45 protein-coding genes and 1 pseudogene (1 of these 46 running past the window's edge) are annotated in these 57,671 nt (G+C 42.4%); 26 read left to right on the top strand and 20 right to left on the bottom strand.

Annotated elements, in window-relative coordinates; genetic code table 11:
- The 5 genes from amrB to ATH1_RS0106965 all read left to right on the top strand — a co-directional run.
- On the top strand, positions 1–1,388 hold the 3' portion of the coding sequence (gene amrB, locus ATH1_RS0106985; protein ID WP_010419398.1) for an AmmeMemoRadiSam system protein B. Its footprint begins 103 nt before the window's first position; the window shows 1,388 of its 1,491 coding nt (coding positions 104–1,491); the start codon falls outside the window, past its left edge; its stop codon occupies positions 1,386–1,388.
- 78 nt (positions 1,389–1,466) lie between these two features.
- Positions 1,467–3,611 carry a spermine/spermidine synthase domain-containing protein gene (locus ATH1_RS0106980; RefSeq protein ID WP_010419396.1) on the top strand — a complete coding sequence of 715 codons (2,145 nt, stop codon included), beginning with the start codon at positions 1,467–1,469 and terminating at the stop codon, positions 3,609–3,611.
- 74 nt (positions 3,612–3,685) lie between these two features.
- Positions 3,686–4,765: an AmmeMemoRadiSam system radical SAM enzyme gene (amrS, locus tag ATH1_RS0106975; protein WP_010419393.1), complete on the top strand. Its 1,080-nt coding sequence runs from the start codon at positions 3,686–3,688 to the stop codon at positions 4,763–4,765.
- A gap of 59 nt (positions 4,766–4,824) precedes the next feature.
- Positions 4,825–5,925, top strand: a complete 1,101-nt coding sequence (locus tag ATH1_RS0106970) for a hotdog family protein (protein ID WP_010419391.1) — start codon at positions 4,825–4,827, stop codon at positions 5,923–5,925.
- Positions 5,926–6,232: 307 nt separating this feature from the next.
- Positions 6,233–7,060: a T9SS type A sorting domain-containing protein gene (locus tag ATH1_RS0106965; protein WP_010419389.1), complete on the top strand. Its 828-nt coding sequence runs from the start codon at positions 6,233–6,235 to the stop codon at positions 7,058–7,060.
- 61 nt (positions 7,061–7,121) lie between these two features.
- On the opposite strand, the gene ATH1_RS0106960 is transcribed toward ATH1_RS0106965, so the two are convergent.
- A complete protein-coding gene (locus tag ATH1_RS0106960; RefSeq protein WP_010419387.1) occupies positions 7,122–7,568 on the bottom strand; it encodes a nucleoside deaminase in 447 nt (148 codons plus the stop codon).
- Positions 7,569–7,695: 127 nt separating this feature from the next.
- Here ATH1_RS0106960 and aspS point away from each other — a divergent pair, with 127 nt between their 5' ends.
- On the top strand, positions 7,696–9,465 hold the full coding sequence (gene aspS / locus ATH1_RS0106955) for an aspartate--tRNA ligase (RefSeq protein ID WP_010419385.1): 1,770 nt from the start codon (positions 7,696–7,698) through the stop codon (positions 9,463–9,465).
- Positions 9,466–9,481: 16 nt separating this feature from the next.
- Here the strand turns inward: aspS and ATH1_RS0106950 are convergent, their stop codons facing one another.
- The 3 genes from ATH1_RS0106950 to miaB all read right to left on the bottom strand — a co-directional run bounded on the left by ATH1_RS0106950 (position 9,482) and on the right by miaB (position 12,481).
- Positions 9,482–10,651, bottom strand: coding sequence for a 1-acyl-sn-glycerol-3-phosphate acyltransferase (locus ATH1_RS0106950; protein ID WP_010419384.1), 1,170 nt, complete (start codon positions 10,649–10,651; stop codon positions 9,482–9,484).
- Between the two features lie 88 nt (positions 10,652–10,739).
- On the bottom strand, positions 10,740–11,090 hold the full coding sequence (locus ATH1_RS0106945) for a carboxymuconolactone decarboxylase family protein (RefSeq protein WP_010419382.1): 351 nt from the start codon (positions 11,088–11,090) through the stop codon (positions 10,740–10,742).
- Positions 11,091–11,095: 5 nt separating this feature from the next.
- Entirely contained in the window at positions 11,096–12,481 is a 1,386-nt protein-coding gene (gene miaB, locus ATH1_RS0106940; protein WP_010419380.1) for a tRNA (N6-isopentenyl adenosine(37)-C2)-methylthiotransferase MiaB, read from the bottom strand.
- A gap of 553 nt (positions 12,482–13,034) precedes the next feature.
- On the opposite strand from miaB, the gene ATH1_RS0106935 reads away from it, so the two are divergent.
- From ATH1_RS0106935 to ATH1_RS0106920, 4 genes are all read left to right on the top strand, one after another.
- Entirely contained in the window at positions 13,035–13,787 is a 753-nt protein-coding gene (locus ATH1_RS0106935) for a YebC/PmpR family DNA-binding transcriptional regulator (protein ID WP_010419378.1), read from the top strand.
- Positions 13,788–14,148: 361 nt separating this feature from the next.
- Positions 14,149–14,988: a universal stress protein gene (locus tag ATH1_RS0106930; RefSeq protein WP_010419376.1), complete on the top strand. Its 840-nt coding sequence runs from the start codon at positions 14,149–14,151 to the stop codon at positions 14,986–14,988.
- A gap of 33 nt (positions 14,989–15,021) precedes the next feature.
- Positions 15,022–15,498, top strand: coding sequence for an SPOR domain-containing protein (locus ATH1_RS0106925; RefSeq protein ID WP_044115017.1), 477 nt, complete (start codon positions 15,022–15,024; stop codon positions 15,496–15,498).
- Between the two features lie 92 nt (positions 15,499–15,590).
- Positions 15,591–17,495, top strand: coding sequence for an amidophosphoribosyltransferase (locus tag ATH1_RS0106920; protein WP_010419370.1), 1,905 nt, complete (start codon positions 15,591–15,593; stop codon positions 17,493–17,495).
- On the opposite strand, the gene ATH1_RS0106915 is transcribed toward ATH1_RS0106920, so the two are convergent.
- The 3 genes from ATH1_RS0106915 to glsA form a co-directional block, all read right to left on the bottom strand.
- Complete coding sequence (locus tag ATH1_RS0106915) at positions 17,492–18,652, bottom strand: serine hydrolase domain-containing protein (RefSeq protein ID WP_010419368.1); 1,161 nt, start codon at positions 18,650–18,652, stop codon at positions 17,492–17,494. The genes ATH1_RS0106920 and ATH1_RS0106915 overlap by 4 nt on opposite strands.
- 20 nt (positions 18,653–18,672) lie before the next feature.
- Positions 18,673–19,620, bottom strand: a complete 948-nt coding sequence (gene glsB, locus ATH1_RS0106910; protein ID WP_010419364.1) for a glycine N(alpha)-acyltransferase GlsB — start codon at positions 19,618–19,620, stop codon at positions 18,673–18,675.
- A gap of 175 nt (positions 19,621–19,795) precedes the next feature.
- Complete coding sequence (glsA, locus tag ATH1_RS0106905; RefSeq protein WP_010419362.1) at positions 19,796–20,647, bottom strand: lyso-glycine lipid O-acyltransferase GlsA; 852 nt, start codon at positions 20,645–20,647, stop codon at positions 19,796–19,798.
- A 508-nt stretch (positions 20,648–21,155) separates the two neighbouring features.
- Here glsA and ATH1_RS0106890 point away from each other — a divergent pair.
- The 14 genes and pseudogenes from ATH1_RS0106890 to ATH1_RS19140 all read left to right on the top strand — a co-directional run bounded on the left by ATH1_RS0106890 (position 21,156) and on the right by ATH1_RS19140 (position 37,323).
- A complete protein-coding gene (locus tag ATH1_RS0106890; RefSeq protein WP_010419356.1) occupies positions 21,156–21,620 on the top strand; it encodes a division/cell wall cluster transcriptional repressor MraZ in 465 nt (154 codons plus the stop codon).
- Positions 21,541–22,564 (top strand): annotated as a pseudogene (gene rsmH, locus ATH1_RS19145) (16S rRNA (cytosine(1402)-N(4))-methyltransferase RsmH). Before ATH1_RS0106890 ends, rsmH begins: the two are co-directional and overlap by 80 nt.
- Positions 22,561–22,962: an FtsL-like putative cell division protein gene (locus ATH1_RS0106880; RefSeq protein WP_010419354.1), complete on the top strand. Its 402-nt coding sequence runs from the start codon at positions 22,561–22,563 to the stop codon at positions 22,960–22,962. The pseudogene rsmH and the gene ATH1_RS0106880 overlap by 4 nt, the downstream one beginning before the upstream one ends.
- A 265-nt stretch (positions 22,963–23,227) precedes the next feature.
- A complete protein-coding gene (locus ATH1_RS0106875) occupies positions 23,228–25,342 on the top strand; it encodes a penicillin-binding protein (protein ID WP_010419352.1) in 2,115 nt (704 codons plus the stop codon).
- A gap of 7 nt (positions 25,343–25,349) precedes the next feature.
- Positions 25,350–26,813, top strand: coding sequence for a UDP-N-acetylmuramoyl-L-alanyl-D-glutamate--2,6-diaminopimelate ligase (locus ATH1_RS0106870; RefSeq protein WP_029163997.1), 1,464 nt, complete (start codon positions 25,350–25,352; stop codon positions 26,811–26,813).
- Positions 26,814–26,815: 2 nt separating this feature from the next.
- On the top strand, positions 26,816–28,054 hold the full coding sequence (mraY, locus tag ATH1_RS0106865; protein ID WP_010419348.1) for a phospho-N-acetylmuramoyl-pentapeptide-transferase: 1,239 nt from the start codon (positions 26,816–26,818) through the stop codon (positions 28,052–28,054).
- A gap of 3 nt (positions 28,055–28,057) precedes the next feature.
- Complete coding sequence (gene murD / locus ATH1_RS0106860) at positions 28,058–29,410, top strand: UDP-N-acetylmuramoyl-L-alanine--D-glutamate ligase (RefSeq protein ID WP_010419346.1); 1,353 nt, start codon at positions 28,058–28,060, stop codon at positions 29,408–29,410.
- Positions 29,403–30,602, top strand: coding sequence for an FtsW/RodA/SpoVE family cell cycle protein (locus ATH1_RS0106855; RefSeq protein ID WP_010419344.1), 1,200 nt, complete (start codon positions 29,403–29,405; stop codon positions 30,600–30,602). Before murD ends, ATH1_RS0106855 begins: the two co-directional genes overlap by 8 nt.
- 10 nt (positions 30,603–30,612) lie before the next feature.
- Positions 30,613–31,725, top strand: a complete 1,113-nt coding sequence (gene murG / locus ATH1_RS0106850) for an undecaprenyldiphospho-muramoylpentapeptide beta-N-acetylglucosaminyltransferase (protein ID WP_010419342.1) — start codon at positions 30,613–30,615, stop codon at positions 31,723–31,725.
- A gap of 1 nt (position 31,726) precedes the next feature.
- Positions 31,727–33,130, top strand: coding sequence for a UDP-N-acetylmuramate--L-alanine ligase (gene murC / locus ATH1_RS0106845; RefSeq protein WP_044115014.1), 1,404 nt, complete (start codon positions 31,727–31,729; stop codon positions 33,128–33,130).
- Positions 33,131–33,144: 14 nt separating this feature from the next.
- On the top strand, positions 33,145–33,876 hold the full coding sequence (locus ATH1_RS0106840; RefSeq protein ID WP_010419338.1) for a cell division protein FtsQ/DivIB: 732 nt from the start codon (positions 33,145–33,147) through the stop codon (positions 33,874–33,876).
- Positions 33,873–35,225: a cell division protein FtsA gene (gene ftsA, locus ATH1_RS0106835; protein WP_010419336.1), complete on the top strand. Its 1,353-nt coding sequence runs from the start codon at positions 33,873–33,875 to the stop codon at positions 35,223–35,225. Before ATH1_RS0106840 ends, ftsA begins: the two co-directional genes overlap by 4 nt.
- A gap of 31 nt (positions 35,226–35,256) precedes the next feature.
- Positions 35,257–36,753: a cell division protein FtsZ gene (gene ftsZ / locus ATH1_RS0106830; protein WP_010419333.1), complete on the top strand. Its 1,497-nt coding sequence runs from the start codon at positions 35,257–35,259 to the stop codon at positions 36,751–36,753.
- Positions 36,754–36,780: 27 nt separating this feature from the next.
- On the top strand, positions 36,781–37,323 hold the full coding sequence (locus ATH1_RS19140; RefSeq protein ID WP_010419330.1) for a GatB/YqeY domain-containing protein: 543 nt from the start codon (positions 36,781–36,783) through the stop codon (positions 37,321–37,323).
- On the opposite strand, the gene ATH1_RS0106820 is transcribed toward ATH1_RS19140, so the two are convergent.
- The 7 genes from ATH1_RS0106820 to ATH1_RS0106795 all read right to left on the bottom strand — a co-directional run bounded on the left by ATH1_RS0106820 (position 37,320) and on the right by ATH1_RS0106795 (position 45,336).
- Positions 37,320–39,413, bottom strand: a complete 2,094-nt coding sequence (locus ATH1_RS0106820; RefSeq protein ID WP_010419327.1) for a peptidylprolyl isomerase — start codon at positions 39,411–39,413, stop codon at positions 37,320–37,322. The two genes, ATH1_RS19140 and ATH1_RS0106820, sit on opposite strands and share 4 nt — an antisense overlap.
- Positions 39,414–39,538: 125 nt before the next feature.
- Complete coding sequence (locus ATH1_RS0106815) at positions 39,539–40,804, bottom strand: hemolysin family protein (RefSeq protein ID WP_010419324.1); 1,266 nt, start codon at positions 40,802–40,804, stop codon at positions 39,539–39,541.
- A 65-nt stretch (positions 40,805–40,869) separates the two neighbouring features.
- Complete coding sequence (gene lptC, locus ATH1_RS0106810; protein WP_010419321.1) at positions 40,870–41,469, bottom strand: LPS export ABC transporter periplasmic protein LptC; 600 nt, start codon at positions 41,467–41,469, stop codon at positions 40,870–40,872.
- A 196-nt stretch (positions 41,470–41,665) separates the two neighbouring features.
- Positions 41,666–43,021: a tetratricopeptide repeat protein gene (locus ATH1_RS0106805; protein ID WP_010419317.1), complete on the bottom strand. Its 1,356-nt coding sequence runs from the start codon at positions 43,019–43,021 to the stop codon at positions 41,666–41,668.
- A 103-nt stretch (positions 43,022–43,124) separates the two neighbouring features.
- Positions 43,125–43,310: a hypothetical protein gene (locus ATH1_RS22580; protein WP_081467429.1), complete on the bottom strand. Its 186-nt coding sequence runs from the start codon at positions 43,308–43,310 to the stop codon at positions 43,125–43,127.
- Positions 43,311–43,355: 45 nt separating this feature from the next.
- The gene (bamG, locus tag ATH1_RS0106800; protein ID WP_010419314.1) at positions 43,356–44,627 is read right to left on the bottom strand and encodes a BamG family beta-barrel-assembly machinery protein; all 1,272 of its coding nucleotides are present in this window, start codon (positions 44,625–44,627) and stop codon (positions 43,356–43,358) included.
- On the bottom strand, positions 44,620–45,336 hold the full coding sequence (locus ATH1_RS0106795) for a type III pantothenate kinase (protein WP_029163996.1): 717 nt from the start codon (positions 45,334–45,336) through the stop codon (positions 44,620–44,622). The genes bamG and ATH1_RS0106795 overlap by 8 nt, the downstream gene beginning before the upstream one ends.
- A 354-nt stretch (positions 45,337–45,690) precedes the next feature.
- Here ATH1_RS0106795 and ATH1_RS0106785 point away from each other — a divergent pair, with 354 nt between their 5' ends.
- Positions 45,691–46,770 carry a response regulator gene (locus ATH1_RS0106785; protein ID WP_029163995.1) on the top strand — a complete coding sequence of 360 codons (1,080 nt, stop codon included), beginning with the start codon at positions 45,691–45,693 and terminating at the stop codon, positions 46,768–46,770.
- 11 nt (positions 46,771–46,781) lie between these two features.
- Here the strand turns inward: ATH1_RS0106785 and mfd are convergent, their stop codons facing one another.
- Positions 46,782–50,150, bottom strand: coding sequence for a transcription-repair coupling factor (gene mfd, locus ATH1_RS0106780; protein WP_139035283.1), 3,369 nt, complete (start codon positions 50,148–50,150; stop codon positions 46,782–46,784).
- A 493-nt stretch (positions 50,151–50,643) separates the two neighbouring features.
- Between mfd and ATH1_RS0106775 the strand changes: the two genes are divergently transcribed.
- Entirely contained in the window at positions 50,644–51,903 is a 1,260-nt protein-coding gene (locus tag ATH1_RS0106775; RefSeq protein ID WP_010419303.1) for an aspartate kinase, read from the top strand.
- Here ATH1_RS0106775 and pncA read toward each other — a convergent pair.
- From pncA to ATH1_RS0106750, 5 genes are all read right to left on the bottom strand, one after another.
- On the bottom strand, positions 51,884–52,510 hold the full coding sequence (gene pncA, locus ATH1_RS0106770; RefSeq protein WP_010419300.1) for a bifunctional nicotinamidase/pyrazinamidase: 627 nt from the start codon (positions 52,508–52,510) through the stop codon (positions 51,884–51,886). The genes ATH1_RS0106775 and pncA overlap by 20 nt on opposite strands.
- Before the next feature lie 195 nt (positions 52,511–52,705).
- Entirely contained in the window at positions 52,706–54,184 is a 1,479-nt protein-coding gene (locus ATH1_RS0106765; RefSeq protein ID WP_010419297.1) for a nicotinate phosphoribosyltransferase, read from the bottom strand.
- 346 nt (positions 54,185–54,530) lie between these two features.
- Complete coding sequence (locus ATH1_RS0106760; RefSeq protein ID WP_010419293.1) at positions 54,531–55,061, bottom strand: hypothetical protein; 531 nt, start codon at positions 55,059–55,061, stop codon at positions 54,531–54,533.
- Between the two features lie 378 nt (positions 55,062–55,439).
- The gene (locus tag ATH1_RS0106755; protein ID WP_010419290.1) at positions 55,440–56,777 is read right to left on the bottom strand and encodes a dihydroorotase; all 1,338 of its coding nucleotides are present in this window, start codon (positions 56,775–56,777) and stop codon (positions 55,440–55,442) included.
- On the bottom strand, positions 56,774–57,511 hold the full coding sequence (locus ATH1_RS0106750) for a polyprenol monophosphomannose synthase (protein ID WP_010419289.1): 738 nt from the start codon (positions 57,509–57,511) through the stop codon (positions 56,774–56,776). Before ATH1_RS0106750 ends, ATH1_RS0106755 begins: the two co-directional genes overlap by 4 nt.
- Between the last annotated feature and the right edge of the window lie 160 nt (positions 57,512–57,671).

The raw sequence follows: 57,671 nt of genomic DNA, 5'->3' as shown, positions 1-57,671 counted from the left end.
TTTACGAAGGAGATTCGGCTTCTCTGGAGGAGCACCTGAGTTCATTGTTCGAACGGGCCAAATCGCCCGTTTGTGATGGAGAAGTAGCAGCACTGATTGTCCCTCATGCGGGATACGTTTATTCGGGCGGTGTAGCAGCTTCAGGATTTAACCAGATACCGGAAGATACCGGTTATGAAAATGTTTTTTTAATCGGATCAAGTCATAGAATTGCTTTTAACGGGGCATCTGTATATACAAAGGGTGATTATTTAACGCCGCTTGGAAGAGTGGAGGTGAACAGAGAACTGGCTGAGAAACTCGTTGAAAGTTCTTCTGTTATTTCTGACAACACAGCGCCGCATATAGAAGAGCATTCGCTGGAAGTTCAGTTACCCTTTTTGCAGTACCATCTCAAAAAGCCGTTTAAGCTGATTCCTGTTGTTATGGGCCCCCAGGATGCATCGGGTGCCGAAAAGACGGCTGAGGTGCTGAAACCATATTTTAAGCCGGGTAATTTGTTTGTAATCAGCACCGACTTTTCACATTATCCGGGATATGAGGATGCCAAAGAGGTTGATAAAAAAACGGCAGAAGCCATTCTTAAAAATGATCCGCGTTTGTTGCTGAAAACACTTGAGGAAAACAGAAAGCTTGGAATTGAGGGATTGGCTACGAGTCTTTGCGGATGGACTTCGGTTTTGACACTTTTATATATTACGCAAGATAATAACAACCTGGATTTTCGTCATATCGGGTATAAAAATTCCGGTGATTCCCGTTATGGTGATGCGTCACGCGTTGTTGGCTATAATGCTATTGCTGTTTTCCGAAAGAAGGAAACAAAAAATGATGATGACGGTTTTTCTTTGAATGAAGAAGAAAAAAACTGGTTGTTGAAGAGGGCTCGTCAGACTTTAAATTTAGTGGTAAGAGGGAAAAGTCCCCGCGAACCTGAGGGTGAAATTTCCGGGGCTTTGAAAGTCGGTGCCGGCGCTTTTGTTTCTTTGTATAAAGATGGTAAGTTGAGAGGCTGCATTGGTAATTTTGGTTCTTCTGTTCCTTTGTGGAAGGTGGTAGACAGGATGACGGCTTCTGCGGCTCTCAATGATCCGAGGTTTCTTCCGGTGACACCCGATGAGGTAGATGAGATAACCATTGAAATTTCTGTTCTTACACCTTTGCGAAGAATTGATGATATAAGTGAGATTATCCCGGGAAAGCATGGAATTGTTGTGGAAAAGGATGGCCGCAGCGGCACATTTCTTCCACAGGTGGCCCTGAAAACAGGATGGGGACGTGAAGAGTTCCTGGGGCATTGTGCCCGCGATAAGGCCGGCCTCGGATGGGATGGTTGGAAAGATGCTAATATTTATGTTTATGAAGCACTTGTTTTCGGGGAAAAGTAAATGCCTTTTTTGGCGGCCTTGCAAGCCTAGCAACCGGCACTTTCTGAACAGATACATGAAATACAACTTTTCATTACAATGAGGAACATTAATAATAAGTTTTTCTCAAAGCCGCCTTCGTTCATGCTGAAAGGGCGGCTTGCTATTTTTGTCAGTGGCTTCACCATGCTTCTGGTGCAGGTTATTCTGCTTCGCGAACTGACGTCGTTGTATTCTGTAAATGAGTTGATAGTTGGTGTCTTCCTGTCGTTCTGGATGTTGTTTACCGGCGCGGGTGCGTTTGTAGCCCGGTACTTCAGGAGTTTCAGCCGGCAGTACTCAGGTTTGTTTCCTCTGCTTGCAGGTACGTCTGCTTATGTGGCGCTTTTGTTGCTCTATATTGCCAAAGGTTGGCTTGTTCCCGGCGGTATTGCGCCCGGTCTTTCTCAATGGCTGATTACTACTTCTCTTATAACTTTTGTGTTTTGTTTTCCCTCAGGGATGATGTTTACCTGGTTTTCTGCGGTATTAAGCGATGTATCTCATGAGCGTCAGACAGAAAGCATTTACATCTCTGAACAATTGGGAAGTCTGATTTCCGGTGTTCTTTTTTATCTGGCAGCCGGTTTGTGGTTAAATGCCTTCTCAGCACTTTCTTTTCTGTTGTTTGTAAATTTTTTGGTGGCTGTTTTTCTTTTTGCGCCTGTCAGAACAACCTTTTCAAAGGTCCTCATCTTTTCAGGGATTGTGGCTTTAGTGATATTGAACGTACTCCCCCAGTATCGCTTTGCACGTGAAAGCGTGCATGATGCCACCATAAAAAAAACTTATTTTTCCCCTTATGGGACAATTGATGTTCTTGAAAGGGACGGTAAGACAGATTTTTTTGGCAATGGACGGTTCTTTTCTGATAAATTGTTACCGGGTGAGCGCGAAGTGCTTTTGCACCCGGCTTTATTGTTGCATCCTCGTCCCGGGCGTCTTTTGTTCATTAATGCCGGCCCCGGCCTTTTGTCCGAAGCTTTAAAATATGATTCTTTGCAGATTGATTTTCTTTCTCCCGACAAAGCAAGGATTGACCTCGAGATGCAAATATTGTCTGATGATGATGAAGACTCCGAACGGATTCATTTTATACACGATGACCCGTTAAATTATCTGAACCGTAAAAAACAGACAAGCGGCTATGATGTGATTCTGATTGGAGGCGGTGTTCCTGAAGATTTGGCTTCTACCAGGTTCTATACCGTCGATTTTTTTAAGATGGTGAAAAGAAATATGAACCAGGGCGGGTTGATGGCAACAGGAGGCCTCTCTTATGCACCTTACTGGTCGGATGCCATGAAAGGTATCCTGAGAATAATGAATAGTACAATCAGCGAAGTTTTTCCGTTTATCCGGATTTGGGCAGGGGAGAAAGTCTTTTTTATTGCATCGGATAAAAAGCTAACCAGCGGATGGTGGTCGTATCACAAAGAAACTGTTGCACAAAACAGCTTTTTGAATGAAGACTATTTCCCGGAATCAATACTGAAAGGACAAGCTGAAGATGTAAAGTCTGTTATAGCTGAGGATGCACCGGTAAATACGCGTATAAAACCGGTTTTGTTCCGGATGGCTATTATGGAAATGGGGAATTTCTGGGATGTCAGAATTGGATGGTTTGCAGTCGTTCTGGGAATTTTGTTGATAATCGGACTAATAATTTTCAGGAGAAGTACGAAAGGGGTTTTTTTGGCCGGCATAGTGCTTGGAGGAATGCAAGTTGTTATTTTGCTGCTTTGGCAGTTGGTTATGGGCGATTTGTACCGGGCTACAGGGGTCTTGTTTTCTTTATTTATGGCAGGGCTGGCACTGGGTGCTATGTTGGGCAACAGAAATGTACTCTTTTTTCGGGCCCGTTATTTCCCTGTTATGTTGATAATGATGGCCATTTTAAGCATAGCGGCCGTTCCGGTAATTGACAGTATGGCCAACCGGATGGTTTTTCCCGTGGTGGTTTTAATCATTTTGTTTGGAATGGCTATGTTGGGAGGAGGTATTTTTGTTTCCGGCCTCTCTTTGCATAAAGGAAGTGTTCAGAGCGGAGCGGCCATTACTTATATTGCCGATGTTACCGGTGGTGCTTTGGGCTCTTTTATGACTGCTATATTTTTTGTACCTTATACCGGCCTCGTAAATACAGGATACTTGTTTGGAATGGCTTTATTGATTGGGGGATTATTGCTGATCAGAAATAATTAGTGTCTGCCACTTGATATGGAGGAGATATGCGAGCAAGAAAAATTTCGAAACGTGAATTTTTAAAAATGGGAGGGATGGCATTAGCTGCCTGGCCATTTACTTTGTATGGAACCGAAAGAGGAATCGTTGGCGGCAAAGATTCATTTGAGGGTATCCCGGCCCGATATGCGATCAGCACACCACGGGGCATTCGTTGCCAGCTGTGTCCCAATAAGTGCACCATAAAAGAAGGCGAACGTGGCGACTGCCGGACACGCATCAACCGAAACGGGGAACTCATAACACTGGCTTATGGGAATCCGTGTGCCGTTCACATCGACCCGATTGAGAAGAAGCCTCTGAATCATTTCCTTCCCGGAACCACCAGTTTCAGTATTGCTACGGGGGGATGTAATCTGGCATGCCTTAATTGTCAAAACTGGCAGATTTCGCAAAAAGCACCCGATGAGGTTGGAGCAGTCGATATGATGCCCGGAAGCGTTGTTTCGGCTGCCAAAGCACAGGGATGTCCTTCCATTGCTTATACTTATACCGAGCCGATTGTGTTTTATGAATATACCAACGATACAGCGAAGATAGCACATGAGAAAGGGCTTCGTAATGTGATTGTTTCGGCAGGTTATATCGGGGAAAGACCTTTACGCGAATGGTGTAAGAATATCGATGCGGCGAATATCGATTTAAAGAGTTTTAGTGATGAAATATACCAGAGGCTCAATGCAGGCTCGCTTCAGCCTGTCCTGAACACGCTGAAGGTATTGAAAGAGGAAGGTGTTTGGCTTGAAATTACCAATCTGATAGTGCCTCAGTGGACAGATGATACTGAGATGATAAAAAGGATGTGCGGGTGGCTTGTGGATAACGGGTTTGAAGATAATCCGCTTCATTTTAGCAGGTTCACTCCTATGTATAAACTGAATCGCTTACCGGCCACTCCGCCGGAAATATTGGAAAAAGCGCATGAAATAGCAAGAGAGGCAGGTATGAAGTATGTTTATATAGGCAATGTTCCCGGACACGAAGCCCAGGATACCTATTGCCCTGCATGCAGAAAGAAAATTATTGACCGGTCGGGATTCAGAATAAGAGAAAATCACATTGTCGATGGTCATTGCGGGTTTTGCGGAGAACCCATTGCCGGAGTTTGGAAATAAGAATCTGTATTTGAATGCGTCGGCCGGTTTTCCTATTTTTGCGGTGAAGTTTGATGCGTATGGAAGAATTTTTGAAACCAAACCGCCGGGCAGAGTACGGGCTCGATTTGGACAAAGTTTTTGTAGGAAAAGAAATTGTAAGCCGCTATAATATTACTGTCGACGAATCGGTATTGAGTATGTGGAGCGGATTTATGCCCACATCGTCCTATCCTGAGAGTAGCCGCGAATATGCCGGGAGACTTGGTTTTCCACAAATTTTTCTTCCGTATGGTTTTTTGCTCAACCTGACTTTGAGCCTGGGGGTTGAAAATTTTGCACATTCCAGTGTTCTGAAACTGGAATTGCGCGATGCACTCTATTTGAATGCTGCTTTTCCCGGCGATACATTTTCATGTATTATCAGAATTAAAGATATCCGACCGGCCCGCAGAACAGGAAACACAGTAATAGAATCCTCGCATCTGCTGTTTAATCAAAAAGGTGAACCGGTCTTCTCTCTTGTGCGGGTGTCGCTCTTTCCTGAGATACAGCCCAGAAAGACCATTCCTCCTGAACGTGACGATTCTTACCAGAACAACCTTTTCAAGGAAAAAATACTTGCAAGAGCACGAAGTATTAACATGGAGAATGTTGTTTTGAACTTCTCTCCCGGTGACCTGATACTGCACCCCTATGTACGTCCAATTGGAAAAAGTGAAAATCTTTTCTGGTCAACCTATCTTAAAAACACACATCCCACACACTATAACTATCAGCGCTATCAACCCGGAGAAATAATCGTTTCCGGGGGAATCGTCGTAGCTATGGTTACTGGAATTGCTGCCCGCGAATTTCGGCAGATTCTGATGCAACAAATACATAACGCTTTTCATGTACACCCGGTTTATGCCGAAGACAGGATTGGGGCTTTTAGTTATGTTCACGAAGTGCGGCAATTGATGCCAGGGTTTGAAGAAGTGTTTATCCGGACTTTTGGCATACGTAACATGGATACCGAACCGGAACTTTCGGATGTGGCCTTCCCAAAATCTTTGTTCAATGCAAAGGTGGAAAGACCTTCCGAAGTAAGGGAGATTATAAATGAAAAGTGTCCTTCACTACGTGATAAAGTGGGGTGTATGATCAATTGGAGTGTGCTTCGTAAGGTGGACGGCTGAAAGAATAAATAGAATAATCCTGATTTGCCGGATACTTTTTTTATCTGATTAGATGAATATCACACGAATATCACACGAATACCGCCATTTGTGTATGATATAATTCCTTTAGTGTAATAAAATAATCCATTCGTCAAAAATATTTTTGATTTTTTTGAAACTTTAATACGGGCATGACGTTAAACAGAATAAAGACGTTCGTCAAAAAAATTAAATAATTCGTCAAAGAAATTTTTTCGTTCGTCAAAACCAGGTATCGATAAACAGAATTAAGAACACCCTTATACAAGGGGAAAAACAATGCCCTATGAAAAAGTTTTACACCACTCTTTTAGCAATTGTGCTTTCCGCTTTAATGATAAATATTAACGGGCAACACCAGGAGAATGAATTTACCGGAGTTTCTACCACCGAAAGTTCATTGAAGTCTTCCACAGTCTATGATTTAATCCGGCTGAAAATTGAGAATCCTTATGTTTATGACGCTACTGTGATTTATTACTATGAAAGTTTTTCAGATGGTCTTGGCCCCGAAGATTCTGAGAAAATGTTTAACTCGTCTGAGAAAATACCGGAGATATTTACAAGAATTGGAAATACGGCTATGGCCATCAATGGATTTTCTGATCTTGAGGGGAAAAGCTATGTTTCCGTACCTGTCAGTGTCAGGAACAGGGTTTGGGACGATTGTGAAATTTCTGCCGATCTTTCCGATTTCAGGGAAGACTATGATGTTGTACTTGAAGATAAGATGAAGGGCAGATATACCAATCTGCGAACTTCAACGTATACCTATACACCTTTGGTTTTAGGAATAGAGGACGAGCGGTTTGTTTTACATTTGTCAAAAAGCTCACGTGTTCCTACAGCTATGTTTGATGGATTAGAAAATACTGAAGAGAAGATACATTTTTACAGCGATTATGAAATGTTGAAAGTGAGTATTGAAAATGAAGTATTTGCCGGTTCTGTCCGGCAAGGCAGAATTGACGTTTATTCCCTTAATGGCCGGAAACTGACCAGTAGTATTGCCAATGCGGGAGTAAATCAAATTGAATTAGCAGGCGGCCAAATATACATCGTAAGTGTTGCCGTAGGTAACCAAACAACTACGAAGAAGGTGGCTGTTCGCTAATTGCTTCATAGGGTTACTTGGGTTGTCCCCTTTTTCGGTAGTACCGGGAAAGGGGACTTTTTTATCGTTTGGTGGCAAAAAATTGTTTTACCAATTGCATGCATTCAGATTCCAATACTCCCCCAATTATTTCTGTTCTTGGGTGAAGTGGCGATGGTTTCAGGTTTCTGTAACCCCTTTTTTCGTCCGGGGCACCATATACAATTCTCCGGATTTGTGCCCAGTTGAGAGCGCCGGCGCACATTGTACAGGGTTCAAGGGTGACATACAAAGTGCAATTGGTGAGATATTTACTTCCGAGTTGTTCGGATGCAGCGGTAATGGCAAGCATTTCCGCGTGTGCCGTAACATCATTGAGGGTCTCTGTCATGTTGTGTGCTTTGGTGATAATGACCCCTTCGCTGACGATGACAGCCCCGACAGGTACTTCGTCTTTGTCAAAGGCTTCCCTGGCTTGTTGAAGAGCTTGTTTCATGAAATATTGGTCGGTGAAATCAATTTTTTCCATAATTTGATACCTTTTTAAAAAGCTTTACAGCAGTTTCTGTTTTTCTTTATATTTTCGCAAAGATATTGTAAAATCAGTTTTTCATGCAGAACCGGGAGTGGATTTGACTCCCTCAAACCATATAATAATGTACAGAACACATACTTGTGGAGAATTAAGATTATCTGATGCAGGCAAAACCGTGACGCTGAGTGGATGGGTTCAGCGAGTAAGGAATCTTGGGGGAATGACTTTTATCGATCTTCGCGACCGTTATGGCATTACCCAATTGGTGGTTAATAATGAAGATGATAATGCGTTAAGCCGTCAGGTAAAGGAACTGGGTCGGGAGTATGTGGTGCAGGTGACGGGGAAAGTAACCGGGCGAAGCAGCAAGAATACCAAAATTCCTACCGGCGAAATTGAAATCATCCTCGAATCCTGCAAGGTTCTCAATTCTGCTGATCTTCCTCCCTTTACCATTGAAGATGAAACCGACGGGGGTGAGGAACTCCGAATGAAATACAGATACCTTGACCTTCGGCGTAATCCTGCACGTAAGGCCCTTGAGTTGAGACATAAAATGGCTCTGGAGGTGAGGAAATACCTGAGTGATCAGAATTTTATTGAGATCGAAACGCCGATGCTTATGAAATCAACCCCGGAGGGGGCACGCGATTTTGTTGTTCCTTCGCGGCTAAACCCGGGACAGTTTTATGCTTTACCTCAGTCACCCCAGGTCTTTAAACAACTTTTGATGGTTGCCGGCTACGATCGTTATTTTCAGATTGTCAAATGTTTCCGGGATGAGGATTTTCGGGCCGACCGTCAACCGGAATTTACCCAGATCGACTGTGAAATGTCGTTTGTCAACCAGGAAGATATTTTAAAAACGTTTGAAGGACTTACAAAGCATCTCTTTAAATCTGTTAAGAATATTGACATAACCGGTGATTTTCCGAGGATGCCCTATGCCGATGCCATGAAATATTATGGCACCGATAAACCGGATATCCGTTTTGGAATGCGCTTTGTTGATATTACCGAAGTAGCTTCAGGCAAAGGGTTTAAGGTTTTTGATGATGCTGCATACATAGGCGCCATTTGTGCCGGGAACTGTGCCAAATACAGCAGAAAAGAACTTGACCAGTTGACCGACTTTGTTAAACGCCCGCAGATTGGGGCCAAAGGACTTGTCTATGTAAAATATAATGAGGACGGTACTTTTAAAACCTCTGTTGACAAGTTTTTTGGAGAGGACGATTTCAAACAATGGTGCGAAATGTGTAACGCCAGGCCGGGCGATTTACTGCTGATCCTTGCCGGCAATAAAGATAAAACACTGAAAGCACTTGGTGAGTTAAGACTGGAAATGGGCAATCGTCTCGGCTTGCGCGAAAAGAATAAGTTCGCCCCGCTTTGGGTTGTGGATTTCCCTTTACTTGAATGGGATGATGACACGCAACGTTATTATGCCATGCACCACCCTTTCACTTCGCCCAAAGAGGAGGACATTGAATTACTGGATTCCGACCCCGGTGTGGTAAGAGCGAATGCTTATGACCTTGTTATTAACGGAGTTGAAATAGGGGGAGGTTCGATACGTATTCACAACGATGTTTTACAGCAGAAAATGTTCAAGGTTCTTGGTTTTACAGAAGAAGAAGCTGAAAACCAGTTTGGTTTCCTGATGAATGCGTTTAAATATGGCGCACCTCCACATGGTGGGGTGGCTTTTGGCTTCGACCGTTGGGTTTCCTTGTTTGCCGGAATGGACTCCATCCGGGAGGTAATTGCTTTCCCCAAAAATAATGCCGGCAGGGATATAATGAATGATGCACCCTCGCCTATTAGCAAGAAACAGCTTGATGAGCTGATGATCGAGTTGAAAGGGGAAGCAAAAAAGAACGTTTTGTAAATCTCTTCAATGGGATTCATTTATTCCAGAACATATTTCCCAACAGTTCCCGCTTATTAGCAACGGGGTTGGCATACATTTCGAATAGTGTTTTCCGAAGGAAGTCTCTGTCGCCTTCTTCCTCAATACGGTCGAGATGTTCTTCAATATAATCGAGGAATATCTGTTTTTCTTCTGATGAGTATTTATTGCAGTATTCGTTGTTTTCGTTCAGCATATCCCATGCTATCCAGTTACTTGGCCATAGTTTGTAATTTTCATGTACATGTTTATCGATCAATCGGGCCAGATATTCAAATTTTTCATTCTTGCTTTGTACATCTTTAATCTGGTCGAATTCATTTTCAATGGGTTGCCCGAAAGCAAAATGCACACGCCCTTTTCTGCCACGCAGGCCGGCCCCCATATGTTTCAGGTCGTCTTCGGCGGTTTTGACATAATCGGGATTGTCGCGTTTGTGTTGAAACTCGAGCGCCTTGAGATAGTCGCAGGGGTCGTATTCATAAGAAATAGAGACCGGAACAATTTTGAGCTCTTTGAAGTTTTCAGCCACTGATTCATTTTTCCCGCTGATATTCAGCATTTTTAGTAAGCTTAGCTGGGTTCGGTCGTTCCCGTCTTTCGAACGGCCTTCGCGCTGAGCGATCCAAATACTGTTTCCAACCTTTGTCAGTGTATGTCTTATATATTTGGAAAGCAGGGTAGAATTTTCGAGCATTTGCCGAACCGGAAGATTTCGCTTTACGATGAAAGTACGGTTGAGTTTTACCAGGTCGGTTATCCATGGATAAATTAAGAGGTTATCTCCGATGGCAATTTCGGTAGTGTCAAAGCCATTCTCAAAAAGAATGACATTCAGTATGGCGGGATCAAGAATGATATCCCGGTGATTGGAGATATAAAGATAGGCTTCGTCAGGATTAAGTTGATCCAATCCTTCGGAGGTCACACTCCTGGTTGTATTTTTAATGATTTCTTTGATATAGGGAGATATTACTTCCTGTTGAAATTGCCGGATGCTCTTAATTTGCATCATTTTGTCAAGGAATTTCCGGGCAGGCAATTCCGGGTAAAGAAAACCGATGAGTTCAATGAATGAGGTCTCCTTTTTTAGTCGTTCAAATACCTGTTGAATTTCATGGTCCTGGTAGGGCCGTATCGATTCAAAATCCGGTTCTTTGGTCATTTTTGACTTTTTGATTTATCAACAAAATTACTTAAAGATGGCATTTTTCGAAATTATAAGGTCTTTATATTTTCGATTATTGTGCTCTTCAGCTTTCTTCGTTGCAAAGAATATCCCAGTATTCCATGGCTTTGCGGGTGTGCGGAATTACAATGGTTCCGCCGACAATATTGGCGACGGAAAATATTTCCATCATTTCGGGGGTTGAAATACCCTGTTCATAGCATTTTTCCAAATGATATTTGATGCAATCGTCGCATCTCAGCACCATTGATGCAACCAACCCGAGCATCTCTTTTGTCTTTGCCGGCAGTGCACCTTCTTTGTAGGTGTTGGTGTCCAGATTGAATAACCGTTTTAAGACAAGGTTGTCCTGAGAAAGAATTCGTTCATTCATTTTGGAACGAAAATCCCTGAATTTTTTTATCTGTTCGTTCATAGGGTTTATTTGTTTCCGGTTGGGATGCCTTTCAGAGTGGCTTGTGTAGCATCTGTAATTTTTACTTTCACGATGTCGCCTGTTTTATAACCGTTTCTTGGGAAAACCACTACTTTATTCTGCGAAGTTCTGCCAACGAACTCGTCTTTTGACTTTTTGGAAATACTTTCTGTCAGTACTTCAAATGTTTTGCCGATATCATTTTGGTTGCTACGGAGGGATAGCTGGTTCTGTAATTCAATGATTTCAGTGAGGCGACGACTCTTAACTTCTTCCGGCACATTGTCGGGCAACTTTTTTTGGGCATAGGTTCCCGGACGTTCGGAGTATTTAAACATATATGCCATGTCGAAGCCCGCCCATTTCATGAGTTCCAGGGTTTGCCGGTGATCCTCTTCGGTTTCGGAATGGAAGCCACAAAAGACATCGGTAGTTATTCCACAGCCGGGAAGAATGTTTCTGATGGCTTCAACTCTTGATTTATACCATTCGGCAGTGTATTTTCTGTTCATCAGATTCAATATCCTGTTCGATCCCGATTGCAGCGGTAAATGTATGTGTTTGCAGAGATTCTGGTGACGGGCCATTACCCTCAGGGTGTCATCACTCATATCCTTTGGATGCGATGTGGTGAAGCGAATTCTGGTTTCGGGGAATTCATGGGCCAGAAAATCCAGTAATTCCGGGAAATTCATAGTTGAGTTCTTTTCCTTGTACAGGAAAGAATTTACATTTTGACCCAGAAGTGTGATTTCTTTATATCCGTTTTTTACAAGGCCGGCAATTTCTTTTTTTATGCTGAGGGGGTCGCGGCTTCTTTCCCTTCCTCTTGTATAGGGAACCACGCAGTAGGTGCAAAAATTATTGCAACCGCGCATAATACTTACAAAAGCTGAAATTTTGCCGGGGCCCAGTCTTTTGGGAATGACATCGCGGTATGTTTCTGTTCTGGAAAGTTCAACATTTATGGTTTTTTGTCCCTGCTCGGCCATGCTTACCAGGTTGGGCAGGTCAAGATAAGCATCGGGGCCTGCCACAATATCGGCTCCTTCTTCAAAAAGACGGTCTTTGACTCGTTCAGCCATGCAGCCAATAATACCCAATATGAGCCCCGGTTTTTTCTTTTTGAGCGCTTTTAATTCCTTAATCCGCCCCAGTACTCTTTGTTCGGCGTTTTCACGGATAGAGCAGGTATTTATAAAGATGGCATCTGCCTGTGCGTATTCAGATGTTGTTTCGTAACCGTCCATTTGCATCACGGAAGCTACTACTTCACTGTCGGCAAAATTCATCTGACAACCGTAAGTTTCGATGTATATTTTTTTTTCGGTACTTCCATACGAAAGAACGGCCTCCGTGGTATCAACATTATACTGTGTGCTGTTTTCCATTGCAAAATTTATTAGGATGCAAATTTAATGTTTATGCATGGTTTCCCCAAGTAATTGTAGAATAGATGAATTACGCTTTTAAGACGTAAGATGAATAATATCAGTTGTTTGTGTGAGTTTTTCGTTTTTCGTATCTTTGCATTCCATTTTATCTGGTTTGTGAAAAACAGCCTGAAATAATAGGTTTACAAGGGTTTTTATTAATATTTTGACAGAATAAAGAAAAAAATCTGAAAATCATCAATCAATGAGTCTGTTCATAAAAGAGTTATTTTTGTCAAGGTCGGGGCAGAGGAAATTTTTGTGCCGGCGTTAACTCGTTTTTAATAATCAGTGCAGTTTAAAAAGCCTTTTGACCCCTAAATCCCCTAAAGGGGACTTTTTCAAACTGCTGATTTTTAGCAGTTCCCTTTAGGGGTCAGGGGTAAAAATGGTAAAAATCAGCAGTTTGAAGGCTTTTTATACTGCACTGTATATTAGATTTAAAAAATTCCTATAACAAATATGCTTTTAGCACGGGCTCAATTATTAATCAATAAAAATAAATTACTATATGTCTGGACACAGTAAATGGGCAAATATAAAACATCGCAAAGGGGCCCAGGATGCAAAAAGAGCGAAGATGTTTACCCGGATAACCAAGGAAATTCAGATTGCAGTAAAAGAAGGTGGCCCTGATCCGGAAACCAATCCCCGGCTCCGGTTGGCCGTTCAAAATGCTCGATCGGTCAACATGCCTAAAGACAACATTAACAGGGCGATTGCTAAAGCTTCTGAAGTGGGTAGTGAAAGTCTTCAGGAAATCACTTTCGAAGGTTACGGCCCGGGAGGCGTCGCTGTTTTTTTGGAGTGCATGACCGATAATAATAACCGGACGGTGGGTGCGGTTCGTTCCATCTTTAACAAGAGGGGAGGAAGCCTTGGAACAAATGGATCATTGAGTTTCCTTTTTGACCGCAAAGGGGTTTTTCAGGTTGTAAAAAAGGACGACATGGACCTTGAGGAACTGGAACTGGAACTTATCGATGCAGGGGCTCAGGAGATAGAAATGGATGAGGAGTTGATTGTAGTAACAACTGAAATGGAGGATTTTGGAGCTGTTCAGAAGAAACTGGACGAACTGGGCGTTGAGGTTGAAAATGCAAGTCTTCAGAGAATCCCTAACAGCTATAAGGAATTAGACCTGGAGACGGCTAAAAAGTTTCTTCGCATGATAGATGAGTTCGAAGATAATGAAGATGTTCAGAATGTTTATCACAATCTTGAAATGACCGATGAGCTCGCGAAAGCACTTGAATCGGAGTGAGAAATTTCGGGTCTCATGCAACTACTTTATAGTATTTTCGTATATAAGGCCGTTGTAATTAGTCTGTCCATAAAGTGCCATTTGCTGCTTCACAAGCCTTGCAGCGGGCAATTTATGGGCAGACACTAATTTAATAATGTTTTAGCAGCGGGCAGTTTTCACTTTTTAATTTTGAATTACGACTTTTGAGTGGACCGGATTCTTCATGGTTGGTTATATGGATTTTTCGGGGCTACACGTAGTATTTAGAATAAGCACCAATAACTGGATGAAACGAGCATGACAAAGATTGTCACAAAAGAACATGCATAAGTTCTTGCATGCGAGTTCCATCCGACCTTAATAAATAAATTTTATACGGATGAAAAGGATACTTGTACCCATTGATTTTTCCGAGAACTCAGTGTTCGCCCTCCAGGTGGCTGTAGAACTTTCCAATCAGTTTCATTCAGCTTTAAGGATTATTCATGTTCAGACCGGTCAGAAGTACGCGCCCGAATTTTTAGGAGACAATCCCGAATCCCGGTTAATAGGGCAGGCAGAACAGTGGCTTGAGTATCTGATTGAGAAATTTGCAGGGGATTACAGGGTTTTCAATGGCGAGTTCGACTATAAAATTCGAGAGGGGAATGTTGTTCGGGAAATTAACAATCAGGCCAGATACGACGATGCTTCATTAATTGTAGTCGGAACTCATGGTGTTTCGGGGGTTGAAGACAGATGGCTTGGAAGTAATGCCTATCGTTTGGTTTCGCATGCACCCTGCCCTGTTCTTACCATCAGGAAAGAGATGAAATGGGAACCACCACATAAAATTTTATTGCCGTTCGATGATAATAAACTGACGCGTAAGATTGTACCTGTAGTTACGGGGTTTGCCAAACTTCTGAAAGCGGGCATTGATATTATCGTTCTTCAGAAAAATTCAAAGTGGTTGATTCCTCTCCGAAGCGATATTTATGCAAAACAGGCGGAAAGATATATAAAAAGCAACACCGATTTGGATGTCAAAATTGTACCTTTTCGTTGGGGAGGGCAGCCTAAAAACATCCTCGAACTTGCGCACGATAAATCTGCTACAGTGATAGCTATTCATCTTAATAAATCTATTCATCCGTTTGAGAGCTTCTTCAGGCCTTTCGCAAATGAGCTTCTCAACATTTCAGATATCCCTGTATTGGTTGTTCCTGTAAAGGAATAAAAATTGTACCTTTACGGTCAAAAGAAAATCAGCATGAAGCGTTATTCATTAGCAGCTGTCTTTTTGATTGTGATTATTTTTGCAGGGATAGCCCAATTACCCGGCGGAAATTTGTCTTCCGAAGCGGATGATATTTTTGACCGGCTGGAAAAGGTAGAGGATGATAAAGGTATTATCTCTATCGAACAGCCGGAACGAATGAAAAACCTTGTTGCCATTCATATCGCGATGAATAAGAGGAGTGCAGGAGTGGAAGGTTTCAGGGTTCAGTTATTCAGCGGAGTTGGAAGCAAAGCACGCCAGGAGGCTCTTGAGGTAAAAGCCAAAGTTCTGTCAGAGTTTCCCGATGAGCACATTTTTATAGAATACAGCGCTCCCTTTTGGCGGGTTCGCGTGGGGAGTTTCAGGCACAAACATGAAGCTTTGCCTCTGCTTGAAAAACTCAGGAAATTATTTCCTTCATGCTATGTGGTAAGGACTAATGATATTCCTTTAAGCGCTTTTAAATGAATGTAGGCCCGTTTGTACTCCAACGGGCTTTTTTGTGGATTGGTCTTTTCGATAAATTGCAATAACTTTGCATCCTCTTTTCCGAAATAAATATGAGCGACCAGGTAAAACACGAGTGTGGCATTGTGCTGATCCGGCTTTTGAAACCGCTGAATTATTACCAGAAGAAATATGGTTCATGGAGATACGGTTTGAATAAGTTGTATCTTCTTATGGAGAAACAACACAATCGCGGTCAGGACGGGGCCGGGGTTGTTAGTCTGAAATTTGACCAGCCCCCCGGGAAGAAGTATCTTTCCCGTGAGCGCTCCAACGAGGGTAATCCTATTCAGGAAGTCTTTTCTGCTATCCACAGTCATTTCGATGCAGTATATGAACATCATCCGGAATTATTAAATGATCCGGTGTGGGCAAAGGAAAATCTTCCTTTCGCCGGAGAGCTGTATCTCGGACATCTTCGATACGGTACTTTCGGTAACAACAGTATTGATTATGTGCATCCGGTAATGCGCGAAAACAACTGGCGTTCAAGAAATCTTGTGCTCGCCGGAAATTTTAATCTTACCAATGTTGACGAGATATTTAAGACGCTCATTGAACTTGGTCAGCATCCCAAAGACTATACCGATACGGAGTCGATGCTCGAAAATATGGGGCACTTTCTTGATGAGGAAAACCAGTTGTTGTTCAGGCAGTTCAAAAATGAAGGTTTTTCGAATAAAGAAATATCTGCCCTGATAGAACGTGACCTCGATATCAGAAAAGTGTTGGAAAGATCGAGCCGGCGCTGGGACGGAGGATATGTTATAGCCGGATTGCTCGGACACGGCGATGCTTTTGTAACCCGTGATCCATGGGGTATCCGGCCGGCATCCTATTATGCCGATGATGAGATGGTTGTTGTTGCTTCTGAGAGGCCCGTTATCCAAACGGCTTTAAACATTCGGTCGGTTGATGTTAAAGAATTGCAACCCGGTCATGCGTTGATCATCAAAAAAGACGGTCGCATCAGTGAAGAAATGGTAGCTGTCCCGCAAACACGAAAATCATGCTCCTTCGAGAGGATATATTTTTCACGCGGAAGTGATCGTGACATCTATAAGGAACGGAAAGAATTGGGTCGATTGCTTTCTCCGATTATTCTTGATAAAATAGATTGGGACCTTGAAAATACGGTCTTTTCGTATATTCCAAATACTGCCGAAACAGCCTTTTACGGGATGATGGAAGGCATACGCGAACATCTGGACAAAGTAAAAGCCGCCCGGATTCTTGCTCTGAAACAGGAAGAAATGACCAAAGAAAAGGTGACGGAAATTCTCGCTCCTGAACCCCGTATTGAGAAAGTGGCCATTAAAGATGTAAAAATGCGCACATTCATTGCAGACGACAACAGTCGCGATGACCTGGTGGCGCACGTTTATGATGTTACTTACGGAATTGTTAAAAACAGGGTGGATACTCTTGTCATCATTGACGATTCTATTGTGAGAGGTACTACGTTAAAACGAAGTATTCTGAGAATATTAGACAGGCTGCATCCGAAAAAAATTATTATTATTTCCTCTGCTCCGCAAATTCGTTATCCCGATTGTTATGGAATCGATATGGCAAGGTTAAAGGATTTTTGCGCTTTTTCAGCTGCTATTGAGCTTTTAAAAGAGTCGGGCCGTGGTCATGTCATCGATGAGGTTTACAGGCAGTGTAAGGAACAGCAATATCTGCCAAAGGAAGAAATAGTGAATTACGTTAAGGAAATTTACAGACCTTTTACCGATGAACAGATATCTTCGAAAATAGCAGAAATGCTAAAGCCTGAAGATATTGATGCAGAAGTGGAGATTGTTTATCAGACTGTTGAAAATCTTCATAAAGCTTGTCCAAATGATCAGGGCGACTGGTATTTCACCGGGAATTATCCTACTCCGGGAGGTAATAAAGTGGTGAATACTTCCTTCATTAATTTCATTGAAGGGATAAACGGACGGGCCTATTAGTTGTCTTCAAGTATGGTAACAGCCGTGTTAAGCCACGTATAAACATCGGTTGGATGATGGAGGCGGTAAGTGTTGCTTCTTTTGTGTCCCAGCCTGACAACCACGGCATTATACTTTGGAATGACAAAAATATATTGCCCTAAAATACCTCTTGCATAAGGTATTTTCATGTTGTTATATTCAACAAGCCACCATGACAGGCCGTAATAATCAACCATTTTCGCATCTTCGTCCGTCAGGTAGCTTACAGGCTGAATCATTTCTTCGATATAGTTAGCCGAAACAATCCTTGTATCCCGAAATTCGCCTTCATTTAAAACAAGATTTCCAATACGGGCAAAATCGCGGGCAGTGCTGTTGAAGCAGCAATAGGCTTTCTCAATGCCTTCTTTTTTATCGAGCGACCATAATGCCGGAACTTCAGCTCCGAGCGGTTGCCACAATTTTTTTGATGCATACTCCGAAACGTTCATCCCTGTTACTTTATGCAGAAGACGCTCAACAATTTGTGTATCTCCGCTTCTGTATTTGAAAACTATCCCCGGGTGATTGATAATCTCTACCTTACGGATGGTCTTGTTTAGATTGCGCCCGTAATAGGCTTGTGTGGTTATCGAGAAGGGGGAAGAGTAGCTTTCATCCCAGCTTGATCCGGAGCTCATTGTCAGCAAGTGTCTGATGGTCAGCTGTTCGCTATGTGGTCCATTGAGCCATGGAAGATGGGGTTTTACTTTTTCATCCAGACTTTTGATGTAACCATCGTCAATGGCACATCCCACCAAAAGAGAAACGATACTTTTGGCCATTGAAAACGAGTTTGATACTGCGGTTTCGCTATGGCCGTCCCGGTATCTTTCAAAAAGTAACGAGTCGTTTTGAATAACAAGGAAAGATACAGTATTGTATTTTTCAAGAGAGTCGGTCAATGTTGATGGCAAATCAATGTTATTATATCTTTCGGAAACAGGCCAGCTTAGCGGAGTTCCTGTTTTTACTTCCCGGTTGTCGAATATTTTGTAGTCATCGATATCAGGAGTGAAATAAATCAGGCCTTTTTGCAGGTAGTCAGGAAGGAGTGTATAGATGGCTGTAATTGCCACGATGACGATAATTACACTTCTGAATGTTCTGTTTTTTCTGTTTCCTGTTTTTCTCATTGTTTCTGCCCGGCTATCATTTATTCATGCGGTTCGTTTGGCTTGTAACTTTGTACGTGCCTGTTTATTTTTGCCTGGTAAAGATCTTTGATGGTGATAATGATTCCCGTTTCTTCAACACCCCCGAATCGTTCGTTTACAGCAGTTCCAAATGTTCGCATGGAAGGGGAAAGATTCATATATGCATTGATGAGCGGGGGAATGTTCTCTCCAAGTTCCCGGACAGTTTTACTTAATATTCTGTAGTCGTCGGCAAAAGACTCGCCGGAAAAAATCTCCTTCACTTCACTTTCGGTAAGTAAGCTATTTACCGGATTATATGGATAAACGAGTTTGTCGGGGTCGTTGAAATACTTGTCCATAAATGCTCTGATGAGGCTTCTTGCTTTAGGATTAGACTGTGTGTACATCGTTACTTTACCGAAGAAAAACTCCATTTGGGGATGATTGATGATCAGTGAGCCCAACCCGTCCCATAAATTATCGAGCGCATACATACTCTTCGAGCCCATTTTGCTCGACTGATACTGAGGTTGAACAAACGAACGCCCCAATTCTATTGTTTTCGGCAAATATTCCCGGATGAATTTTTCGGAAAAGTGAAACATCCTGGCAGTGGCCAAATGGACTTTACCTTCGGCGTCCGGTTTAATTGTGTCACACATTATGTAGCGGTACCCTCCAAGAATTTCACGCGCTTCGGGGTCCCAAACAATAAGCTGATGATAAGGATCACTTCCGGTGTCGTAATCATCAACATCACAATCTTTTCCCGTTCCTCCACCGGCAGTACGGAAAGATTCTTCCCGTAACCGGCCAACTTCTCTCATTAGTGCGGGCGCTTCGTTGGCGGTAAAATCATAAATTTTGTTCTCGCCTTTGTTGGTATACCGCACAAAAAGATCCTGCGTAAGTTCTGCTTCCAGTTCTTCCCTTGGTACGGGTGGAATAATTGGCTTATTTTCCATCTATCTTTTTTTGTTGCGATTCGCAAAATAATATATGAACAAGACAAACTTTCTTTAAAAAATATATAAACCCTGAAACCGGGGTGTAAATCTGTCAATTGTTTAACCGCAGGCCCGTGAGTTAAGGCCGGATTATATAATCAGGTTAGAACCTGGCGGCAAGAGTTTCACAAAATTAATGGTTTTTTGCCAGTTCGTAGCTCATATCTTTTATTTTACGCGTCCATGTTTCCAAATCCCCGGTTTCTTTTATGGTCTTCCACGAAACAGGCGCTCCAAAACGAATGGTCAGATTTTCATTGAATTGTTTGAACATTTCATCTGGTAAATACAGCATTTCAATGTTTGATTTTATGCCCAGTAATTTTCTTAAATTGGCGAGTCGGTAAAAGAAATTGGTGTTACGGCCTGTAATATGTACCGGAATTATGTCACGTTGATGCTGGATGGCTTTTCGGACAAAGTTATTTTTCCATTCCAGATCGCGGATGACTCCCTTTTGTTTACGACTGACCAATCCGGCAGGAAACATCAGTACCTGAGCATCCGATTTGTAAGCGTCTTCTATCAATCTTGCTGCATCTTTCGAGTGTCCTCCGTGTTTGTTGACTGGTACAAAAATATTATCAAGTGGTTTCAGATTCAGAAGAATATCGTTGACCGGAAATTTTAATTCCGGATATTTTTCACTTACTGCCACCAGCAGAGCAATACCATCAAGCCCCCCAAGCGGATGGTTACTGGCAAAGATAAATCGTCCCTCCGATGGAAGTTTGTCCAGACCAATGGTTGTATATTTTGCCCCAAACAAATCATCCAGTATGGAACGACCAAATTCTGCACCCTTTAAGTGACCCTTTTCCAACAAAAACTTATTGATCTCATCCTGATGAACAATCCGTTTCAGATAATTGATCAAGAATTTGGGAATGATTTTGAGAAGTGCAGGATTTTTACTGGCAAACACCTGTTCAACATCAATTAAAATGTTGTTTTCCTTGTTGTTTGGTGTGCTGTTTGTTTCCATTTCTCTAAAACATTTAAAAGTAACAGAAAATCAGCCCGGTTATTATGGCGTATTCAATTTGTCAGAAGGAATACTCCGTTAAACTTTTTAATGGACTGCAAAACAGTTTGTTTGAAATAAAAGATTTGTCTGCCAAAATGCAGTATTTCAAGGCTGTATGGATGATTCTGCCTGGCTCCTGAAAGGACGGGAATCTTACATCTGATAATCTGACGATCTAACCTTCTTTGAACAGGACAATATTACAAAAAATGCGGGATTTTTGTTCCTGGTTTGACAAAAATAGCGCTTTCAGGCAGACTCATTTATCAAAGTCGTGGAATCGGCACGACAGAATTGTTGCAGCCTCAGATGGAGTTGTTTTTTCTTCGTTTACCACGATGCTGGGTTTTGAAATTTTTGATGAGAATAATGAGTTTTTCGTCAAAAAAGTGTAAAAAAGTGGTGTAAAGTGGTTGATTGTGGTGTAAAAAAATTGTAGCTTTACGCAAATATTACCCAAACTGTAATGTTCACATTCATTGGCGATTTCGAGTGCAAGACAGATGCCAAAGGGCGCATCGTTTTTCCTTCAGCTTTTAAAAAGGTGTTGGGGGAGGGTGACCTGCGCATGATTGTACGTAAGGATTTATTTGAACCCTGTCTTGTTCTTTATCCTTTTTCAGTTTGGGAAGAAGAGCTGGCACGCATCCGAACGGGATTGAATCCTTACAATCGTGAGCACAATCGATTTCTCAGGCATTTTTTTAGAGGTTCTGCCGAAATTTCTCTTGATGGTAACGGCCGTTTTCTTATACCAAAGCGTCTGCTGGAACAGGCAGGTATTGAACGTGAGGTTGTCCTGCTGGGCGTTGACAGGTATATTGAAATTTGGGATAAAGGGAGCTATATGGATGGCAGCCTTTCCCATAAAGAACTTGGTAATCTGGCCGAAAAAATATTGGGAGATACTCATCCGGAAGAGGATAATTGATGGTAATTTTGCATTAAAATTTAGGGCAATGATGTCAGGTCAATACCATACACCGGTTTTGCCGGAAGCTTCAGTCGACGGGTTAAACATTGATCCGTCAGGGGTGTATGTTGATCTGACATTTGGTGGAGGCGGACACAGCCGCTCAATATTGGAACGTTTGGGCAGCAAAGGGCGATTGATAGCTTTTGATCAGGATGCCGATGCCTGGGAGAATGCGTTGGGTGATAAACGTTTTACTCTTGTAAAGCATAATTTCCGGTATCTGGAAAACTTTATTGATTATCTCGGGATTTCAAGTATTGACGGAGTATTGGCAGACCTGGGAGTTTCTTCGCATCATTTTGATGCACCCGAGCGGGGATTTTCTTTCCGGTTTGACGGCCCGCTGGACATGCGGATGTCGCCGGGAATAAAACAAACGGCTGCCGATGTTTTGAATAACTATCCTGCCGACCGGCTATTCACTGTTTTTAAGATGTACGGAGAAATAGCAAAGCCCGGCCGGTTGGTAAGTTCTGTATTACGATTCCGTGAGGCTTCGCCATTTGAAAATACATTGCAGTTGAAGGAAGTTGCTGAACAATCGGCCCCCCCGGAAAGATGAAGGTAGTAAGTACCTTGCCCGTGTTTTTCAGGCACTGCGGATAGAGGTCAATAATGAAATGACCGCCTTGCAGGATTTGCTGTTGCAACTGCCTGATCTGTTAAAGCCAGGCGGAAGAATGGTTTTCATTTCCTATCACTCTCTGGAAGACCGGATGGTTAAGAATTTTATTCGCTCAGGTCGTTATGATACCGCTCAGGCTGAAACCGATATTTACGGAAACCGGAAGGTTCCGTTTCGTGCTGTGACACGAAAAGCAGTTATGCCGTCTGAAAATGAAGTGTTAAAAAATCCGCGTGCGCGAAGTGCTAAACTTAGAATTGCCGAAAGACTATGAAGTGGTGGTTTAAATCAAAACAGAAAACCCGCGAAAATGAATTCCTTTCAGGGAAGGAAGAATTTAATGAATTAAAAGGTATTTCGTTTAAAGAATTCCTTCATGGACGGTTTCTGGCCGGTAAGAGCCTTGGTCAGCATTGGGGATTTATGACTTTTATTGTCTTCCTGGCCGTGTTATATATCGGGAATCGTTACCAGATGGAACATTTGCTGGACCGGCAAGCCGGTTTGATATATGAATTGAAAGAGCTTAAATATGAGGCAATTACCACCTCGTCGGAACTGATGAATATGAGCAAACAGAGTGAAGTAATGGAGAGAGTTCATGAGGCAGGAATTGAACTGGAGGTATTAAAAACACCCCCAGGAATTCTGAAAGTTAAAAAGGTTGAATGACTCGTGCATGGCCGGGTTTTTCAATAGAAAGTGTCCGGCTGTAAAGTCGGGAAAATTGTAGCAAATCATGTTTCTGTTTAGAAAATGTCATTTATAAGGCTTGCGAAGTCCGAAAATAGGGAGTTTACTATTGTAAATGAGGCATTTTCGGACAAGCGTAACACAGTAAATGCCACTTTATGGACATAGACTAAAAAGAATGTTTAAAATCATTCATGCCTTTCTGATATCCGGCATCTAAAAAAATATAAGCGCTATATTGAATATGACAATCAAACAAAAAATATTATTAAGGCTGGGCATTATTTATCTGATGTTTGGAGGCCTTGTGCTTGTTATTTTGTTTGAATTGGTTAAACTTAAAATTTTTGAGGTTTCAAAATGGGAAGATAAAGCAAAAACGTTAGAAAGCAGTAGCATTGTTATTGATGCCAATCGGGGAAATATTCTGGATGAAAACGGGAAAAAAATATCTCTTTCGGTTCCCAGCTACCGTATTTACATGGACTTGATGGCCAATGGCTTAACCAGTGAGGTGTTCAACGCTAAAATCGACAGTTTGGCTATTTGTTTATCGCGGTTTTTCGGGGATCGTTCCGTTTCCTATTATAGAAATGATTTAATACGTGCTCGAAAGAACGGAGAGAGATATCACCTGGTTCATCCGCGTAAGATTTCATACATTGAGCTCCAGGAAGTCAGGAAATTTCCAATCTTTCGAAGGGGAAGAAATTCGGGAGGGTTTATTCCCCAGCAATACGATGAACGTCGGCTCCCCTTTGGTTCCCTGGCAGCCCGAACCATTGGTAAACTGTATGGGGACAGGTCAAAAGGCGGCATGGTTGGCCTTGAAAGGGCTTATGATAATGTTCTGAAAGGAATCAATGGCGTCAGTACATGGAAACGAATTGCCGGCAGCTGGATTCCTGAAGAAGAAATTCCGCCTCATGACGGCAAAAATCTGATTACTACATTGAATATTGAACTTCAGGATGTTGCCGAACAATCTTTGCTGCACCAGCTTCAACTTCATGACGCTCATCATGGCGTTGCCATACTGATGGAGGTGCAAACCGGGGCTGTTAAGGCAATGGTAAATCTTCACCGAAGTGCGCCTGATGTTTATATCGAAGACCATTTTAACTATGCTATCGGTGAGGCTGTTGAACCGGGCTCTACCTTTAAGTTAGCATCCATGATTGCTGCTCTTGAAGACGGGAAAGTGAGGCTTACCGATTCCATTGACACGGGAAACGGGGCTTATCGTTACTATGATCGTATTATGCGCGACAGTCATCATGGCGGATATGGCAAGATAACCGTTCGCGAGGCTTTTGAAAAATCTTCCAATATTGGAATCTCTAAAATTATTTTTGAAACCTACCGGGATAATCCCCGGCGATTCGTGGACAGGCTTTATTCTATGGGGATAAATAAGCCGCTGGGTTTAGAAATTAAGGGTGAGGGAAAACCGGTAATAAAGTATCCCGGAGACCCTTCCTGGTCGGGTGTTACTTTGCCCTGGATGTCGATTGGTTACGAGGTTAAAATGACGCCATTACAGATACTTTCCTTTTACAACGCCGTGGCCAATAACGGGAAGATGGTAAAACCAATGTTTGTTAAGGGCATTAGTCAGCATGGAAAAGTTTTGAGAGAGTTTGAACCGGAGGTGCTGAATCCTTCCATCTGTTCTGTTGCTACACTCGAAAAAGTACAGGATTTGTTAAAAGGCGTTGTTGAACGGGGTACGGCCACCAATATCAGAAATGATGTTTATCAGATTGCCGGGAAAACCGGAACGGCACAGATAGCCAGAGGGATAAGTGGCTATCAGGGTGATGACGGAGTGGAATATATAGCCTCGTTCGTGGGATATTTTCCCGCCGACAGGCCAATGTATTCCTGCATTGTTGCAGTTAACAGTCCGTCAAATGATGTTTATTACGGGAACGTGGTTGCCGGCAGCGTTTTTCGGGAAATTGCCGACAGGGTTTATGCGCTGAGTTACGAAAAACTGCCACCCGAAGAAACCAAACCGAAGGTAACAGAAGGTGTCTTTCCATGGTCGAAAGGAGGTCCTGAGGATGAGCTGTCTGTTATTTTCGATGAACTGGGTTTTCCGGTTCAGTCCCGTGAATTAAATACGGAATGGGTTTCCACACTGGCCATGGAGCATGCAGTAAAGTTTCGTCCCAAACCATTGCCCGGGTCGCTTGTGCCGCAGGTCAAAGGAATGGGGGCCAAAGATGCTGTTGCCGTATTGGAGAACCGGGGTTTGAAAGTAGCTATCAGTGGTGTGGGAAGGGTTGTCAGACAATCTATAGAGCCGGGAACCCCGATAAAAAAAGGACAAACGATTGTTATATATCTTGAATAACCAGAGCATGCGAAAAAAATTATCGGATTGCATACAGGGACTTGAGTGGGTTGAAAAGATTGGAGATACCAATCCGTTCGTGGACAATATTACTTTTGACTCCCGTGAAGTGAAACCACATTCGCTTTTTGTAGCCCTGAGGGGGACAAAAGTGGATGGTCACGTGTTCATCCCGGATGCGGTCTCGGCCGGGGCACTTGCGGTTGTTTGTGAGGAGTTGCCCGAGGGAAATCATCCAAATATTGTATTCATTAAAGTGAACGACAGCCACCGTGCGTTAGCCCTTATTGCAAAACAATACTACGATTCGCCATCCTCAAAACTGGAACTGGTGGGTGTTACCGGAACAAACGGTAAAACCACTATTGCTACTCTTTTGTATCATACAGCTAAGATTTCAGGATATAAAGCTGGTCTTTGTTCAACGCTGGCCAATTACGTTGATGAAGAAAAACTGGATACCAGACTTACCACTCCTGACATATTAACGCTCAACAGACTGATGCATCAAATGGTGGAAGCAGGTTGCAAATATTGCTTTATGGAAGTCAGCTCACATGCTGTTCACCAGGGAAGAATTGACGGGCTGGAATTTAAAGGTGGCATCTTTTCCAATATTACTCACGATCATCTCGATTACCATAAGACATTTGATGAATACATCAGGGTGAAAAAGAAGTTTTTTGATGATCTTCCGGAATCGGCTTTTGCCCTTACCAACATTGATGATAAAAACGGGCGTGTGATGTTGCAAAACACTGCTGCCGCCCAAAAGACCTATTCATTACGTGAGATGGCATCATACCGTGCCCGCATAGTGGAAGAAGCATTTGAGGGAATGCAGCTGTCAATTGACGGGGAAGAGTTTTGGACACCTTTCGTCGGACGGTTCAATGCCTCAAATCTTTTGGCGGTATATGGTGCAGGCCGGGAACTGGGATGGAACAAAAAAGACCTTTTGATTGCCATGAGCCGTTTGAAACCGGTAGAAGGGCGATTTGAGACCATTCGGTCGGCCGATGGAATTACCGGTGTCGTGGATTATGCACACACTCCGGATGCCCTGAGAAATGTTCTTGAGGCCATTAATAAAATCAGAAGGCCCGGTCAGGCATTAATCACTGTAGTTGGAGCGGGGGGAAACAGAGATACCCTGAAACGTCCCATAATGGCTGCTGAGGCCGTTAAAAACAGTTCCAAAGTAATATTAACTTCTGATAATCCCAGGGATGAAGACCCACAGAGTATCATTGATCAGATGATGGAAGGGGTCTCTTTTGCCGAGCGAATTAAAGTTTTATCTATTCCCGACCGCAAAGAGGCCATTCGCACAGCCTGTTCCATTGCCCGTCCGGGTGATATTGTGTTAGTGGCGGGCAAAGGGCATGAGACTTATCAGGAAGTTAAAGGTAAAAGATCGCATTTTGATGATCGTGAAATTATCAGGGAGTTTTTTGAACAACAACAATAAGTATGCTTTTTTCACTGTTTAAATATCTTGAATCCATCGATTTTCCGGGTGCGGGGATGTTTCAATACATTTCTTTCAGGTCGGGGATGGCGGTTATTTTTGCACTTTTAATCGGTACCATCTTCGGCAAATTCATCATCCGCCTATTGCAGCGCCACCAGATTGGTGAGGTTGTTCGTGATCTGGGACTTGAGGGACAGTACCAGAAAAAGGGAACACCTACGATGGGGGGCCTTATTATTATTGCTTCTATTTTGGTGCCTGTGTTGTTGTTTGGAAAACTGGACAATGTATATGTTTTATTAATGCTGACGACCACGGTGTGGTTAGGCCTGATTGGGTTTATCGACGACTACATTAAAGTTTTCAAAAAAAACAAGAAGGGGCTTGCCGGTGGATTCAAGATCGTCGGGCAGATTGTTCTCGGGCTTGTTGTCGGACTAACATTGTTTTTTAGTGATGATGTTGTGGTGCGGATGGAGTCTCCGGCGAATCTCGAAATAAGGCAGATTGAAGCCGAAACAAGACCAACCGATACAACAAAAGAGACACAGTATATCAAGGCACCGATAACCAATGTTCCCTTTTTTAAGGATAACCGCTTTAATTATAATTCTTTACTCTGGTTTTTGGGTGACAGGGCAGAGCAATGGGGTTGGATCATTTTTGTTCTGGCCGTTATTTTTATCACCACTGCTGTATCAAACGGGGCCAATATTACCGACGGGCTGGATGGCCTTGCAACCGGTACTTCTGCTATTATTGGAGCGACACTCGGGGTATTGGCCTATGTTTCCAGTAATACCATTTATGCCGATTATCTGAACATTATGTATGTTCCTTATTCGGAAGAGCTTGTGGTGTATATGAGTGCGTTTATCGGTGCAACTGTGGGATTTTTGTGGTATAACTCTTTCCCTGCACAAATATTCATGGGCGATACCGGGAGCCTCACTATCGGAGGTATTATTGCAGTTTTCGCCATTCTCATTCGCATGGAATTGCTTCTTCCTATTCTGTGTGGGATATTTTTGGTCGAGAATGTTTCGGTGATGATACAGGTGAGTTATTTTAAATATACCCGCAGAAAATATGGTGAGGGAAGGCGTATTTTCAGAATGGCACCATTGCATCACCATTATCAGTTAAAGGGGTATCCCGAATCCAAGATAGTGGTTCGTTTCTGGATTGTTGGTATTATCCTGGCTGTTTTAACAATAGTTACATTGAAAATCAGATAATATATGGACAAGGAACTTGTTATCTTAGGTGCCGGTGAAAGTGGCACGGGAGCTGCTCTTTTGGCAAAAGCCAAAGGAATGAAAGTCTTTGTATCCGATTGCGGAACGATTAAATCTGATTTTCGCGAAGAAATGCAACAGGCAGGTATTGAGTTTGAAAGTGGTCAACATTCCGAAGAACGGATACTTAATGCTCAGGAAATTATCAAGAGCCCCGGTATTCCTGAACACTCACCGCTTATCAGAAAAATAAGAAAACAGAATATCCCTGTAATCTCTGAAATAGAATTTGCCGGGCGATATTCCAGTGCAAAAATGATTGGCATTACAGGGAGCAATGGTAAAACAACTACCGCTATATGGACTTACCATCTGATGAAAAAAGGAGGTTTGGATGTTGTTCTGGCCGGCAATGTGGGAACCAGCCTTGCCCGTCAGTTGCTAAAAGGAGACCCCGGGTTTTTTGTCATAGAACTAAGCAGTTTTCAACTTGAGGGTATGTACGATTTTAAGTGCAATACTGCCGTGATTACAAATATTACACCCGATCACCTTGACAGATATGATCACAGGTTTGAAAACTATGCAGATGCAAAGTTCAGAATTTTAAATAATCATGATGAAGATAGTGTTTTTGTTTTCAATGCGCATGACAAAGAAATAATGACACGCCTGAAAAAGATGAAATACCCCGGGCACCGTTGTCCTTTTGCCTATGACAATATATATGGAGAAGGGGCATGCCTGGATAAAGATAAGATTGTTGTAAATACGCCGCGACAACATTTTACTTTTCCGGTGTCGGAATTGGCGCTTGCCGGGAAACATAATCTGAGCAACGCCATGGCTGCTACTCTTGCCGCCTTGAGTGCCGGAACACCGGTAGAAGCCGTAAAAGAGGGATTAAGCGATTTCAGTGGCGTCGAACATCGACTGGAGAATGTGGAGGAAGTAAACGGTGCTTTGTATATTAATGATAGCAAGGCTACCAATACAGACGCTGCCTGGTTTGCCCTGGAAAGCATGGAGCGACCGGTGATATGGATTGCCGGCGGAACTGATAAAGGAAATGACTATTCTTCACTCGAAGAGTTGGCCGTTCAAAAGGTGAAAGTCTTAATTTGTCTCGGGGTGGATAACAGTAAACTGGTTTCATTTTTTAAAGGAAAAATTCCCGAAATAATTGAGACTTCCTCAATGAAAGAAGCTGTCCGACGGGCATGGAAAATGGCTGAACCGGAAGATGTGGTTTTGTTGTCTCCGGCTTGCGCAAGCTTCGATTTGTTCGAAAATTTCGAGCACCGGGGACGTCAGTTCAAAGAAGAGGTACACAAACTGAAAAATGGCTATGAGTAATTTTATTCGGAAATATATTAAAGGTGACCAGAATATCTGGGTCATAATAGTATTTCTGGCACTGGTGTCTTTGCTGACCGTTTATAGTGCTACCGGAAGCCTTGCATACAGTACCCGGGGGGGTAACACCACCTATTTTATGTTTAAGCAGCTTTCGTTTCTTCTCGTAGGCATCGCTCTTATTATATTGGTTCATCATATTCCGTATAAATATTTTGTCATTTTTAGCTTACCGGCACTATATTTTTCAATTCTGATGTTGCTGGTAACACTTTTTTCGGGACAGAACCTGAATGAAGCCAGCCGGTGGCTCGAAGTGCCCGGTATCGGGTTGAGTTTTCAGCCTTCCGAAATGGCTAAACTGGCCCTCCTTGTTTATGTGGCCCGGGTTTTGGCCCAGCATCAGCGCGAGGATGCCCCGACTTACGGGGCTTTCTGGCCCATAACAATACATACGGCTATTGTTTGTTTGCTGATTTTTCCGGAGAATCTTTCAACATCTTTGTTACTCGGCGGGGTTGTATTTTTGATGATGTATCTGGGACGTGTACCGTTTAAAAATTTGTTTTTTACCGGATTGGCAGGAACAGCTGTAGTGTCACTTGTATTGGTGTTGGCGATGAATGACATTGTTTTGTTTGATCGTGCCGAAACATGGGCTACACGAATAGAAAACTATTTTGATGATGAAGCAGAGACTAACGAATATGGAAGTGATTATCAGGTTACACAATCGAAAATAGCCATTGCTACAGGGGGGATATTTGGTAAAGGACCAGGGAATAGCGATCAGCGTAATTTTTTGCCACACCCTTACAGCGATTTTATTTTTGCCATAATTGCCGAAGAGTTCGGGTTGATAGGTGCAGCGTTGGTGTTAGGGGCCTATTTCTTTTTTTTAGGGCGGATAGGAGTGCTGGTTCGAAGAAGTAACCGTACGTTTCCGGCATTTATGGTACTCGGACTTGGTCTGATGCTGGTTATCCAGGCTTTCGTAAATATGGGGGTGGCCGTTGGTATATTTCCGGTTACCGGTCAGCCTTTACCTTTGGTTAGCATGGGGGGAACATCCATTTTGTTTACCTGTCTTTCACTCGGGGCAATTCTCAGTGTTAGCCGGCATTATCAGGAACAGCTTCAACGGCAGCTGGCGCGTGAGCAAAATAATGAAAACAGACAGGAGGCACAATAATTAATATAGAATGACGAACAGAAAACTAAAAATAATAATCAGCGGGGGAGGAACAGGCGGACATGTTTTTCCTGCTATTGCTATAGCGGATGCGCTGATGCAAAGGAATCCCTCAAATGACATTCTCTTTGTCGGTGCACTGGGACGTATGGAAATGGAAAAAGTTCCTGCGGCCGGTTATCGCATTGAAGGGTTGCCTGTGGCCGGTTTTCAAAGGCGTCTGACGTACAAAAACATTACATTCTTTTTTAAGCTTGCAGCCAGCATGTTGAAAGCCCGTAGAATTGTTCGTTCTTTTAATCCCGATGTGGCGGTCGGAGTAGGGGGATATGCAAGCGGACCGGTATTGAAAGCTGCAGCATCGATGGGGGTGCCCACTTTGTTACAGGAACAGAATAGTTTCCCCGGCATCACCAACAAGATTCTGGCAAAGAAAGCCGGACGAATATGTGTGGCCTATCCCGATATGGACCGCTTTTTCCCGGCATCACGTATTGTGTTGACAGGTAATCCTGTAAGAAAACAATTGCTGAAACCTGTCGACCGGCAGGCAGCCTTGTCTGAATTGGGCCTCGACCCTGAAAAAAAGACCATTCTGGTTATTGGCGGATCCTTAGGTGCGAGAAGCATTAATGAAGGAATCATTGAGGGGATGGATGCATTATTAAATGTTGATGGCATTCAGTTGCTTTGGCAGTGTGGGAAATATTATTACGACGAATTGAATGAAAAACTTAATGAGAAAGCATCATTAAACATAAAACTGGAAGCTTTTATTTCGCGGATGGATTTGGCTTACGGAGTGGCGGATGTTGTTGTGTCGCGGGCAGGGGCAGGGACTATCAGCGAGTTGGCATTGCTTGGAAAAGCTTGTGTACTGGTGCCTTCTCCTAATGTGTCTGAAGACCATCAGACCAAAAATGCCATGTCGCTCGTGAATGAGGGAGCTGCAATACTGGTGCCCGATCACGAATCGCGTTATCGGTTGATGCCCGAATCGCTCGCTTTATTGAATGACGAAAACAGAAGGCAACAATTACAGGAGAGAATAAAGCTTTTTGCATACCCTGATTCGGCCGAAAAAATAGCCGAAGAAATTGAAAAATTATCAGAAACCGCATAGCATGAAACTGTTAAACGAATACCAGAATGTCTATTTTGTCGGCATAGGAGGCATCGGAATGAGTGCCCTGGCAAGGTTTTTCAGTTCTGCCGGACAACCGGCAGGGGGGTACGATCGTGTTCAAAGCCCTGTAACCGATGCTTTGCAGGCAGAAGGTATGAGTGTGGTATTCGATAGCGCTGTTGATGCCGTTCCTGATGATTTCAGGGATAAAGAAAGAACGCTGGTTATTTACACGCCGGCTGTTCCTGCCACCCATCCTCAACTATCCTGGTTTAAAGAGAATGGATTCAAAGTGTTGAAGCGGTCGCAGGTATTGGGTATGATTACAAATGATATGTGGTCGGTTTGTGTTGCAGGTACTCATGGCAAAACAACTGTTTCAACCCTCACTGCCTTTTTGTTGCATAACTGCCGGCGGGGGGTCAATGCTTTTCTGGGAGGAATTTCCCGGAATTTTAACACCAATTTCATCGGGAATGGAGAATCGCAGATAGTGGTGCTCGAAGCCGATGAGTTCGACCGTTCATTCTGGCAGCTTAATCCGTCAATAGCTTTGATTACTTCAATGGATGCCGATCATCTCGATATTTACGGAACCATCGATGAGGTTAGAAAGGGATTCGAGGGGTTTGCACAACGGATTAAAGCCGGTGGAAAACTGATTATTAAATCAGGGCTTCCTGTGCCTTACAATCTTCAGAAAGAAGTGGAGGTGTTTACTTATTCGACGGATGGAGATGCTGATTATACAGCGGTTAATGTTAAGGCTGTTAACGGATATTATCATTTTGATTTAAAAACACCTGAAGGAACTGTTGAGGGATTCAGAATGGGAATTCCCGGACTTTTGAACGTGGAGAATGCAGTAGCAGCACTGACTCTGGCACGAATGAGCGGAGCCGGTTATGCTGAATTAATCGACGCCTTGCCAAACTTCAGGGGAATAGCCCGGCGTTTTGATGTATTAATAAATACCTCACGGTTGGTGTACATCGATGATTATGCTCATCATCCGCAGGAAATAAGGGCAACATTGCAAAGTGTACGGGATATATGGCCTGGTCGCCTGGTAACCGGCATTTTTCAGCCGCACTTGTACTCACGTACCCGCGATTTTGCCCAGGCGTTTGCCGAAGTGCTTGACCAGGGACTCCACCGGATTGTTTTATTACCTTTATATCCCGCGAGGGAAGAGCCAATACCCGGCGTGTCCGCCAAAACCATCAGCCGCTATATTGACAGGAATAAATGTACAATTGTTGAAAAAGAGGAACTGATCCCTTATTTGAACAATCTTAAACCCGATGTTTTAATTACCATGGGAGCCGGGGATATTGACAGACTGGTGCCTCGCATTTGTGAATGGGGATACCGGTATATAAAAAATGACAACAATACCTGAACAACTTGTTACCAATGAAGCGGGTAAAACAAATATTACTTTGGAGCTTATTGCTTTTGTACTTTCCGGTGATGCTCGGACTGGTGGAAAGTCATCACCAGGAAGTGGTGTGTAGTGAGGTTGAAGTAAATGTTCTGGATAGTTTGCAAACTCGCTTTATCAATCATGAAGCGATCAGAAATGCCGTTCTGATGAAATTTGAAGGCATTCTGGGTGAACCGGTAAATTCGCTGAAACTGAATGAAATAGAGGCTTTTGTGGAAAAGCACCCGGCTGTCAGAAATTGTGAAGTCTACAATACAATAGAAGGTCATCTGAAAATCGATCTTTTACAGCATTATCCATTGTTCAGAGTGTTTGAAGACAATCGATCGTATTACATTGACGAGGACGGGAACGAAATGCCGTTGTTCGACAATTTTACGGCAAGGGTAATGGTCGTCAGCGGGGCTATCGAAGGGCAAATGGAGCATTTGATTTATATTGCCAGGCTTTTCCGTAACGATCCGTTTTGGTCGGCCCAGATGGAGCAGTTGTACATAAAGCAGAACGGCGATTATGTATTGGTACCGCGGGTAGGTGATCATCTCATTCTTTTGGGACAGCCCGAGCGCATCGATGAAAAACTCAGAAACCTGAGAGCACTCTATAAGCAAGGGCTATCGCCCCGTGAGTGGAACAATTATCAGGTGATTAATTTGAAATATAAAGGACAAGTTCTTTGCTCGAAAAACAGGAATATATGATTCAGAGACTAAATTTAATTTCAGCCATAGACATCGGTTCCACTAAAGTTGTGGCCGTTGCAGGACGCAAACATCCCGATGGTCAGGTAGAAATTCTGGGAATAGAAAAGGTGGGATGCACTGGTGTAAAGAGGGGAGTCGTTCTCAATATTGAGGAAACGGTGAAGGCTATTCAGCAGGCTGTTGCTGCCCTTGAGGATCGTCTTGGCATTAAGTTGAGTGAGGTTTTCGCAGGTGTGTCGGGCCAACACATTCGCACCATGGGAAACCGTTGTTATCGCTTTATCAAAGCCGGTAATGAGATAAATACTTTTGACCTGGAACAACTTTTACAGGACAGTTATCGTATTGCCCTTGAGCCCGATGAAAAAATATTGCACGTTGTTCCCCAGGATTATATTATAGATCATGAGAGCGGCATTAAAGAACCCGTAGGTTTTTCGGGGCAAAGGATAGAAGGAAACTATCATGTGGTGATAGGCCGCAATACAACCATAAAGAACATTGAAAAATGCATCGAAAAGGCCGGCCTTCGGTTAAACGGTCTGATGCTTTCTTCTTTGGCATCGTCGGGGGCTGTCCTTTCAGAAGAAGAAAAAGAGGCCGGAGTGGTGATGGTTGATATAGGGGGAGGAACGACCGACCTGGCGCTCTTTCACGATGGTGTGTTGCGACATACCGCAGTCATTCCGTTTGGCGGGAATGTTATTACCGGTGATATAAAAGAAGGGTGTGCGGTCTTGCAAAAGCAGGCTGAAGCATTGAAAACCCGTTTTGGTTCTGCATTGGGGACACTCGCCAGGGAGGATGCTGTTGTAACCATTCCGGGTATTCCGGGATGGGAGCCTAAAGAGATATCGTTCAGGAGTCTGGCCTGCATTATACAGGCCCGAATGGAAGAAATCATTGAGCTTATTATTCATCACGTTGAACGTTCCGGGTTTTATGAAAAACTGGGCGCCGGGATTGTCCTGACAGGAGGTGGTGCAAACCTTCATCACCTGGCTGAGCTCACAAAGTTGAAAACCGGTTTGGATGTAAGAATAGGGGCAACTTCTCGTGCGTTTTCAAGTGAAGAAAAGAAATCGCTTGAAGACCCGTCTCTGGTAACTGCTATTGGATTGCTTGTTTCTGCCGGTCAATATCCGGGCAGTAAAATGATAACACGCGAACAGGTTCTTTTCGATGATATAGAGCCGGAGGAAACTTCCGGCAAAAAGAAGAAATCATCGGGAGGTAAATCGAAGAAGTCCAGGAAAGTAAAAAAGACTGAGTTTACCGGTGATCTTTTCGAGAAACTACAGCGCAATTTTGCCAGTATTTTCGATGAGCGGGACACCGAAATGTAAAAAAATTCCGCCCCATAAAAAGGAGGTAACTATGAGTGATGATCTGATGAATTTTGATATACCGGGCAATGCCAATTCCATTATAAAGGTCGTTGGTGTTGGTGGTGGTGGCAGCAATGCTGTCAATTACATGCACAGTCTGGGCATTAAGGATGTAACCTTCGTGGTTTGTAATACCGATGCACAGGCCCTGGCCAATAGTCCTGTTCCTGTTAAAATACAGCTCGGCGAATCTCTCACCGAAGGACGTGGGGCAGGTAATAAACCCCTGAAAGGACGCGAAGCGGCTATTGAAAGCCTTGAATCGGTTCAAAAGGTTTTGGAAGATAATACAAAAATGGTGTTCATAACCGCCGGAATGGGGGGTGGTACAGGTACAGGAGCTGCTCCGGTTATCGCCAGGGCCGCTAAAGATATGGGAATACTGACGGTGGGAATCGTGACCATACCGTTTAAGTTTGAAGGTCGTATAAGAATTGAGCAGGCTCTTGAAGGAATTGCCGAAATGGAAAAACATGTAGATTCTTTACTGATTATTAACAATGAGAAGCTCCGCGATATGTATGGCGATCTGAAACTTAGCAATGCGTTTTCGCGGGCCGATAATGTGCTTGCTACTGCAGCAAAAGGTATTGCTGAAATTATTACCGTGCACGGGTACATCAATGTAGACTTTGCCGATGTTGAAACGGTGATGAAAGAGAGCGGGGTGGCCATTATGGGGTCTGCCACTGCCGGGGGCGAAGAGCGTGCCATTGATGCTATTCAGGCTGCGTTGGAGTCTCCCTTGCTGAATAATAATGACATCAGGGGAGCGAAAAATATTCTCCTTAATATTACATCCGGTGTCGATGAAATTACTATGGACGAGGTGGGAGAAATAACCGACTATGTTCAGGAGAGGGTTGGTGCTACTGCATCCATTATCTGGGGTTCCGGAACCGATGAACGGTTTAACGACGAGGTGAATGTTACCATCATAGCCACCGGTTTTGCTTCTGGTCATATCATCCAAAAACAGGACGGAAAACCGGTAAAAAAGAAAATTACCCGCTTCAGTATGGATGAAGAAGGGAATGTAAATGATGAGGAAGAACCTGCCAGCAGCGATCAGGATGAGGAAAGTTCAAGAGTCATTGATTTTGATGAGATGGAGCGTGAGAAGGAGAGACAAATTGAATGGCTTTATGGTGAAAATGTACCATCTCCTGAAAACAGTGAGAAAGAGGGTGATTTGTTTTCGTGGGCCATCGACAGTAACAAGAAGGACGCCGGACCTCTTCTTGAGCAAGGTTCTGCCGCAGCTCTGACGCCCGAAGAAATGAGTGATGAGAAGTTGATTGATGAAATGGAGAATATTCCTGCCTACAAAAGGAGAAATATATCGATCGATGATAAAAAAACGCCCAATTTGGGGAAGAGCAATAATCCATCCGGTCGCAAAGTGTCAAGGTTTACGCTCTCCGAAGGGAAGAATGGTCCGCGAATAAGCGACAACAATCCGTATTTGCACGATAATGTTGATTAGGAAGTTAATTTTTAACGTTTTGATATTATGAGTTTGATAGACAAAGTTACCGAGGAGATAAAAAGCGCCATGAAAGCGCGTGAGCAAGTAAGGCTCGAAGCATTGAGGAGTATTAAAAAAGAATTGCTGGAAGCACGCACCGCAGCTAATTCTGGCGGTATAGTATCGGAAGAAGAAGAGTTGAAGATTCTTCAGAAAATGATTAAACAACGGAGAGATTCTGCTAACATTTATTCTGCTCAGGGGCGGGCCGATTTGTATGACAGAGAAATCGCAGAGGCAGATGTGATTGCTCAATTCCTCCCTGCACAGATTAAGCCTGAAGAAATGGAGGAAGAACTGAAAAAAATTATCCGGGAAACAGGCGCCGGTTCTATGAAAGATATGGGAAAAGTTATGGGGATTGCGACAAAAAAAACTGGCTGGCAGAGCCGAAGGAAAAGATATTTCCGATACAGTAAGACGGCTTTTATCAGAGGGTTGACAGAGATATTTCAACAAAACAAAAAAAACAGGACGGAAATTTTTTCCGTCCTGTTTTTTTTTGTTCTGTCAATAAGTTTCTATTAATAGAAGTTGGAACGGTTATCAACAATTTCTGCATTATCGCGAATGGTTTGAAGCAGCTGGTAACTCACTCTCTGGTTCAATGAGTTTACTAATTGTCGTTTTATCTGTTCTTTGTCTACTTCCACCTCTTCTTTATTGGTTACCTGTACCAGATATACTCCGTTATTACCTGCGGCAGGCTCGGAGACCTGGTTTACCGGAGAATAAACGGCCAATGATACGAGTGCCGGTTCAACGCCTGCTCCTGTAACCTGAAAAGAATTAAATGTTATATCGGAAGCAGATTGTATTTCCCCATCCACGGCTTCAGCTATTTCTTCGAGCGACTTTCCGCTTTCTTTTTGCTCTTTGAGTTGCTCGATGAGCTTTTCTTTTTTCTTTTCATTCATTAATTGTCTTTCAATTCGATTTCTGACGGCGCTGAGCGGCATGTTTCCTTCTTCAGTAATGTTGGTGAGAAACGCTATAACAAACTGGTCTCCAAATTCGAAAATGGGCGACATATCACCTTTTTCTGCTTTAAAAGCCCATTTGACCAACTCCCGGGGCGATTCCAGATTTCCAACATTACGGTCGTTTTTCTGCAGGTTACGACCATATTTCTTCGTTAAGTTTTGTTCTTCAATGGCCTTGTTGAATTTTTCCGGCGTGTTGTTCAGGGCTGCGAACCGGGTTGCTTCCGAATAAACATCCTGATACGTTTTGGAGCTGTAAGTCACCTCCCGACCCAACGTGGCCAGCTGGTATTTTGTAGAGGGAATGCCTTTAGCCATAATATGAATGATATGAATGCCAAACTGACTCTCCACCTTCACAATTTCTCCTTCTTTTCCAAAGAAACAGGCATCGTTAAAAGGCTGAACCATTTGTCCCTGACGGAACCATCCAAGGTCACCGCCATTAATTGCAGAACCCTGGTCTTCGGAGTATTGCCTTGCCAGTTCTTCAAAATCGGCTCCGTTGTTCAGAAGATTCATCAGGCTGTCGGCCAACTGATCAGCCTCATCCGGATTCTGAGGATTATTTCTCAAAAGGATATGGCGAGCTCTGACTGAGTCGGGAATCTGAGCAACATCTACCAGACGGGTCAGCTTGAACGTTTCATCTTCAAAATAGGGACCGTAAACGTCACCTTCCGATGCAGTGGTAACAAAGTCCCTGATTTCCGGGTCTAATGCCTCCGGCTTCATATAGCGGGGATTGAACGGAATATCTGAGTTGATCCGCACGAATTGAGCAACATCAATGTCGGGCGAACTGAAGTCATCTTTCATCTCAAGCAGCCTCTCGCGTGTGCTTTCACGGTCTTCTTCGGTGGGTTCCACGTCAAAAGTCAGATATTCAATATCGCGGCTGGCTTCTTGTCTGAATTCATCAATGTTTTCGTTGTAATAAGCTTTTATTTCACTTTCACTAACCGAAACTTCTTTGTCGTCGATAGAGGTTATCCGCTTTACAAGGAAATTAAAATCTACTTTGTTCGAACGTGCATTTGCCTCACTTTCAATCCATTGATTGGTGACATAAAACCCTTTTCCGAAGAGAGATGAATATTTACGAAACAACCGTTCGTTAATAAGTTGATTTTCTACGAATGTCCAGTAAAAATTGGCAGTCGCATCATATTGTTTTGATCTGAGGAAATTAATCACCTGTTGCTTGTCAAAAACTCCTGTTTGCGGATTCGTGAACAGTTGGCGTATCATTGGATGAACTTCGGAACCTGTAACCATTTCCACCAATTCGGCAGATGTTACCTCAATGCCCAGCTCTTCATATTTTTTCCCTAAAACTATTTCATTGATCATTTGGTTCCAGGCCTGGTCACGGAGACGGTTTATCATCTCCTCGTCAAGAGCGGATTCTCCTGAATTCAACCTTGTATATTCTTCCATTTCTGAAACTCTGGCCTGAAATTCCTGAATGGAGACCGATTCTCCGTCGATTTCGGCTATTTCCATCTGTGACCTCTGAAAAATTGAATTGCCAGAGCTTAGCAGGTCGGTCAATATAAATGCTAATAAGGCGAAGCCGATCATAACGGCCACAAGAACTCCTCCTTTACTTCTGATTCTCTCTAAAGTTGCCATTCGAATACAGATTAATTTTGTTTTTTAAATCAGGTCACGAATATACAAAAAAATGCACAATCGGTTTTCTTCAAGTATAAGTGATGCGAATTTATAACGAATAAAAATTTGGCCAATTTATCTGGTTAATGTTCTTCCTTTTTGTTGAGTTCTACAAGTTCAATTTTTGAACTGCTGGCCTCCAGAATTTTAATTTCAAACGGGTCGATCCGGATTTTGTCTCCCTTTTTAGGGATTGATTCATTATAGGTCAGTATCATTCCCGCAAGCGTCTCATATTCGTCGGATACGGGCAATTCGAGTTGATATTTTTCGTTGAGGTAGTCAATTTCAAAGCGGCCTGAGAACTGATAAGTATACTCATCAATTTGCTTTTCCACCAGGTCTGAGATGTCATGCTCATCATCTATCTCTCCGAAAATTTCTTCGAGTATGTCCTCTAATGTGACGATGCCTGCAGTACCTCCGAACTCATCAACGACCAATGCAATGCTCCTGTGTTCTTTCGTGAATAATTCCAATAGCTTATTGGCGGTCATTGTTTCGGGTACAATGCTTATGGGGCTGATTATGTTTCTGAGCTTTTTCGGGCTTTTAAATAGTTCCGATACATGTACATATCCAACAATATTATCGATGTGTTCTTTATAAACAAGAATTTTGGAGTGTCCGCTGTCTATGAATTTCTGACGCAGGGTTTCAATGCTGTCTTCGATGTCAACTGCCTCCAGATCGGTACGTGGAATGGTACATTCTCTTACTTTCAGAGAAGAAAAGTCAAGCGCATTTTTGAGGAGTTTGACCTCCTGGGGTATGTTGTCATCCTGTGGTGTTTTTTCCTGGTGTTCCGTAAGAAGATTGTTGAAATCCAACCGCCCGATAACAAGGTCTTCTGTGCTGGTTTTACTTTCAGAACCGGTTATTTTGCGTATCAGAAACTTGGAAATGCCATGGGTCATTTTTGACAATGGAAAGAAGAGACCGTAAAACAGCGAAAGGGGGATGCTGAAAATATTCAAGGTGAAGACAGGGTTTATTCTGAAAACTATTTTGGGCAGAAATTCAGCTGTAATAAGAATTATTATTGTTGATACAATGGTTTGCAGCAGTAAGACAGAGAAATCGGAACTGACATACCGGCCTATGACAGGCTCAAAAAGATGAGCTGTATAAATTCCATATACCACTAATGCAATGTTGTTACCAATAAGAATCGTGGTAATAAACAATCCCGGTTTTTGAAGGAAAACATCAATAATTTTGGCAATGTGCGGATTTTTCTTCCTGTTCAATTCTATTAACAGCTTATTGGCCGAAAGGAAAGCCATTTCGCTTCCGGAAAAAAACGCTGAAAAAAGTATGGTTACAATTATTACAGGTAAATATTCCATTTTTAAGGAGGTAATCTTTCCCGAAAGTTAATAAAAACTTAGCATTTTTTACCGGGTTTTATGGCTCATGGTTCTTTTCGCTGTTCTTCTTCAACCGACAAAATTCCGCTGATATTTTTTATGGTGTAATTTTCAAATTTTTCATCCGATTCGAAGCCGTAACCGGTTAGTATTTCTGTTTCAGTGGTAATTTTTATGAATTCATCCGAATAGATAAGATGTTTTTTAGTGTCCCAGAATAACTGTTCGGTATTGATGACTTCATTTTTAAAGTTTACTGCTTCCACGTTATTCTGGAGTTCCCAGAGATTTTCGTCTTCGTAATAAATGGCATAATTGCTTTTAATCTGGGCATCTATTTCTTCCTGGTCATTGTAAACGATTAGATGCAATCCTTTCGGGAATTCGGTGTAGGGTTGTTTTCTGTTTTCATACTGATTCATTTCCGGCGTAATAAACCGGTAAGCAACCTTTCCAGAATCGGTAATTACACTTTCAAGTTCATTAACTGCAAGTGAAGGGAAATTATTTTCGTCAACAACGGCTTTTATATCCTCAGGGTTGTTTGACTGGCAGGATGATAATAAAAAAACAACAGCAAGCAGTAAATATATAATACTGCCTGCTGTCAAAATTTTATTGCTATTTACAATATGTTGTTTCATCCGTATAAAATTTATTTATTAAGGCCGGATGGAACTCGCATGCAAAAACTTATACATATTCTGATTGTGGTAATCTTTGCCATGCTCGTTTCATCAGTATAAAATAAGTCTAAGTCATTGGCCTGATGGAACTCGCATGATTGAGATTTTTATACATGTTCTTTTGTGACAAACTTTGTCATGCTTATTATATTCTTTACCTGGATCTGACGGTGGTACGTTCGCCAATCCATCCGCCAACTGTGTAAGCTCCCCCTTCTTCAAGTCCCTGAAAGAAGATTTCCTCGGTTTTCGGGAAATGGCTGCTATAGGTATTGATCAACTCGTTGGCTTCGTCGGCCGTTTTGGGATCAATCGCTTTGGCTCTTTTAAATTTGTCCACTGCAGCCCAGTAGGCTGTTTTGTGTTCAAATTCATTCTCGCCGATACTGTTGGCTGAAGCAGCATAGGCTTTACCAATAAGAATATAGGGTTTCCCCCATTCGGGATTAATATCTGCCGCTTTTAATGCGTTTGATCGAGCTGCTATATAGTTTTTTTCTGCCAGATGAATCAGTCCGAGCTGGTAATAGAATTCAGCTTTTTGAATATCGTTTTTTTCCATTTCTATGGCTTCCTTAAAATAGCTGATGGCACGTTGGGTATCGCCCGATTTGATGTACATCCTTGCCAGTCCGTATGCAGCCGAGCTTGATGGCTCAATCTCATATTGGTATTCAGATACTTTGTATAAAAGCTCCATGTCTTCACAAAGTCCTTTGGCCAGGAGGCGGCTGACTTTCTGCAGCCATTCGAGGTCATTTTTATGCTCTTCAAGCTGTGGTGAAAATATTTTGTCCAGAGTTTCACAATCGGCAGCTCCGCTACTGGCAAATAAATCCTCTACCTGTCCCGACAATTTGGTATAAATATCATTATACTTTTCCATATTGGGATCTTCCAGGTGTTCATTTACTTTTTCGGTAATGGTAATATAATTGCTGACAACCTCTTCAGAAGATAGCTCACCGTCATTAAGCATAGCGATAGAAGTAGTTAAAAATAAAGCATAGGCTGCCGGTTGATATTTTGCCCCGTCATTGTTAACAGCATCACTGAGCAACTGATAGGCTTCTTTTCTGATTTCCGGATCATCTTTCCTGTACTTCAACATGTCAATGGCTTTAATCCCTTTAATATAGGGAATGCCATATCTTGAATGATCACCAAAATATTTCATTCGCTGATCATATACATTCATCAGTTTATTAAAAAGTTCATCTTTTTGTGCCTCTTCCGATGCATTTTCCAGCTTATAAGATATTATATCTACCCCGTCGGTATAAAGCCTCCTGGTAGACAACGGACATTCATTAAAGGCGATTTGCCAGTAAGGGTATGCATCATCATAAAGTTCCTGTTTTACCAACTCTGTATAGAGTGAAAGGTTTTTCAGGCATCGGATGCTGTCTTCTCCATGTCCGTACTTTGAACCGTCTTCTACACCTTTTTGTGCAAAGGTTTGTGTTATGGATAAGAGCAATCCTGATACTATAATTGTAAACGCTTTCATGATTGTAAATTTTTATAATACGAAATCAGTTTAGTCCCCGCTTTTCACTTATTGTTCTGAAATTAAAACTGTTCCGTGTTTTCAGATTATTTGATTTTGTTATTTATCTTTGAGTGCAGTATAAAAAGCCTTCAAACTGCTGATTTTTATCATTTTTACCCCTGACCCCTAAAGTGGAACTGCTAAAAATCAGCAGTTTGAAAAAGTCCCCTTTAGGGGATTTAGGGGTCAAAAGGCTTTTTAGACTGCATTCATATTTTATTTTTTCAAAAAAAACAGGTGCAAAGATATTAAAATATTAACAAAAATTGAATTCCTTACACACAGCTTTTTATTAATCGAATTTCCATTGCCTGAACCACAATTCATGAAATGTAAAATTCAAGGTTATTTTTCCATAAGTTTCATCGATGTCTAAATCTCCCGTGGGAGTAATGGTTCCGTATTCAAAGGCCAGGTTTATGGATGTTTTACTTCTGTTGTGTGGTAAACCTATCCCAAAAGTTATGCCAAAATTATTTAGTTCATTATCGTTTATCTGAATGTATTGATTACCATACTTAATACCTGCCCTGTATCTCATTCGTGCCAGGTAATTGCGGGATCGCAGATTCGGAATAAATTGGGCCCCGGCAGAAAAATGCGAGCTGTTTGTGGTTTTTGTATAGCCGTCGGGGAATGTGACATCTCCCCAGTTGGAGAGAACATAATCGGCGGCTATCGTCAGATTTTCATTTCTTTGGTAGGATATCCCCAGTCCAATGGAACTGGCCAGATCAAAACTTGAGATATTGGACGTATCCGAGGCCTCCGGAATCACATAGTTGGCAGTGAAAAGTTTGCCGTCTTCTGCATACTGCGACCCTTTTGCCACGGTTCGTTGAAAATCGCCGTTAACGGGACTTTGAGGGCGGAAAGTCAGACCTGCAGTGATCTTTTCTGTTTCACTTATTTGGTGTGTGTATTGTGCGCCAAAGTCGAAAATAAAATCGCTGGCATGCAGCTCATTCTGAATACCATATTTGTATGCGGCCTCATCATCAATGAATTCAATAAAATTAGTATGCCTGATATTACCAAAAAGATAGATGGCATGGAGCCCCAGGGAAAGATTGGGTAAAGGACGAATTGAGAGACCTGCGTATGCTGCAGATATGTTCCCTGTTCCTATGGCCCTGTTGAGTGAAGTCCCGTCAGAGAATTCAAACTCATATCCTGCATTTGAATAAGGTCTCAGTCCCAAAGATGTATGGACGTTTTTGGAAATGGGGAATCCCATTGCGAAGTAGCTGAAGTCAATGTTATTGTATTGTTCATCTCCTCCTGCCGTTTCAAAAGTCTGGGAATGAGCGGTTACCCCTGTTTCGAAGAAAAAAGACATGGTGTCTATGGCCGAATAGGAGGCCGGATTCATGAAATTAAGATGCTCATTGGTTCTGACCCCTATACCTGTATTGGCCATTCCGGCATTCTGGCCATAACCTGCTGTATTTAATTCTCCGATGCCATATCTTGAAAAGGGAGAGTAGGTTTTTTTCTGGGCATAGGTTGTCAATGAAACAACCAGTGCCAATAGCAAAAAATGATATCTGATAAGTTTATGCATTGTATTCTAATATTCTGTTGAGACCGTGAAGTACTAAATTTGGATGTACAAAGATGATATTTTTTGTGTAGGTAACAAAAAAATCTGCATCTCCCCCTGTGATGATTGTTTTGACATCGGGATATTGCTTTCTTGTTTTGTCAATATATGAATCTAATTCCATTATGATACCATTCTGTACCCCTGAGCGTATGGCTTCCTCTGTTGTTTTTCCCCAGAACTCCGATTGACCGGGTTCTACTTTGGGAAGCTGTTTGGTTTGCGTATGGAGTGCTGTAAAACGCATTTGTAAACCCGGCGATATGTTACCGCCTGTAAAAGTGTTTCCAACCACAAGGTCGAAGGTTATTGCGGTTCCTGCGTCGATGATCAATAAGGTAGACTCCGGATAGTGTGCTTGTGCTCCGGCAATGGCTGCCAGCCTGTCTTTGCCCAAAGTTTCCGGCGTTTTATACTGATTGATAAAAGGAAGCGGAGTATTTTGGTCGAAAATAATGAACCGGGTTTTTGCTGCTGAGAAAAATTGTTCTAATATTTTTGTTTCCTGTGTAACGGAAGAAACAATAATTTTACCGGGCGAATGGCGTTTGCAAAGTTCATTTAGTTTTTGTTGGTCAAGAAAAAACAGCTTGTAAGTGGCAATAAGCTTGCCCTTGTCAAAAAATCCTAATTTTGTGCTGCTGTTTCCCTGATCAATTGCTAAATTCATACTTTCAAATTCAAAATTTAATGTTGCATCAGAATGAGTGCAGTATAAAAGGCATATTTTTATCAAAAACAAGGCATTTTAAATTTTTGTACCGGAGTTAACTTTTTGTTAATGAGGATGCAAAAATTTAAAACAACAACGAGTTTGACAGCAAAGATGCTTTTTAGACCGGCCTCATCAGTATTGTATCTGAAATAATTCAGATACAAAAGGAACGATTCTTAATGTCTGATTGTGGGGCCATAAAATTTTATTTTCTGAACCATCCTGGAACAAGATGTTGCTAATAAATTTCGACAAATGTAATTTTTCTTTTTGGGTAAACGTGTTACTCCCAAAAATTATACCATTATTATGCGAAAAGTTTTGGTAGTTGAAGATGACCGGTTTATTTCTGCTATATTTTCTTTGTTTTTAAAAGACCTGGGTTTTGAAATTATTGGCAGATGTAAGACAGGGCATGAAGCTTTGGAAGAATCAAAGATTCATAAACCCGATATAGTTTTAATGGATATCCATTTGGAGGGAGATGTTGATGGTATTCAAGCTGCCGAAACCATTCAGCGGGAATGTGAGATTCCGGTTATTTTTGTGTCGAGTGATACCAGTTCTGAAGTGGTTGAGAGAGCTGTTATTTCGAACTCTTACGGCTATCTGGTGAAGCCCATAACAAAGAAAGAACTGGGAATAACCATGGATTTGGCTTATTATAAACATAAGGCCGACCTTGATCAGAAACGCCGGGAACAGAGTTTCAGGGATTACATTTCCAAAGCCCCGATTGCTATTATCATTGTGCAGAAAGGGATTATTCGCTATTTGAATAATCTTGCACTCGATCTTTTTAAAACGCATTACATGGAAGATATTGTGGGGACAGCCATGACCGATTTTGTGGATGATGAATTTGTGCCCATACTGGAGAGTATATTTGCCGATGAAAAGAGTGAAAATATTAAGCCGTTCCTTTTAGAAATCAATACATTTCATCACAAACGGTTAAAAGTAGTGGTTCATACATCGCTGATAACATTTAATGGTGCTACTGCTTTTCAGATGGTATTGGTTGAGGTTTCGAGCTATCTGGCCCGGATCGATGAATTGAAAAAATGGCGTGAGGCTGTCTTGTCGGGAAAGGGAGCTATTTTGCTTATCAATAATTTGTTTGAAGTAAAAGATTATAATCCTGCTTTTCAGGAGTATGTCTCTCCTGCCTTTGATATGCGCGGGCATTCGGTGTTCACTTTGCGCCCCTGGATGAATATTGACCGGGGAACACTGGCCAATATATTCAACCGGAAAAATGACACACCTTCCGAATTGATAATCGAAACCACTTCTCATCAACTTAGGTGTGCGGGATATATTTTAAGAAATGGAGATGGAGAACCGGAGGAAATTCTTGTGGTAATGAATGATGCAGTCGAAAAATAGGGGCATTGGTGCTACGATGACATTTCTTTCAATAAATCGCTTAGAGCCTGTATGTCTTTCACTTTTTTGACGGTTAATATCAGCCTTTCACCTTTTTGCTTCATCTGAACATCTTTCGGATGGCGTTGAACCCAATTCAGAATTTTTCCAAAGCATTCGGACTGATAAAAACGTGATTCCGGATTGTTAACAAAATAGAGGCGGGCCGAATGATTTTTCAGGTAAACTTTTTCAATGCCCATGGTTTTGGCCTTTATTCTCAATCTTACTATGTCAAGCAGTGCCAGGGCGGGTTCGGGTATTTGGCCAAACCGGTCTTTGAGTTTAAGCTCAAAACTTTTGATGCCTTCTTCCTCTGTTATGTTGTCCAGTTCCCTGTAAAGGTCCATGCGTTCCGCTATGTTGGTGACATAATCCTCAGGAATTCTGACCTCTTCATCGGTTTCAATCTGGCAGTCGTTGACGAATATATTTTTGTCTTCTTCTCCCGCTTTTGGTTCTTCTTTGAAAAGGTCGGGAAATTCATCTTCTCTGAGTTCCAGCATGGCTTCCTGAAGTATTCTCTGATAGGTTTCGTAGCCAATGTCTGCAATGTATCCGCTTTGTTCCGCTCCCAGTAGATTTCCTGCTCCTCTGATGTCCAGATCCTGCATGGCGATATTAAAACCACTGCCCAGTTCAGAGAATTCCTCAATGATTTGCAACCGTCTTCTTGCATCCTGGGTAAGTGTGTTCAGCGGCGGGGCCAGAAGATAACAAAAGGCTTTTTTGTTCGAGCGTCCGACTCTTCCTCTTAGCTGGTGAAGATCGCTCAGGCCAAAATGATGTGCATTGTTTATTATTATGGTGTTGGCATTGGGAATGTCCAGTCCCGATTCAATAATAGCAGTGGCTATCAGGACATCGTATTCGCCTTCAATAAAATCGAGCATAATGCGCTCAAGTTTTGGCCCCTCCATCTGACCGTGTGCCACAACGGTTTTGACATCGGGAAGCCACCGGTTGAGGGTTTTTTCGAGTTCATAGATGTCTTGTATCCTGTTGTTGATAAAGAAAACCTGACCGTTGCGTTCTACTTCGTAGGTAATGGCCTCTTTAATGATGGCTTCGTTGAATACATGAAGTTCTGTGATAATCGGGTGCCTGTTGGGCGGGGGTGTATTCAGGATGGATAAATCCCTTGCTCCCATCAACGAAAACTGGAGGGTTCGGGGGATTGGTGTTGCTGTAAGGGTGAGTGTATCTACGTTAATTTTCAGGCGCTTTAGCTTTTCCTTTACTGTCACGCCGAATCTTTGTTCCTCATCAACAATCAGGAGCCCAAGGTCTTTGAATGTAACATCTTTGCTCACCAGACGATGTGTCCCGATTACGATATCTACTTTTCCTTCTTTCAGATCGTTGATTACTTCTTTCGTTTTTGATGTTTTACGTAGGCGGCTCACATATTCCACACGGCAGGGAAAATCAGCGAGTCGGTCTTTGAATGTGCGATAGTGCTGAAGAGCAAGAATCGTGGTAGGAACTAACACTGCAACCTGTTTATTGTCACTTACGGCTTTAAAAGCAGCCCTTATTGCCAGTTCCGTTTTCCCGAAGCCCACATCGCCACAAACGAGCCTGTCCATGGGTGTTTTATCTTCCATGTCATTTTTTATGGCCTGGGTAGATTTGTTTTGATCCGGAGTATCCTCAAAAATAAAAGAAGCTTCCAATTCTTTCTGCATAAAGGAGTCTGGCGAAAAGGCATAGCCAGGCTCGGCTTTTCGTGCTGCATAAAGGGCAATAAGTTCACGGGCAATATCTTTTACCTTCTTTTTGGTCTTTTCTTTGGTGCGTTGCCATGCACCGGTTCCCAGCTTGTTAATACGCGGAGGTTCCCCGTCTTTCCCTTTAAACTTACTGATGCGGTGGAGCGAATGTATATTGACGAGAATAACATCATTGTCTTTATAAGTAAGTTTGATGGCTTCCTGCTTCCGGCCGTTTACGTCGGTGGTAACCAATCCGCCGAACTTCCCTATTCCGTGATCTATGTGTACTACGTAATCGCCGGGGTTGAGCCGCGAAAGTTCTTTGATGGAAAGTGATTGGCGGGCTGCCTTTGCTTTATCGGTTCGAAGTGCAAATTTATGATAACGGTCGAAAATCTGATGGTCGGTATAAACACATACTTTTAACTGATGATCTATAAATCCGCTGTGAAGCGTGTGATCAATTTCTTTATAGTTCAAATGTTTTCCCCGATCGTCAAATATCTGTCGAAGACGTTCAAGCTGACGCGGATTGTCTGACAGAATGTACACCTGATATTTTTCATCCAGCTTGTTTTGTATGTCATTTTCGAGTAGTTCAAAGTTTTTCTTAAAAACAGGCTGAGGTGAAGTTTCAAACCGGATTGATCGCACGTTATCGTGCGGAGGAGTGTTGTCCCTGATTATTTTGGGCCACACCGCAAAGGCTTTTTCCAGCTTTTCCGGGTTTACCAGGTTTTCTGGTGACGGAATATTCTGTAATTCAGATGGGTTATCAATGTTTTCGTTTTTTCTGATTACTTTCCGGAATACTTCTTTTGCCTTTCCCATAATTTGGGTGGGTTGCTCCATCCATACCCGGGTTTGTTGATCAAGAAAATCGGGAAGTGGAATATAATTATCTGATTTTTCCTGTATTTCCGATAAGTTGGGGAAAATTACCACGGATTCGAGCGATTTTTTTGACAGTTGATTTTCTATATCGAAAGTACGGATGCTTTCCACCTCATCGCCAAAAAAATCAATCCGTACCGGGTCCTCATTTGAAAAGGAATACACATCAACTATGGAGCCACGCAAAGAATACTGACCCGGCTCATAGACGAAGTCAACGCGCTGAAAATTCAGTTCCTGCAGGAAATCAGCTACAAAGGTCAGGTCGAGTTGGTCGCCTGTTTGAATAGTCATCGACTGTCCGCTCATTTCCTGCGTTGAAGGTACCGGTTCCAGGAGCGCTTCGGTATGGGTTACAACAAAGCAACTGCCGGATGGATTCCGGAGTTGTTCCAGGGCTTCGGTGCGGAGGATAATGTTGTTGCTGTCGGGCTGACCGAATTCAGGGGAACGTTTGTAGCTCGAAGGCAGGAAAAAGACTGAAGATTCTCCTCTCAGTTGCACCAGATCATGGTAGAAATAAGCGGCATCTTCTTTATCGTAAAGCACAAACAGATGCTTGAACTGTCCTGCACCTACAGCACCGGCCAGAGCAAAGGATGAGCCGGAGAGTCCTTTCAGATAGATGTTTTCTTTTGGTTCATTGAGCCACCCGGTAAGTTCTTTCAGCCCCGGATGGTCTTTGAAAATATTTATTAACGTGCTTAACTCCACTTGTAAAATTTTTTGCAAAAGTAGTGGTTTTTGAGAAAAAGGCAGGAGGTGAAATAAGAAGCAGGCTAAATAATTCTGAAGTGCTGTTAAAATATTCCACGCAAAAGCCCCAAAATATTTGCACGCAAAGGGAACAAAAGACTATCATTTTCTTTGCGATTTATTTTTGCAATTCCGGCATGGAATAATTACAGGCAAAACTCATAGTACCTCAAAATAATGAGCCCGGTCTAAAAAGCATCTTTGTTGCCAAACTCGTTGTTGTTTTAATTTTTTGCATCCTCATTAACTAAGAGTTAACCACGGTACAAGAATTTAAAACGCCTTGATTTTGACAAAAATATGCTTTTTATACTGCACTCAATAATATTTTGCTACGTTCAATCATAATCAGCAGAGATGTATGAGTCTGTTGCTAAAAAAGCTATTTTTGTCCTGATCGAGGCGCAAATCGGTGTTTAGTGGTATTTAATTAAAAAACCGGGTCGCTTTCTAAAAGAAATTATACAAAATGCAAATATCCAAATTCGGAGGGGCATCGGTTAAAGATGCCGATTCTGTATGTAATTTACTGAAAATAGTTGAGCAACTGGACCGGCCGCATGTGGTGGTTGTATCGGCTATGGGAAAAACCACCAATGCACTGGAGGCTTTGGCGGAAAGTTATTTTTCAGAGAAGCCCGACGAAATGAAGGAGCGGTTTCAGTTGGTAAAATCATATCATGAAGAAATTGCCGGCAATTTGTTTGGGCGTCTTGATGTTCCCGATCTGATTCCTTTTTACGACTGTTTGCAATCTTTGGAATGCCGGTTAGATCAGATGCCATCTATGCATTTCGATTACGAGTACGACCAGATTGTTTCGTATGGTGAGCTGCTTTCTACTTTGATAATCAGCGCATATCTCAATCACTCGGGTGTTCAGAATACCTGGGTGGACATTCGGCAGGTATTGAAAACCGATGATATTTACCGCGCTGCGAACGTCAATTGGGATCTGACATCCAGACTGATGCATGAGACATTTGCATTTGAAGGACCCGGACTGTATCTTACTCAGGGATTTCTGGGGGGTACCATCAGTAACATTTCAACTACACTTGGGCGTGAGGGGTCTGACTATACTGCCGCAATAATCGGTAATGTTATGGATGCGGGGAAAGTAACGGTTTGGAAAGATGTTCCGGGGATATTGAATGCCGATCCTCGAATTTTCACGGATGCACAGAAAATTGATGCGCTTTCGTATGCCGAAACCATCGAGCTTTCTTACTACGGGGCGCAGGTTATCCATCCGAAAACTTTAAAACCCCTTCAAAACAAGAAAATTCCGTTGTTCGTCAAGTCGTTTCTGAACCCTCTGGAGCAAGGAACAATCATCAGCGGAGAAAATCCTTCGCATTTGCCACCGATTTACATTCTTAAACGAAACCAGGTTTTTTTGACGCTTTCTCCCCGCGATTATTCGTTTATTACCGAAAACTATCTTGGACGCATTTTGTCACTTTTCGGTCAATACAGAGTCGGCATCAACCTTTTACAGACTTCAGCACTCAATTTTACTGCATGTGTGGATAACAGGGAGGAGCTGAAGTCGCTGTTGGAAAACTTTATGGAAACCATGGTGGTCAGATATAATGAAAATGTTGACTTATTGACCATCAGACATTACACTCAAGACGTTATAGAAGAAAAGCTAAATGGTTACACTGTCATCGATTCACAAATCACGAGAAAAAATGCTCGGTTCGTTATTTCCGAAGCTTCATAACATCCTCTGATTTGATTAGTTTGGCGCCTTTTTTTTCCATATCCTCAAATGCTTTGGATGTGTCATCGGGTTTAAGATTAACGCCTTTGGTGGCATCGGTTACCAGAAAGGTTTCATATCCCAGTTCCAACGCATCTTTCACTGTAAAGTAAACACATACATCCGCGGCAAGCCCTGTCACAAACAGACGTTTTACACCTTTTTTCTGAAGATAATCATGAAGTTCGGTTTGTATGCGGTGACCATTGTCAAAAAAGGCGCTGTAGGAATCTATTTTAGGGTCTGTTCCTTTGAAGACGACTTTTTGTATTATGCGTTGGTTCAACAAGGGAGAAATTTCGGCTCCAGGACTTCCCTGCACGCAGTGATCGGGCCATAAAATTTGCTCCAGACCGTCCAGGTCAATAACATCGCCGGGGTTATGGCCTTTGTGGTTTGATGCGAAACTTCCGTGGTTGGCCGGGTGCCAGTCTCTGGTGGCAACGATAAGTCCAAATCCGGTTTGAAGTGCATTAATGACGGAAATTATTTTATCGCCTTCCGGTACCTCCAGTGAGCCACCCGGAAGAAAATCGTTTTGTACGTCAACTATTAATAAAGCATCCATGAGGGAAAATTTTTACAAATAACAGGTAATTAATTGTTTATGAAATCGAAGAAATAAATTACAACGCTCTCATAACAAGAATCTTGCGTTATTTTGGCTGCGTCTGACTTCTTAAATGTACGAGCTCTTAGGTGTCGGGTTTTTATACTGCACTCTTTTATGCAAACGATAAATCAAAACGCCATGCTCGTTTCATCAGTGTTGTGCCTCTTCTTTATGTTTCAAAATCAGCTCCAGTCTTCGTTTGAAAAGGCTCTCCTCCAATCCGACAGGATACCGGTGTGGATTAATAAAACGTTTTATTGTCTTATCTAACAAACTAAGTTGTTCCGATGTTCGTTTTTGAAGGTGGTGGATGGTTTCGTTTTTATAAACGCACTTTCCCTTTCTGAATACCGGTTTCAAAAGGTCTTCACATTCCAGATTTTTTTTGTCAAGGATTTTTGAGCGTGTAGGATCGACCGGGTCTATAATTCTTACTGTACCGGAAAGGTCTGTTCGTTCATCAAAAATCATGTCGCCCACCATCTGTCCTTCTTTGAAGAACCTTTTGACCTGTTGTAATCCGGGGATATTGATCTTTACAGATTGTTCGGAAAGCTTGATGCGGTCTTCCCATTGACCGTCGTTCTTTTCTATGGCCGATAATTTATAAACCCCGCCTAACGCAGGTTGATCATAGGCAGTAATGAGTTTTGTGCCTATACCCCAGCTATCGATTTCGGCATCTTGTTGTTTCAGGCTGGCAACAATATGTTCGTCCAAATCGTTACTGGCCAGGATTTTCAGATGCGAAAGGCCGGCTTCATTGAGTTTCTTTCGTGCCAGTTGGCTGAAGTAGGCAAGATCGCCTGAGTCTAAGCGAATACCGTTTATTTTGTGACCTTTGGCTTCTGTTTTTTTGGTAACAGCTATTGCATTATCAATACCTTTCGGTGTATTATAAGTATCAACCAGGAAGATGGTATTGTTGGGCAGTGTGTTAGCAAAGGCCTCGAAAGCTTCCGTTTCACTGTCAAATGCCTGTACCCAGCTGTGTGCATGAGTTCCCAGGACAGGAATTCCAAATTTTTTCCCGGCCAATACATTGGATGTGCCGGCACATCCGCCAATAAATGCAGCGCGTGTTGCTGCAAGCGATCCATCCACTCCCTGGGCTCTTCGTAATCCGAATTCCATAACAGGATCACCTTTTGCTGCAATTGTGATACGGGCTGCCTTAGTAGCTATCAGCGTTTGGAAATTGATAAAATTGAGCAGTGCCGATTCGATGAACTGACATTGCAGTAGTGGTCCTTTTACTCGAATAAGGGGTTCGTAGGGGAAAACAATAGTTCCTTCCGGAATAGCATCAACATCACATTCAAATGGCATATTCCGAAGATAGTCCAGAAATTCCGGATCGAATAAAGGCTTCTGGTCATTCCCCTTTAATTCTGCAAGATAAGAGAGGTCTGAATCTGAAAATTTGAAATTTTTCAAAAAATCAATAACATAATCCAGTCCGCATTTCACGGCAAATCCCCCTTGGAAAGGATTGTTGCGGAAAAACAGGTTAAACACGGCCCGTTGTCTGTGCTTATTATTCTTCCAAAACCCATAAGCCATGGTTATTTCGTAGAGATCAGTAAGCAGTGCCAACGAATTCTTATATGTGGTTTTTAAGTTATCCATCAGTATAAAATTAGTCTAAGTTATTGGTCTGACGGAACTCGCATGCAAGAGTTCTCATGTTCTGTTGTGGAAAACGTTGCTATGCTCGTTTCATCTTACATTTAATAAGTTGTTACGGCTGTTATAATTGTTAAAATTGTTAATGTGTTAGTTGTTATAATGTTATAAGTTTTATTACATTAGCTAACAATCTAACAATCCTAACAATTTAATGATGAGCCTGGTCTCAAAAGCATCTTTGTTGCCAAACTCAGTGTTGTTTTAAATTTTTGCATCCTCATTCACTCAAACATGTCCTTTTGTGGCGGTTTTCTTTGTAAACAAAACGGCGGAGCCGACGGGGAAATCAAAATGCCATGCCTGTTTCATTTTTTCCTTCATTTTCGAATTTCACCACAAAACCCGCTTTATAAGCCTGGAAGGCACCGTTGGTGTCATATACCGGCCATGCCAGAAGTACCGATTGTACCTCTTTTGTCATCCGGTTGTTGATGGTATCGAGATACCATGCTTCTTCAAATTGAAGTTGCGATACTTCGTTGCGTTCAAATTGACCCGAAGCTTCCATCTCCTTTATATCTTCCGGGCTAAAAGGTTCGTCGGTATAATAATCGAAGGCTTTAACATTTCCCTGGTATATGGCTTCAAAGAGCATGTTGATCATGCGTTTGCGTTGAAGCCTTCTTAATCTGATATCCGCCCATTTGTCGGTAGAATCCAGGTTAATGATATCTACCGGATATAAAATGGTGTCTGCAACCTGAATGCCTGTGATATGTTCTTCGGAAGATGCTTGTTCCCCGCCTTCATGCTTACAGGCAATAAAAGCTGTGCCCATCAGCAGAACGGATAATATGACCAATTGTTTATGCTTCATATCACTTTTTTATCAGTTGAAACGGAGCCCGATTACAAGGAACGTGTTCCATTCGACCAATTAACGTAGACTTATTTTATATTGATGAAATGAGCATGACAAAGATTGTCACAAAAGAACATGTATAATTAACCTTTAATCATCAAAGAAACCAAAAACAGGTAACAGATTCTTCGTCGTTACCTCCTCAGAATGACATTAGACAGTCTGTCATTCTGAGCGGAGCGAAGAATCTAAAATCAATTAAAGCATAATAAATAGCATTATTCCAACAACTTAGACTAATTTTATACGGATGAAACGAGCATGGCAAAGTCTGCCACAACAGAACATGTATAAAGTCAATCATGCGAGTTCCATCCGACCTTAATAAATAAATTATATACGGATGAATTGTAAAGACATGCTTTCTGGTTCTGTGGCAAACTGACCTTTTTCGTAAACAATCCGGCCGTTAATTATAGTATGAGTGACTTTATGGGAAAAAGTTGTTCCCGAAAACGGACTCCATCTACATTTATAATGAACCGATTCGTCACTGATGATATTCTTTTGATCCGGTACAATCAGAGCCAGATCGGCATAATATCCTTCTTTTATAAACCCTCTTCTGTCGATATTGAACATTCGTGCCGGGGCGTGGCACATTTTTTCTACCACAAGTTCTTTCGGGAAAATGCCCTGAGCGGCCATTTCGAGCATGGCAATCAGGGAGTGTTCCACCAGTGGCCCACCGGATGGGGCATTGAAATAGTTGTTGTTTTTTTCGTCGAGTGTATGGGGCGCGTGATCGGTAGCTACAACATCAAGCAGGTTGTTTTTTAAGCCATCGCGAAGCGCATTCCTGTCTTTTTTTGTTTTTACAGCAGGATTCCATTTTATCCTGGTGCCATATTTGTCGTAATCTTCATCACTAAACCAAAGATGATGAACGCAAACTTCGGCAGTAATGGCTTTCTCTTCCAGTGGTTTTCGGGAGAACAGAGATAGTTCACGTTCCGTAGAGACATGCAGGATATGCAGCCGGGAGTTATATTTAGAAGCCAGTTCCACTGCCAGTGACGACGAACGATAACAGGCTTCCGTGCTTCTGATTTCGGGGTGATAACGGAAGGGCATTTCATCCCCGTATTTCTGACGGTAACGGTTGGTATTATTCCGGATTGTTTGCTCGTCTTCACAATGAGTCGCAATAAGTAAAGGAACTTCTTTAAAAATGTTCCTGAGAGTTTCAGGATTGTCAACAAGCATGTTTCCTGTTGATGATCCCATAAAAACCTTAATTCCGCAAATATTTTGGGGATCGGCTTTTAAAAGTTCATCCAGATTATCGTTGGTAGCTCCCAGGTAGAAGGAATAGTTGGCGTACGATTTTCTTTCGGCAATCTCAAATTTCTGCCTGAGTGCTTCAATAGTGGTTGTCTGAGGATTGGTGTTGGGCATCTCCATGAATGATGTTACGCCTCCTGCCACCGCAGCTTTCGAGTCGTGTTCAATGTCTGCTTTATGGGTCAGTCCGGGTTCCCGGAAATGTACCTGATCATCAATTACCCCTGGAATAAGATATTGTCCGGTAGCATCAATTATGGTATCAGCATCAGGCAATTCATCATTCGGGCTAAAAATTTTATCGATGAAGCGGTCTTTTATAAGTACACTTCCTTCGAGGGATTGACCTTCGTTAATTATGGTTGCATTTTTTATCAGGATATTCATACCTCATATTGTTTAAAAAAGCTGCTTATTTTCATTTTGATTACGCCCCAAAATGCTTCACTGAAAATGCTTCCACTCATCTTGGAAGAACCCCGTTGCCGATCCGTAAAAATAATGGGAATCTCTACGATCTTGAAACCGTATTTCCAGGTTGAAAACTTCATTTCTATCTGAAATCCATATCCTTTCAGATTTATTTTATCCAGCTTAATGGTTTCCAGCACCTTTCGGTGATAGCATTTAAAGCCGGCTGTTGTATCCATAATTTTCATTCCCGTCACGAGTCTTACATACACCGAGGCAAAATATGACATCAAAACCCTTCCTATTGGCCAGTTTACCACATTAACCCCCGATTTGTACCGGGAACCTATAGCTAGGTGGGCACCTTCATTCACACAGGTGTAATACAGTCTGTTCAGGTCTTTCGGATCGTGAGAAAAATCGGCATCCATCTCACAAATATAATCATAGCCTTTTTCAAGCGCCCATTTGAAACCGGTAATATAGGCTGTTCCAAGTCCAAGCTTACCTTCCCTTTCTATGATGTGCAAACGTTCCGGATATTCTTTTTGCATGTTTTTTACGATGGTTGCTGTACCGTCAGGTGAACCATCGTCTATAATTAGTATTTCGAATGTCACAGGTTGAGAAAAAACTGCTTTAATAATGGATTCAATATTTTCCTTTTCATTATAGGTTGGTATTATTACCAGGTTTTTGGTCTTTGTCATCTATTTGGTTCTTTATTTGGTCAATGGAATAATGACGTTTTTGACAGTTTTGTTAAATGTTTACATTAGGTTGGATAAATGCAGGTTTTCAGTTTCAGAAAATTTATTTTAGAGTGCAGTCTAAAAAGCCTTTTGACCCCTCCCCTCCCCTAAAGGGGAC

It is taken from the genome of Anaerophaga thermohalophila DSM 12881, assembly GCF_000191885.1.
Lineage (GTDB): Bacteria > Bacteroidota > Bacteroidia > Bacteroidales > Marinilabiliaceae > Anaerophaga > Anaerophaga thermohalophila.
This window is presented reverse-complemented; position numbering and strand designations above follow the sequence as displayed.

What these genes read in the sequence shown, in the direction of transcription:
- glsA (WP_010419362.1), bottom strand. Translation starts at nt 20,647, where the DNA reads ATGGAAACAAACAGCACACCAAACAACAAGGAAAACAACATTTTAATT.
- ATH1_RS0106890 (WP_010419356.1), top strand. Translation starts at nt 21,156, where the DNA reads ATGTTCACATTCATTGGCGATTTCGAGTGCAAGACAGATGCCAAAGGG.
- miaB (WP_010419380.1), bottom strand. Translation starts at nt 12,481, where the DNA reads ATGGAAAACAGCACACAGTATAATGTTGATACCACGGAGGCCGTTCTT.
- ATH1_RS0106820 (WP_010419327.1), bottom strand. Translation starts at nt 39,413, where the DNA reads ATGGCAACTTTAGAGAGAATCAGAAGTAAAGGAGGAGTTCTTGTGGCC.
- ATH1_RS0106795 (WP_029163996.1), bottom strand. Translation starts at nt 45,336, where the DNA reads ATGAATTTAGCAATTGATCAGGGAAACAGCAGCACAAAATTAGGATTT.
- amrS (WP_010419393.1), top strand. Translation starts at nt 3,686, where the DNA reads ATGGCATTAGCTGCCTGGCCATTTACTTTGTATGGAACCGAAAGAGGA.
- ATH1_RS0106970 (WP_010419391.1), top strand. Translation starts at nt 4,825, where the DNA reads ATGGAAGAATTTTTGAAACCAAACCGCCGGGCAGAGTACGGGCTCGAT.
- ATH1_RS0106880 (WP_010419354.1), top strand. Translation starts at nt 22,561, where the DNA reads ATGAAGTGGTGGTTTAAATCAAAACAGAAAACCCGCGAAAATGAATTC.
- ATH1_RS0106870 (WP_029163997.1), top strand. Translation starts at nt 25,350, where the DNA reads ATGCGAAAAAAATTATCGGATTGCATACAGGGACTTGAGTGGGTTGAA.
- ATH1_RS0106750 (WP_010419289.1), bottom strand. Translation starts at nt 57,511, where the DNA reads ATGACAAAGACCAAAAACCTGGTAATAATACCAACCTATAATGAAAAG.
- ATH1_RS0106785 (WP_029163995.1), top strand. Translation starts at nt 45,691, where the DNA reads ATGCGAAAAGTTTTGGTAGTTGAAGATGACCGGTTTATTTCTGCTATA.
- ATH1_RS0106920 (WP_010419370.1), top strand. Translation starts at nt 15,591, where the DNA reads ATGAGCGACCAGGTAAAACACGAGTGTGGCATTGTGCTGATCCGGCTT.
- lptC (WP_010419321.1), bottom strand. Translation starts at nt 41,469, where the DNA reads ATGAAACAACATATTGTAAATAGCAATAAAATTTTGACAGCAGGCAGT.
- ATH1_RS0106925 (WP_044115017.1), top strand. Translation starts at nt 15,022, where the DNA reads ATGAAGCGTTATTCATTAGCAGCTGTCTTTTTGATTGTGATTATTTTT.
- ATH1_RS0106950 (WP_010419384.1), bottom strand. Translation starts at nt 10,651, where the DNA reads ATGACCAAAGAACCGGATTTTGAATCGATACGGCCCTACCAGGACCAT.
- ATH1_RS0106755 (WP_010419290.1), bottom strand. Translation starts at nt 56,777, where the DNA reads ATGAATATCCTGATAAAAAATGCAACCATAATTAACGAAGGTCAATCC.
- murG (WP_010419342.1), top strand. Translation starts at nt 30,613, where the DNA reads ATGACGAACAGAAAACTAAAAATAATAATCAGCGGGGGAGGAACAGGC.
- ATH1_RS0106915 (WP_010419368.1), bottom strand. Translation starts at nt 18,652, where the DNA reads ATGAGAAAAACAGGAAACAGAAAAAACAGAACATTCAGAAGTGTAATT.
- murD (WP_010419346.1), top strand. Translation starts at nt 28,058, where the DNA reads ATGGACAAGGAACTTGTTATCTTAGGTGCCGGTGAAAGTGGCACGGGA.
- ATH1_RS0106935 (WP_010419378.1), top strand. Translation starts at nt 13,035, where the DNA reads ATGTCTGGACACAGTAAATGGGCAAATATAAAACATCGCAAAGGGGCC.
- aspS (WP_010419385.1), top strand. Translation starts at nt 7,696, where the DNA reads ATGTACAGAACACATACTTGTGGAGAATTAAGATTATCTGATGCAGGC.
- glsB (WP_010419364.1), bottom strand. Translation starts at nt 19,620, where the DNA reads ATGGAAAATAAGCCAATTATTCCACCCGTACCAAGGGAAGAACTGGAA.
- ATH1_RS0106775 (WP_010419303.1), top strand. Translation starts at nt 50,644, where the DNA reads ATGCAAATATCCAAATTCGGAGGGGCATCGGTTAAAGATGCCGATTCT.
- pncA (WP_010419300.1), bottom strand. Translation starts at nt 52,510, where the DNA reads ATGGATGCTTTATTAATAGTTGACGTACAAAACGATTTTCTTCCGGGT.
- ATH1_RS0106960 (WP_010419387.1), bottom strand. Translation starts at nt 7,568, where the DNA reads ATGGAAAAAATTGATTTCACCGACCAATATTTCATGAAACAAGCTCTT.
- ATH1_RS0106875 (WP_010419352.1), top strand. Translation starts at nt 23,228, where the DNA reads ATGACAATCAAACAAAAAATATTATTAAGGCTGGGCATTATTTATCTG.
- ATH1_RS19140 (WP_010419330.1), top strand. Translation starts at nt 36,781, where the DNA reads ATGAGTTTGATAGACAAAGTTACCGAGGAGATAAAAAGCGCCATGAAA.
- ATH1_RS0106840 (WP_010419338.1), top strand. Translation starts at nt 33,145, where the DNA reads ATGAAGCGGGTAAAACAAATATTACTTTGGAGCTTATTGCTTTTGTAC.
- ATH1_RS0106945 (WP_010419382.1), bottom strand. Translation starts at nt 11,090, where the DNA reads ATGAACGAACAGATAAAAAAATTCAGGGATTTTCGTTCCAAAATGAAT.
- ATH1_RS0106815 (WP_010419324.1), bottom strand. Translation starts at nt 40,804, where the DNA reads ATGGAATATTTACCTGTAATAATTGTAACCATACTTTTTTCAGCGTTT.
- ftsZ (WP_010419333.1), top strand. Translation starts at nt 35,257, where the DNA reads ATGAGTGATGATCTGATGAATTTTGATATACCGGGCAATGCCAATTCC.
- ftsA (WP_010419336.1), top strand. Translation starts at nt 33,873, where the DNA reads ATGATTCAGAGACTAAATTTAATTTCAGCCATAGACATCGGTTCCACT.
- ATH1_RS0106965 (WP_010419389.1), top strand. Translation starts at nt 6,233, where the DNA reads ATGAAAAAGTTTTACACCACTCTTTTAGCAATTGTGCTTTCCGCTTTA.
- murC (WP_044115014.1), top strand. Translation starts at nt 31,727, where the DNA reads ATGAAACTGTTAAACGAATACCAGAATGTCTATTTTGTCGGCATAGGA.
- ATH1_RS0106765 (WP_010419297.1), bottom strand. Translation starts at nt 54,184, where the DNA reads ATGGATAACTTAAAAACCACATATAAGAATTCGTTGGCACTGCTTACT.
- ATH1_RS0106980 (WP_010419396.1), top strand. Translation starts at nt 1,467, where the DNA reads ATGAGGAACATTAATAATAAGTTTTTCTCAAAGCCGCCTTCGTTCATG.
- ATH1_RS0106930 (WP_010419376.1), top strand. Translation starts at nt 14,149, where the DNA reads ATGAAAAGGATACTTGTACCCATTGATTTTTCCGAGAACTCAGTGTTC.
- ATH1_RS0106805 (WP_010419317.1), bottom strand. Translation starts at nt 43,021, where the DNA reads ATGAAAGCGTTTACAATTATAGTATCAGGATTGCTCTTATCCATAACA.
- mraY (WP_010419348.1), top strand. Translation starts at nt 26,816, where the DNA reads ATGCTTTTTTCACTGTTTAAATATCTTGAATCCATCGATTTTCCGGGT.
- ATH1_RS0106855 (WP_010419344.1), top strand. Translation starts at nt 29,403, where the DNA reads ATGAGTAATTTTATTCGGAAATATATTAAAGGTGACCAGAATATCTGG.
- ATH1_RS0106760 (WP_010419293.1), bottom strand. Translation starts at nt 55,061, where the DNA reads ATGAAGCATAAACAATTGGTCATATTATCCGTTCTGCTGATGGGCACA.
- bamG (WP_010419314.1), bottom strand. Translation starts at nt 44,627, where the DNA reads ATGCATAAACTTATCAGATATCATTTTTTGCTATTGGCACTGGTTGTT.